At 67.5% G+C, this 50,234-nt stretch carries 50 protein-coding genes and 1 tRNA gene (1 of these 51 cut by a window edge); 21 read left to right on the forward strand and 30 right to left on the reverse strand.

The window, feature by feature from the left end:
• Positions 1–521: the 5' portion of a complex I NDUFA9 subunit family protein gene (locus tag KY389_RS00815; protein ID WP_219828806.1), read on the reverse strand. The gene continues 469 nt to the left of window position 1, outside the view; 521 of the gene's 990 nt are visible here — the first part of the coding sequence; the start codon lies at positions 519–521; the stop codon falls past the left edge of the window.
• Positions 522–725: 204 nt separating this feature from the next.
• Between KY389_RS00815 and KY389_RS00820 the strand changes: the two genes are divergently transcribed.
• A tRNA-Leu gene (locus tag KY389_RS00820) sits at positions 726–810 on the forward strand.
• 203 nt (positions 811–1,013) lie between these two features.
• On the opposite strand, the gene katG is transcribed toward KY389_RS00820, so the two are convergent.
• From katG to KY389_RS00835, 3 genes are all read right to left on the reverse strand, one after another.
• Positions 1,014–3,185, reverse strand: a complete 2,172-nt coding sequence (gene katG / locus KY389_RS00825; RefSeq protein WP_219828807.1) for a catalase/peroxidase HPI — start codon at positions 3,183–3,185, stop codon at positions 1,014–1,016.
• 132 nt (positions 3,186–3,317) lie between these two features.
• Positions 3,318–4,595 (reverse strand): DUF4202 family protein, encoded by a 1,278-nt coding sequence (locus KY389_RS15705; RefSeq protein WP_343222868.1) that lies wholly within the window; start codon positions 4,593–4,595, stop codon positions 3,318–3,320.
• Positions 4,596–4,652: 57 nt separating this feature from the next.
• Positions 4,653–5,693, reverse strand: a complete 1,041-nt coding sequence (locus KY389_RS00835) for an NAD(P)/FAD-dependent oxidoreductase (RefSeq protein WP_219828808.1) — start codon at positions 5,691–5,693, stop codon at positions 4,653–4,655.
• A 29-nt stretch (positions 5,694–5,722) separates the two neighbouring features.
• On the opposite strand from KY389_RS00835, the gene mnmC2 reads away from it, so the two are divergent.
• The 3 genes from mnmC2 to KY389_RS00850 all read left to right on the forward strand — a co-directional run bounded on the left by mnmC2 (position 5,723) and on the right by KY389_RS00850 (position 7,095).
• Positions 5,723–6,418 carry a tRNA (5-methylaminomethyl-2-thiouridine)(34)-methyltransferase MnmC2 gene (mnmC2, locus tag KY389_RS00840; protein WP_219828809.1) on the forward strand — a complete coding sequence of 232 codons (696 nt, stop codon included), beginning with the start codon at positions 5,723–5,725 and terminating at the stop codon, positions 6,416–6,418.
• A gap of 116 nt (positions 6,419–6,534) precedes the next feature.
• The gene (locus KY389_RS00845) at positions 6,535–6,831 is read left to right on the forward strand and encodes an HNH endonuclease (protein WP_219828810.1); all 297 of its coding nucleotides are present in this window, start codon (positions 6,535–6,537) and stop codon (positions 6,829–6,831) included.
• 72 nt (positions 6,832–6,903) lie between these two features.
• Positions 6,904–7,095, forward strand: a complete 192-nt coding sequence (locus KY389_RS00850; RefSeq protein ID WP_219828811.1) for a hypothetical protein — start codon at positions 6,904–6,906, stop codon at positions 7,093–7,095.
• Between the two features lie 12 nt (positions 7,096–7,107).
• On the opposite strand, the gene KY389_RS00855 is transcribed toward KY389_RS00850, so the two are convergent.
• Complete coding sequence (locus KY389_RS00855) at positions 7,108–7,566, reverse strand: Lrp/AsnC family transcriptional regulator (RefSeq protein ID WP_219828812.1); 459 nt, start codon at positions 7,564–7,566, stop codon at positions 7,108–7,110.
• Positions 7,563–8,018, reverse strand: a complete 456-nt coding sequence (locus tag KY389_RS00860) for an Lrp/AsnC family transcriptional regulator (RefSeq protein WP_219828813.1) — start codon at positions 8,016–8,018, stop codon at positions 7,563–7,565. Before KY389_RS00860 ends, KY389_RS00855 begins: the two co-directional genes overlap by 4 nt.
• A 127-nt stretch (positions 8,019–8,145) precedes the next feature.
• On the opposite strand from KY389_RS00860, the gene ilvC reads away from it, so the two are divergent.
• Positions 8,146–9,168, forward strand: coding sequence for a ketol-acid reductoisomerase (gene ilvC, locus KY389_RS00865; RefSeq protein ID WP_219828814.1), 1,023 nt, complete (start codon positions 8,146–8,148; stop codon positions 9,166–9,168).
• A 67-nt stretch (positions 9,169–9,235) separates the two neighbouring features.
• Here the strand turns inward: ilvC and KY389_RS00870 are convergent, their stop codons facing one another.
• The 3 genes from KY389_RS00870 to mutY form a co-directional block, all read right to left on the reverse strand.
• A complete protein-coding gene (locus KY389_RS00870) occupies positions 9,236–9,892 on the reverse strand; it encodes a Crp/Fnr family transcriptional regulator (RefSeq protein ID WP_219828815.1) in 657 nt (218 codons plus the stop codon).
• Positions 9,893–10,209: 317 nt separating this feature from the next.
• Positions 10,210–11,358, reverse strand: coding sequence for an alkane 1-monooxygenase (locus KY389_RS00875; protein WP_219828816.1), 1,149 nt, complete (start codon positions 11,356–11,358; stop codon positions 10,210–10,212).
• 35 nt (positions 11,359–11,393) lie between these two features.
• Positions 11,394–12,419 (reverse strand): A/G-specific adenine glycosylase, encoded by a 1,026-nt coding sequence (gene mutY, locus KY389_RS00880; RefSeq protein ID WP_219828817.1) that lies wholly within the window; start codon positions 12,417–12,419, stop codon positions 11,394–11,396.
• A gap of 85 nt (positions 12,420–12,504) precedes the next feature.
• On the opposite strand from mutY, the gene KY389_RS00885 reads away from it, so the two are divergent.
• The 4 genes from KY389_RS00885 (at position 12,505) to mscL (ending at position 15,324) form a co-directional block, all read left to right on the forward strand.
• Positions 12,505–13,047 carry a DUF721 domain-containing protein gene (locus tag KY389_RS00885; protein WP_219828818.1) on the forward strand — a complete coding sequence of 181 codons (543 nt, stop codon included), beginning with the start codon at positions 12,505–12,507 and terminating at the stop codon, positions 13,045–13,047.
• 3 nt (positions 13,048–13,050) lie between these two features.
• Entirely contained in the window at positions 13,051–13,689 is a 639-nt protein-coding gene (locus KY389_RS00890) for a DsbA family protein (RefSeq protein WP_219828819.1), read from the forward strand.
• A complete protein-coding gene (locus KY389_RS00895) occupies positions 13,686–14,813 on the forward strand; it encodes a CaiB/BaiF CoA transferase family protein (RefSeq protein ID WP_219828820.1) in 1,128 nt (375 codons plus the stop codon). Before KY389_RS00890 ends, KY389_RS00895 begins: the two co-directional genes overlap by 4 nt.
• 67 nt (positions 14,814–14,880) lie before the next feature.
• Entirely contained in the window at positions 14,881–15,324 is a 444-nt protein-coding gene (mscL, locus tag KY389_RS00900) for a large conductance mechanosensitive channel protein MscL (protein ID WP_219828821.1), read from the forward strand.
• Positions 15,325–15,380: 56 nt separating this feature from the next.
• Here mscL and ald read toward each other — a convergent pair whose 3' ends face one another.
• The gene (gene ald / locus KY389_RS00905; RefSeq protein WP_219828822.1) at positions 15,381–16,499 is read right to left on the reverse strand and encodes an alanine dehydrogenase; all 1,119 of its coding nucleotides are present in this window, start codon (positions 16,497–16,499) and stop codon (positions 15,381–15,383) included.
• 130 nt (positions 16,500–16,629) lie between these two features.
• Between ald and KY389_RS00910 the strand changes: the two genes are divergently transcribed.
• Positions 16,630–17,091 (forward strand): Lrp/AsnC family transcriptional regulator, encoded by a 462-nt coding sequence (locus KY389_RS00910; protein WP_219828823.1) that lies wholly within the window; start codon positions 16,630–16,632, stop codon positions 17,089–17,091.
• 84 nt (positions 17,092–17,175) lie between these two features.
• Here KY389_RS00910 and rpsU read toward each other — a convergent pair whose 3' ends face one another.
• On the reverse strand, positions 17,176–17,382 hold the full coding sequence (gene rpsU / locus KY389_RS00915) for a 30S ribosomal protein S21 (protein ID WP_081994671.1): 207 nt from the start codon (positions 17,380–17,382) through the stop codon (positions 17,176–17,178).
• A 96-nt stretch (positions 17,383–17,478) separates the two neighbouring features.
• Here rpsU and KY389_RS00920 point away from each other — a divergent pair, with 96 nt between their 5' ends.
• Both KY389_RS00920 and KY389_RS00925 read left to right on the forward strand, forming a co-directional pair.
• On the forward strand, positions 17,479–18,132 hold the full coding sequence (locus KY389_RS00920; protein ID WP_219828824.1) for a COQ9 family protein: 654 nt from the start codon (positions 17,479–17,481) through the stop codon (positions 18,130–18,132).
• Between the two features lie 9 nt (positions 18,133–18,141).
• Complete coding sequence (locus KY389_RS00925; protein ID WP_219828825.1) at positions 18,142–19,134, forward strand: NAD(P)H-quinone oxidoreductase; 993 nt, start codon at positions 18,142–18,144, stop codon at positions 19,132–19,134.
• 157 nt (positions 19,135–19,291) lie between these two features.
• Here KY389_RS00925 and KY389_RS00930 read toward each other — a convergent pair whose 3' ends face one another.
• Positions 19,292–19,456 carry a hypothetical protein gene (locus tag KY389_RS00930; protein WP_219828826.1) on the reverse strand — a complete coding sequence of 55 codons (165 nt, stop codon included), beginning with the start codon at positions 19,454–19,456 and terminating at the stop codon, positions 19,292–19,294.
• 139 nt (positions 19,457–19,595) lie between these two features.
• Here KY389_RS00930 and KY389_RS00935 point away from each other — a divergent pair, with 139 nt between their 5' ends.
• Positions 19,596–20,351, forward strand: coding sequence for a DUF1013 domain-containing protein (locus KY389_RS00935; RefSeq protein WP_219828827.1), 756 nt, complete (start codon positions 19,596–19,598; stop codon positions 20,349–20,351).
• A 92-nt stretch (positions 20,352–20,443) separates the two neighbouring features.
• Here KY389_RS00935 and KY389_RS00940 read toward each other — a convergent pair whose 3' ends face one another.
• From KY389_RS00940 to KY389_RS00950, 3 genes are all read right to left on the reverse strand, one after another.
• Positions 20,444–20,704: a GlsB/YeaQ/YmgE family stress response membrane protein gene (locus KY389_RS00940; RefSeq protein WP_219828828.1), complete on the reverse strand. Its 261-nt coding sequence runs from the start codon at positions 20,702–20,704 to the stop codon at positions 20,444–20,446.
• A gap of 116 nt (positions 20,705–20,820) precedes the next feature.
• The gene (locus tag KY389_RS00945; RefSeq protein ID WP_219828829.1) at positions 20,821–22,293 is read right to left on the reverse strand and encodes an NAD-dependent succinate-semialdehyde dehydrogenase; all 1,473 of its coding nucleotides are present in this window, start codon (positions 22,291–22,293) and stop codon (positions 20,821–20,823) included.
• A 266-nt stretch (positions 22,294–22,559) separates the two neighbouring features.
• Positions 22,560–24,206 carry a thiamine pyrophosphate-binding protein gene (locus tag KY389_RS00950; RefSeq protein WP_219828830.1) on the reverse strand — a complete coding sequence of 549 codons (1,647 nt, stop codon included), beginning with the start codon at positions 24,204–24,206 and terminating at the stop codon, positions 22,560–22,562.
• 102 nt (positions 24,207–24,308) lie between these two features.
• Here KY389_RS00950 and smpB point away from each other — a divergent pair, with 102 nt between their 5' ends.
• The 3 genes from smpB (at position 24,309) to KY389_RS00965 (ending at position 26,879) form a co-directional block, all read left to right on the forward strand.
• A complete protein-coding gene (gene smpB / locus KY389_RS00955) occupies positions 24,309–24,782 on the forward strand; it encodes an SsrA-binding protein SmpB (RefSeq protein WP_219828831.1) in 474 nt (157 codons plus the stop codon).
• Positions 24,783–24,843: 61 nt separating this feature from the next.
• On the forward strand, positions 24,844–25,698 hold the full coding sequence (gene sseA / locus KY389_RS00960) for a 3-mercaptopyruvate sulfurtransferase (RefSeq protein ID WP_219828832.1): 855 nt from the start codon (positions 24,844–24,846) through the stop codon (positions 25,696–25,698).
• On the forward strand, positions 25,698–26,879 hold the full coding sequence (locus KY389_RS00965) for an amino acid aminotransferase (RefSeq protein WP_219828833.1): 1,182 nt from the start codon (positions 25,698–25,700) through the stop codon (positions 26,877–26,879). The genes sseA and KY389_RS00965 overlap by 1 nt, the downstream gene beginning before the upstream one ends.
• Before the next feature lie 133 nt (positions 26,880–27,012).
• Here the strand turns inward: KY389_RS00965 and KY389_RS00970 are convergent, their stop codons facing one another.
• The 3 genes from KY389_RS00970 to ubiA all read right to left on the reverse strand — a co-directional run bounded on the left by KY389_RS00970 (position 27,013) and on the right by ubiA (position 30,481).
• Positions 27,013–27,342 carry a hypothetical protein gene (locus KY389_RS00970; protein WP_219828834.1) on the reverse strand — a complete coding sequence of 110 codons (330 nt, stop codon included), beginning with the start codon at positions 27,340–27,342 and terminating at the stop codon, positions 27,013–27,015.
• Positions 27,339–29,480, reverse strand: coding sequence for an OmpA family protein (locus KY389_RS00975; protein ID WP_219828835.1), 2,142 nt, complete (start codon positions 29,478–29,480; stop codon positions 27,339–27,341). The genes KY389_RS00970 and KY389_RS00975 overlap by 4 nt, the downstream gene beginning before the upstream one ends.
• Positions 29,481–29,542: 62 nt before the next feature.
• Positions 29,543–30,481 carry a 4-hydroxybenzoate octaprenyltransferase gene (gene ubiA, locus KY389_RS00980; RefSeq protein ID WP_219828836.1) on the reverse strand — a complete coding sequence of 313 codons (939 nt, stop codon included), beginning with the start codon at positions 30,479–30,481 and terminating at the stop codon, positions 29,543–29,545.
• Positions 30,482–30,495: 14 nt separating this feature from the next.
• Between ubiA and KY389_RS00985 the strand changes: the two genes are divergently transcribed.
• Positions 30,496–31,221, forward strand: a complete 726-nt coding sequence (locus KY389_RS00985; protein WP_219828837.1) for a 16S rRNA (uracil(1498)-N(3))-methyltransferase — start codon at positions 30,496–30,498, stop codon at positions 31,219–31,221.
• A 175-nt stretch (positions 31,222–31,396) separates the two neighbouring features.
• The gene (locus KY389_RS00990) at positions 31,397–31,591 is read left to right on the forward strand and encodes a DUF1127 domain-containing protein (RefSeq protein WP_219828838.1); all 195 of its coding nucleotides are present in this window, start codon (positions 31,397–31,399) and stop codon (positions 31,589–31,591) included.
• 84 nt (positions 31,592–31,675) lie between these two features.
• Here KY389_RS00990 and KY389_RS00995 read toward each other — a convergent pair whose 3' ends face one another.
• The 5 genes from KY389_RS00995 to fsa form a co-directional block, all read right to left on the reverse strand.
• Positions 31,676–32,545 carry a 50S ribosomal protein L11 methyltransferase gene (locus KY389_RS00995; protein WP_219828839.1) on the reverse strand — a complete coding sequence of 290 codons (870 nt, stop codon included), beginning with the start codon at positions 32,543–32,545 and terminating at the stop codon, positions 31,676–31,678.
• Positions 32,545–33,120: a peptide-methionine (S)-S-oxide reductase MsrA gene (gene msrA, locus KY389_RS01000; RefSeq protein WP_219828840.1), complete on the reverse strand. Its 576-nt coding sequence runs from the start codon at positions 33,118–33,120 to the stop codon at positions 32,545–32,547. Before msrA ends, KY389_RS00995 begins: the two co-directional genes overlap by 1 nt.
• 71 nt (positions 33,121–33,191) lie before the next feature.
• Positions 33,192–34,130 carry a tyrosine recombinase XerC gene (locus KY389_RS01005; protein ID WP_219828841.1) on the reverse strand — a complete coding sequence of 313 codons (939 nt, stop codon included), beginning with the start codon at positions 34,128–34,130 and terminating at the stop codon, positions 33,192–33,194.
• Positions 34,127–34,822, reverse strand: a complete 696-nt coding sequence (locus KY389_RS01010) for a DUF484 family protein (RefSeq protein WP_219828842.1) — start codon at positions 34,820–34,822, stop codon at positions 34,127–34,129. The genes KY389_RS01005 and KY389_RS01010 overlap by 4 nt, the downstream gene beginning before the upstream one ends.
• 17 nt (positions 34,823–34,839) lie before the next feature.
• Positions 34,840–35,493 (reverse strand): fructose-6-phosphate aldolase, encoded by a 654-nt coding sequence (fsa, locus tag KY389_RS01015; RefSeq protein ID WP_219828843.1) that lies wholly within the window; start codon positions 35,491–35,493, stop codon positions 34,840–34,842.
• A gap of 105 nt (positions 35,494–35,598) precedes the next feature.
• On the opposite strand from fsa, the gene KY389_RS01020 reads away from it, so the two are divergent.
• The gene (locus KY389_RS01020; RefSeq protein ID WP_219828872.1) at positions 35,599–37,800 is read left to right on the forward strand and encodes a primosomal protein N'; all 2,202 of its coding nucleotides are present in this window, start codon (positions 35,599–35,601) and stop codon (positions 37,798–37,800) included.
• A 6-nt stretch (positions 37,801–37,806) separates the two neighbouring features.
• Here KY389_RS01020 and KY389_RS01025 read toward each other — a convergent pair whose 3' ends face one another.
• The 4 genes from KY389_RS01025 to KY389_RS01040 form a co-directional block, all read right to left on the reverse strand.
• A complete protein-coding gene (locus KY389_RS01025) occupies positions 37,807–38,751 on the reverse strand; it encodes a lytic transglycosylase domain-containing protein (protein WP_343222869.1) in 945 nt (314 codons plus the stop codon).
• A 19-nt stretch (positions 38,752–38,770) separates the two neighbouring features.
• Entirely contained in the window at positions 38,771–39,637 is an 867-nt protein-coding gene (locus KY389_RS01030) for a hypothetical protein (protein ID WP_219828844.1), read from the reverse strand.
• A 151-nt stretch (positions 39,638–39,788) separates the two neighbouring features.
• Positions 39,789–40,733: a L,D-transpeptidase family protein gene (locus KY389_RS01035; RefSeq protein ID WP_219828845.1), complete on the reverse strand. Its 945-nt coding sequence runs from the start codon at positions 40,731–40,733 to the stop codon at positions 39,789–39,791.
• Between the two features lie 310 nt (positions 40,734–41,043).
• Positions 41,044–42,702 (reverse strand): NAD+ synthase, encoded by a 1,659-nt coding sequence (locus KY389_RS01040; protein ID WP_219828846.1) that lies wholly within the window; start codon positions 42,700–42,702, stop codon positions 41,044–41,046.
• 135 nt (positions 42,703–42,837) lie between these two features.
• Here KY389_RS01040 and KY389_RS01045 point away from each other — a divergent pair, with 135 nt between their 5' ends.
• A complete protein-coding gene (locus tag KY389_RS01045; protein ID WP_219828847.1) occupies positions 42,838–44,310 on the forward strand; it encodes an MORN repeat-containing protein in 1,473 nt (490 codons plus the stop codon).
• Positions 44,311–44,434: 124 nt separating this feature from the next.
• On the opposite strand, the gene KY389_RS01050 is transcribed toward KY389_RS01045, so the two are convergent.
• Positions 44,435–45,466 (reverse strand): YcjF family protein, encoded by a 1,032-nt coding sequence (locus tag KY389_RS01050; RefSeq protein ID WP_219828848.1) that lies wholly within the window; start codon positions 45,464–45,466, stop codon positions 44,435–44,437.
• Positions 45,463–46,830, reverse strand: a complete 1,368-nt coding sequence (locus tag KY389_RS01055) for a YcjX family GTP-binding protein (protein ID WP_219828849.1) — start codon at positions 46,828–46,830, stop codon at positions 45,463–45,465. Before KY389_RS01055 ends, KY389_RS01050 begins: the two co-directional genes overlap by 4 nt.
• A gap of 159 nt (positions 46,831–46,989) precedes the next feature.
• Here KY389_RS01055 and hrpB point away from each other — a divergent pair, with 159 nt between their 5' ends.
• Positions 46,990–49,476, forward strand: a complete 2,487-nt coding sequence (gene hrpB, locus KY389_RS01060) for an ATP-dependent helicase HrpB (protein ID WP_219828850.1) — start codon at positions 46,990–46,992, stop codon at positions 49,474–49,476.
• Between the two features lie 293 nt (positions 49,477–49,769).
• On the opposite strand, the gene KY389_RS01065 is transcribed toward hrpB, so the two are convergent.
• Positions 49,770–50,234: hypothetical protein (locus KY389_RS01065; RefSeq protein WP_219828851.1), on the reverse strand; the 465-nt coding region annotated here is incomplete at its 5' end.

The following is a 50,234-nucleotide window of genomic DNA, read 5'->3' on the forward strand; positions in this document are numbered from 1 at the left end:
AAGGGCCCGCGGCGCGTCATGGCGGCGATGCGGTTGTAGAACCTGTCGTCGGGTCCGAAGATCACCGAGGGGCGCAGAACGACCACGTCGGGACGCGCGGCCAGAACGGCGGCCTCGCCCCGCGATTTCGCGGCGACATAGCGGCTTTTCGATTCGGGGTCGATGCCGAGTCCCGACAGATGCACAAGCCGCGCCACGCCCATTTCGGCCGAGAGCCGTGCGACGATCTGGGCACCTGTCTCGAAAACGGTGGTAAAGTTGCTCTTGCCCTGTGGGTGCAGGATGTTGACGCAGTTCACTGCGGCATCGGCGCCGCTGAGCGCAGCGCGGACCGAGGCTTCGTCGCGGATGTTGCACAGGATCGGCACCACCTGACCCACCACGCCATAGGCACGGGTGAACAGCGCCTCGTCGGGGCGGCGGACCGCCACGCGCACGCGCCAGCCGTCACGGGCCATCTGCTGGGCGACCTGTCGGCCGACAAAGCCCGATCCGCCAAAGATCGTGACCAGTTTCGCCATGGAGCCTGCTCCTTCAATCATGCCGCTGTCCGGGCGAGCCATAACGAAACCGCGCTCTTGCGACAAGCCAGCCTGACGCCGCAGGCCGGTCTTTGCCGCCGTCCGGGCGGGCCGGAAGGGCCGGGGGAAAGAAGTTTCAAAAAACTTTCGCAACCCCCATTGACGCCCCCCCTGACTGTCTTTAATCAGCCGCTCAGACCACCGGCCCAGGTGGCGGAATTGGTAGACGCGCACGGTTCAGGTCCGTGTGCCGCAAGGCGTGGAGGTTCGAGTCCTCTCCTGGGCACCAAAAAAAGCCGCAGCGTCATTGCTGCGGCTTTTTTGCTTTTCCGCTTTCGGCTCATGGGGTTGCGCGCCGCGCCAAGCGGGGCAGGGGGGCTGTCTGTCCCCCGTTCGCGTGCCGCGACTCCCCCGAGGATATTGGTTCAAGGCAAGGCATGGATGGCAAAAGGGCCGCCCGGAGGCGGCCCCTGGATGTGCCGGGGTTGACGATCAGGCTGCCAGGTCGAAGCGATCGGCGTTCATCACCTTGGTCCAGACCGCTGCGAAGTCATGGACGAACTTCTCGCGGTTGTCGTCCTGGGCATAGTGTTCGGCATAGGCGCGAAGGATCGAGTTCGATCCGAAGACCAGATCGACGCGGGTGGCCGTCCACTTGACCTCGCCGGTCTTGCGGTCGCGCAGTTCGTAAAGCCCGTCTGCGCGCGGCACCCATTTCCAGGCCATGTCGGTCAGGTTGGTGAAGAAGTCGGTCGTCAATGCGCCTTCGCGGTCGGTGAAGACCCCGTGCTTGCTGCCACCGTGATTCGTGCCCATGACGCGCATCCCGCCGATCAGGCAGGTCATTTCCTGCGCGGTCAGGCCCAGAAGCTGCGCACGGTCAAGCAGCATCTCCTCGGGCGAGACGACATAATCCTGTTTCAGCCAGTTGCGGAAGCCGTCGGCCAGCGGCTCGAGCGGGGTGAAAGAGGCCGCATCGGTTTGCGCTTCGGTCGCGTCGCCGCGGCCCGGGGCAAAGGGCAGGTCCAAGGCGATGCCGGCAGCGCGAGCAGCCTGTTCGACGCCCAGATTGCCCGCAAGCACGATCACGTCGGCCAGCGAGGCGCCTGTCTCGGCCGCGATCGGCTCCAGCACCGAAAGCACCTTTTGCAGGCGGGCGGGTTCGTTGCCTTCCCAGTCCTTTTGCGGCGCCAGGCGGATGCGGGCGCCGTTCGCGCCGCCGCGCAGATCGGATTGGCGGAAGGTGCGGGCGCTGTCCCACGCGGTCGAGACCATCTCGGACAGCGAGAGGCCGCTGGCCGCGATGCGGGCCTTGACCGCTGCCACGTCGTAATCGGTGCGGCCGGCAGGGACCGGATCCTGCCAGATCAGATCCTCGGTCGGTGCGTCAGGGCCGATATAACGCACCTTCGGGCCCAGGTCGCGGTGGGTCAGCTTGAACCAGGCGCGGGCAAAGCAATCCGAGAAATAGGCGTGATCGTTGCGGAAGCGTTCGCAGATGGCCCGGTAGGTCGGGTCCATCTTCATGGCCATGTCGGCATCGGTCATGATCGGCATGGTGCGGATCGAGGGATCCTCGACATCGACGGGCATGTCCTCTTCGCGGATGTCAATGGGCATCCATTGCCAGGCGCCTGCGGGCGATTTCCGCAACTCCCATTCGTAACCGAAGAGCAGGTCGAAATAGCCGTTGTCCCACTTGGTCGGGTTGGTGGTCCAGGCACCCTCGATCCCCGAGGTCACGGTGTCGCGGCCCACACTGCGGGTGTGGTGGTTCATCCAGCCGAGGCCGGCTTCGTGCAGTTCAGCGCCTTCCGGGCTGGGGCCGAGGTTTTCGGCGCGGCCATTGCCATGGGCCTTGCCGACCGTGTGGCCACCTGCGGTCAGCGCGGCGGTTTCCTCGTCATTCATGGCCATACGGGCAAAGGTCTCGCGGACCTGCGCGGCGGTTTTCAGCGGATCGGGCTTGCCGTTCACGCCTTCGGGGTTCACGTAGATCAGCCCCATCTGCACGGCGGCCAGCGGATTTTCCATGGTCGAGGGGTCGTCCACGTCGGCATAGCGTTCGTCGGACGGGGCCAGCCATTCCTTTTCCGCGCCCCAATAGACATCCTTTTCGGGGTGCCAGATGTCTTCCCGACCGAAGGAGAAGCCGTAGGTCTTGAGCCCCATCGATTCATAGGCGATCGTCCCGGCCAGCAGGATCAGGTCGGCCCAGCTGAGGCGGTTGCCGTATTTCTTCTTGATCGGCCAGAGCAGACGGCGCGCCTTGTCGAGGTTGGCGTTGTCCGGCCACGAATTCAGAGGCGCAAAGCGGATATTGCCCGTCGCGCCGCCGCCCCGGCCATCGGCCAGACGGTAAGAGCCAGCCGAATGCCAGGCCAGACGGATCATCAGGCCGCCATAATGGCCCCAGTCGGCCGGCCACCAGTCCTGGCTGTCGGTCATCAGCGCGCGCACGTCCGCCTTGACGGCCTCGAAATCCAGCTTGCGGACTTCCTCGCGGTAGTTGAAATCCCTGAGCGGATTGGTCTTGGTGTCATGCTGGTGCAGGATGTCCAGGTTGAGGGCGTTGGGCCACCAGGAAGTGTTCGAGCTGCCGCTGGCAGTCAGCCCGCCATGCATCACGGGGCATTTGCCCGAGGGGATGTCGTTGCCGTCCATCATATCCTCCGAAGGTTGCTATAGGGTCGCGTCCGAGACGGCATTCACGCCGCACGAACGACTTGGACATGATCTAGCAGAGATGTCCGATAAGGCCAAATCCGATATTCTGAACGGATTTATCAGATACACTTATAAGTTGGTCTCGCGCGCCATCTCGGCCCGGATCGAATCGGCAATCATGCGAGGCGCCTCGGGGTCCAGGCCGATCGGCTCCAGACGAGGGCCGTCGAAGCCGGCCTTGTCCAGCGCCTCGGGCAGGTCTTTCAGCGCATGCCCGGCGCGAAGGGCAAAGAACGGCAGGCTGATCGCGCGGGTCAGGCCGCGCGCGGCATCCGCGATGAAAGGCGGCTGTTCGACGAAACCCGTTACCACCCGCGCGAAATGCGGCCCGATCCGTTCCGCCAGCGCGGTCGTGATCGTGTAGCTGGCCTGCGAGCGTTGCGAGCCATGCGCGGTCAACAGCAGCGTCGTGTCTTCGGGGCGCCAGCCCTGCTGGGCGGCGGCCTTGTGGGCGCGTGCGACGATCAGCGCGTCAAGGCGCGGATCGGCGCCGAAGGGGCGGGTGATATGGGCGCCCGGCGCGCCGGCCTCGGTCAGGCGGCGGGGCAGTTCGATCCCGGTGAACCAGCCCTCGGCCATGAACATCGGATAGATGATGCTGTTCGAGGTCGCGGCGGCGGCCAGCGCGCCCGGCATGGCCAAGGTGGCGCCGCGCACGGTGACGCCGGGCAGATGAGCTGCGACGCGGGCGGCCAGATCCTCGATCGCCTGCTGCTGGGGGCCGGGATCGCCGGGCTGGCCATGCGAGACGATCACCGCCGCGTCGATCCCTCCTTGCGCGCGCTCATCGGCGAAAAAGGGGGTGAAAGCCTCGGGGATGTCGAACTCGGACAGAGCGCGGGCGCGGGCCCAGGGCGACATCTTGCGCGCAGTCTTTTCGATGATGCGCGGCAGCTTGTGGTCGGGCTGGGTGCGGGCGAAATCGCCCAGATACCAGCGGATGAAGGTGAAGCAGATCACATCCTCGAGCGCCTGCACCTCGGGGTCGCGCTTGAGGCCCTGTTTCGTCAGCAGCTTGCGCGCCTGCGCGATGTCCTCATCGCCGTAGCCCGCGTCCCGCATGAGCCCGGCGACCCGCTCGGCATGGCGGCGGCCCTGTTCCTGGCGCCATTGCAGATAGCCGGGGCGGCCTTCGGGATAGGCGCTGCGGGGCAGGTTCCAGCGCTCGATGTGCTGGCCGCGACAGGCGATCCGCAGCACGTCCGAGGCATGGGGGAACAGGCGTTCCTGCTGGGCCGACATGCGCTGGCCGTAAAGCAGTTCGGACGGGGTGCCGTCGATCAGGTTAGGATCCCGAGCATTGGCCGCGTCGATGGCGGCAAGAACGGCTTCCAGCTTGGTCTTCATGCGGCTCTCCGGGCTTTGGGGCAGTCTGGCAAGGGCCGCGACCCGTGGCAAGTCGTGTCAGGGCAGCGCGAACAGCGGCGGCAGGTCGGTGTCACCCTCCAGCAAGGCGCGCGCGGCCAGGTCCGCGATCAGCGGCGCCATGCCGAAGCCGATCTTGAAGCCGCCATTGGCGATCAGATGGCCGGGGCGTCCCGGCCAGGGCGCCAAAATGGGCGCGCGGCTCTGGGCGCGCGGACGCAGGCCGGCCCATGTCTCGATCACGGGCGCGTCGCGCAGGGCGGGACAGATCGCGCGGGCGCGCTGGATCAGTGTCAGAACCTGATCGTCGGGGCGGTCGTGGTCATAGTTGTTCTCCGAGGTCGAGCCGATCGCGGTCGTGCCATCCGCATGGGGCACGATATGCAGACCGTCGGCAAAGACCTGCGGGCTGTCCGGCGCAGCAAAGGCCAGAAGCGCCGATTGCCCCTTGACCCCCTGTCCGACCTTGCGCCCCAGATCCTCATTCAGCCGCAAGAGGCCGGGCGTGCCGCAGGCCCAGAGCGCCGGACCCTCGATCAGGTCCGGGTCGGCGTGCTGGCCTTCGATGATCCGCGCCCCAAGCGCCCGCAGCGCCCCCGCCAGCGCCGCACAGGCGGCGCGGGGCGACAGCCGCGCCGTAAGCGCATCGTGCAGCCACAGGCCTGTGGGGCTGTCGGGGACCAGCGCGCTTTCGGGACGGTCGGTCAGCGACATGCCGCAATCCTCAGGCCAGCGCAGCCGGGCCTGGTCGATGCGATGCGCCAGCCGGTCGGCGGTGGCGGCATCGGGGACGGGCTGCAGCCGCCCCAGCCGGGCATAACCCGGATCGCGTCCCGAAATGGCAGCGACCTCTGCCCAGAAGTCCCGCGCCGCCAGCAGGCTGGCCAGTTGCAGCGCCTTCTTTTCGTTCCAGTTCTCGGGCACATGGGGGGCCAGCGCGCCGACATGCCCGCCCGAGGAACCCGCGCCGACGTGCCGCGCCTCGATCACGGTGACACGCGCGCCGCGCCGCGCCATCGCAAAGGCCGCGGCCAGCCCGAACACGCCCGCGCCGACGACGGTGATGGGGGGACTTGTCAAGCCGATGCTCCTTCGCCTAGCAGCCTCTCATGGAGCCGATACAGGATCAGCCGCAGCAAGACGAGCCGTTGCTGGAATGGCGCGAGGGCGGCGTGCCGGTTTCGACGCGCTTTGACGACCCCTATTTCAGTCTGGCGGGCGGTCTGGCCGAGACGCGGCACGTGTTTCTGGACGGCAATGACTTGCCCGCCCGGTTGCGCCCCGGCTTTCATGTTGCGGAACTGGGCTTCGGCACTGGGCTGAACTGTCTTGCGCTGGCGGCGATCAGCCCCGTCCCGATCCGCATGACCAGCTTCGAGGCCTACCCGATGAGCGGCGCGCAGATGGAACGCGCTCATGCCGCCTTTCCTGAACTGGCACCCCTGGCCCATGCGCTGCGGCAAGGCTGGGGTCAGGGGCGGATCGCGGTGGGGCGCGTCGATCTGACGCTGGTGATCGGTGACGTGGGCCAGACCTTGCCCGCGTGGCAGGGCCGCGCGGATGCGTGGTTTCTCGACGGTTTTTCGCCTGCCCGCAATCCGGCGATGTGGTCGGATGAGGTGATGGCCGAGGTCGGTCGTCACACCGCGCCGGGCGGCAGTTTCGCGACCTACACGGCCGCAGGCCATGTCCGCCGCGCGCTTGCAGCGGCGGGCTTCGAGGTTCAGCGTCGCCCCGGTTTCGGCCGCAAGCGTCACATGAGCACCGGCCGCCTGATGGAAACCGCCCAGGACAGGCGCGGCTGATCGGGGCGCAGCCCCGGCGGGCGGGGCGCCCCTCGATGGGGCGGCCCGCCCGCGCCACCGCCCCCGGCAAGGTCCAGCGGCTTGATCGGCGGCGCGCCCTCTGCTCTGATTGCGCCATGACCACGAACGACGATAGCAAGGGCGATCCGGTCTGCCCGCTTTGCCTGCGCCCGATCCCGCCGGATGTGCCGCAAAGCCGTCACCACCTGGTCCCCAGGCTGCGCGGCGGCAAGGGCGGGCCGACCGTGCTTTTGCACCACATCTGCCACAAGACCATTCACAAGACCCTGCGCGAGACCGAACTCGCCCGTCATTACAACAGCATCGAGGCGCTGCGAGCCCATCCCGAACTGGCGCGATTCTGGGCATGGGTGGCCAAACGCCCGCCCGGATTCGCCGGCCGGACGCGCTGAGGCATTCTGTCCGTTGGTCACGAAGCGATTCGACTTCATCCTGAAACCCCCGACCGAATTCAGGAGATGACCATGACCCGTCCGATCCTGACCGCTATCGCCCTTGCCGTTCTGTCCGCGCCTGCGGCACTGGCCCAAGGCACCGGCAGATCCGGCCCCGCCCCGGTGGTCATCCCGACGCCCCAGCCCGCCGAAGATGGAAAGCCCGCCGTGATCCCCGCCGGCAAGTCCGGTTGCGGCATGGGGCGGCGCGTGATGTCCTGACCTGTCGCCGTGTCAGCCCAAGGGGCCGGGGCGGCGTTCTTCGGACAGCATGACATTCGCCTCGACCTGGCCGATGCCGGGCAGGGTCATGATGCGCCGCCGCAGGATGCGTTCGAAATCGCTGATGTCGCGGGCGGTGATGCGCAGGCGATAGTCGAACTGCCCCAGCACATGCTGGACCAGCTGCACCTCGGGGATGGCGGTCACGGCGCGCTCGAAATCCTCAAGGCTGGTGCGGCCCTTCGCCGCCAGCTTGATGCCCAGAAACACCGTGACCCCGAAGCCAAGCGCCGCCGGGTCCAGAACCACGCGCCGCCCGGCGATCACGCCCTGATCGGTGAGCCGCCTGACGCGCCGCCAGGCCGCAGGTTGTCCGATGCCCACCGCGCGGCCAAGATCGGCGGCGCTACGGGTCGCATCTTCGGCCAGAAGGCGCAGCAGCGCCAGATCGGTGGCGTCAAGATCGGTCACAGGGACAGTTCCTCGCTATCCTTGATCGTGGCGACCAGCATCAGAGCGTCCAGTTCCGCAATATGCGGCAGGGTCAGGATGCGGTCGCGATAGACCTGCTGCCAATGCGCCATGTCCCGCGCAATGACCGAGGCGCGCCAGTCCACGCTGCCCAGGAAAGACTGGATCTCGATGACCTCGGGCACCTCGCGCAGGGCGGTCAGGAATTCGTCGAAGGCGCGGGGATTGGTCTTGTCCAGCGTGAAGCGCAAGCTGACCTCGACCGCCCAGCCCATCGCGCGCCAGTCGATGCGCGCTTGCACAGCCTTCAGCACCCCCGCCTCGCGCATCCGTTCCAGCCGCCGCCACAGGCTGGCCGTCGTCACCCCGGCGCGTTCGGCAAGGGTCGCGTTCGCCGCGGTCGGGTCGGCCAGAAGCTGGCGCAGGATGCGGCGATCAGTGGCATCTGGCATGAATTTCATCCGTAAGCGCGTAACACGGCATGATCATTTCGCCAAGCCGATCAACGGCGCGCAGATTGCATCATTGCTGTCGTCGTATCGCGTTAGAAATGTGGCAGCAGACAGAAAGGATACCACCATGCGCGTTTACTACGACCGCGATTGCGACGTGAACCTGATCAAGGACAAGAAGGTCGCGATTCTGGGCTATGGCAGCCAGGGTCATGCCCATGCCCTGAACCTGCGCGATTCGGGTGCCAAGAACGTCGTCGTCGCCCTGCGCGAGGGCAGCCCCTCGGCCAAAAAGGCCGAGGCCGAGGGCCTCAAGGTCATGGGCATCGCCGAGGCCGCCGCCTGGTGCGACGTGATCATGTTCACCATGCCCGACGAGCTGCAGGCCGAAACCTACAAGAAATACGTCCACGACAACCTGCGCGAAGGCGCGGCCATCGCTTTCGCCCACGGCCTGAACGTGCATTTCGGCCTGATCGAGCCGAAGCCCGGCGTCGATGTCATCATGATGGCGCCGAAGGGCCCCGGCCATACGGTGCGCGGCGAATATGTCAAGGGCGGCGGCGTGCCCTGCCTGGTCGCGGTGCATCAGGACGCCTCGGGCAAGGCGATGGATATTGCCTTGTCCTATTGCTCGGCTATCGGCGGTGGCCGCTCGGGCATTATCGAAACCAACTTCCGCGAGGAATGCGAGACCGACCTGTTCGGCGAGCAGGCCGTGCTGTGCGGCGGTCTGGTCGAGCTGATCCGCTGCGGCTTCGAGACACTGGTCGAGGCGGGCTATGCCCCCGAAATGGCCTATTTCGAGTGCCTGCACGAGGTGAAGCTGATCGTGGACCTGATCTATGAGGGCGGCATCGCCAACATGGATTACTCGATTTCCAACACGGCGGAATACGGCCAGTATGTCACCGGCCCGCGCATCCTGCCCTATGAAGAGACCAAGGCCCGCATGAAGGCGGTGCTGACCGACATCCAGCAGGGCAAGTTCGTCCGCGACTTCATGCTGGAAAACGCCGTGGGCCAGCCCACGCTGAAAGCCTCGCGCCGCGCCAATGACGAGCACCAGATCGAGCAGGTCGGCGCCAAGCTGCGCGAAATGATGCCCTGGATCAGCAAGGGCAAGATGGTGGACAAGGCCCGCAACTGAGCCCTTGCCGGCCGACACGGATGCCGGGGTCAACGCCCCGGCATTCTGCGTTCCCGTAACGGCCCGTTCAAGGCCCGTCGGTCGGGGCGCGTAAGCGTTGCAGGCGCTTTCGGTCCAGCACCGTGATGCTGCCGCGCGTCAGTCGCAGAATACCCTCGTCTCGCAATTGCGCCAGGGTGCGGTTCACCGTCTGGCGCGAGCAACCGGTGAAGGCGGCCAGGTCGGTCTGGCTGATGTCGGTGCGCGGCGCGTCGGGCGTGGTGAGAAGCAGGATATGTCTGCGGATGCGATCTTCGGACGAGCAGAACAGCGCCGTCAGATGCAGCATGTTGTCACGGCTGAGTCGCGCGTGCAGCAAGCCCGAAAGGTTCTCCAACAGCCGTTCTGCCGGGACATGCGCGCGCAGCAGGGCCTTGTCGAAGCGCGCCAGGGTGGAGCCTGCCCGCACCGTCGCGCTGGCCACGCAGGGACGGCGGCTGAGCAGCTCGACCTCGCCCACGACCTCGCCGGCCTGGGACAGATGGGCCAGAAGGCAGTTCCCGCTTTCGTCCATCACCGTAATCTCGACCGCGCCGCCGATGACCAGATAGGCGTGATCCAGCCCGTCGCCCTGGGTGATGATCTTCTGCGGCCGTGTGTGGCGCGTGATCCTGCAGCGCGACAAGAAGCTGTGCATCGTCGGAACGTCGATCCCCGCCAGCAGGGCGGCGGGATGATGGCTCATGATTCGCACCAGGCTGGCCGCAAGATGCGTCCCTGGCCCCGTCGCGCCCACCGACATCGTCGAGTCAGAGCCGTTCCGTTCTGCTGTGGTCGTGCGCACAAGGCTCTCCGCACCAGATACCCGCAAGCTGCCTTGTGCGTCAGTAGAGAGCCAGCATGATGTTCGATGCAAGGGTGAAGTGCGTAAGATCGGCGCAATCAAGGCGCAAAAAAGAAACTCTTCAAAACCAAAGCAGCGCCATTGATTGCAACCCGTACATAGCAGGTTTTGCAGGTCGGAATGTCGTCTTGACGACATTGATGGTCGATTTCCTGTCGTCACAAAGCATTGCGCGGCATGGGAAGCGCGCCGCTGTCATAGGGCGCCCAATCCTCGATCTCGGGATAGAAGCGCCTGCGCCATGCCCGCACGCGGGGGTTCATCCGGCGCCGCCAGAGCGGCGGGACCATCGCAAGAAAATTCATCGCAGGATAGCCCATCGGCAGTTGCGGGGCTTCGTCCTGGGAATAGGTCTGGAGCAGCGGAAAACGGCGGTCGGGCTTGTAGTGGTGATCCGAGTGACGTTGCAGGTTGATCAGCAGCCAGTTTGTCGCGGTATGGCTGGCATTCCAGCTGTGGCGGGGGCGCACGGGCTCGTAGCGACCCTCGCCCAGATACTTGCGGGTCAGGCCGTAATGCTCGACGTAGTTGGTCAGTTCAAGCTGCCAGACCGCGATGAAGGCCTGAAAGGCGAACAATCCCAGCCCCGCCCAGCCCCCAAGCGCCAGCGCAAGCGCCAGCATCGCCGCCTGCAACGCCGCGTAGCGCCAGAACGGGTTGCGCCGGTCCCACCGGCTGCGCCCCGAGCGCGCCAGCAAACGCGTCTCGGCCGCCCATGCGCTGCGCGGCCCCTGCGTCAATACCCGCCAGAAAAAGCCGTAGAACCCTTCGTTGTAGCGTGCCGAGACCGCGTCACGGGGGGTCGAGACCCAGGAATGATGGACCAGCAGATGTTCCGTGCGGAAATGCGAATACAGGACTGTGGCCAGCAGCAGGTCGCCCAGCCAGCGTTCCAGCGGCGTTTTCTGGTGCAGCAGTTCATGCGCATAGACGATGCCGATGCTGCCCGACAGAACGCCGATTCCGAAGAACAGGCCCAGCTTTTCGCCTGCTGACAGGTGGCCGGTCGTCTGGACATACCAGATCGAACCGAAGATCGCGGCGAATTGCAGCGGGAACCAGATGATGGTGATGGCACGGTGCCAGAAAAGGCGGTCGGTCGTGGTCTCGGGGTCGGGGTTTACCTCGTTCAGGCCCAGAATGCCGTCCAGCGCGGTCGTCACATACCAGGCATAACCCGGCAGCAGCAGCCACCACAGCCCGCCCTGCGTCGCGGCGACGACGACAAGCGGGATCATCACGATCGACAGCCAGAAGGGCGCGGCGGCGGGCAGGCGGCCCGGGCGGGGGGACGGGCTTGCGGTCATCGGATCACCCGTGATGGGTTTCGGCCGTTCCGATTCTAACCTTGGATCGCGTCAAGCGCCATATCCCAGACCTTTCGCATCAGGCCGGGCAGCGCCGCGCGGTCGATCTGTCGCAGAGGCACCAGTTCTCCGCGCGTGGGGCTGCCGGTCAACTCGCCCAGATGGACGGTCAGATCCAGCGCGAAATGGGTAAAGACATGCCGCACCCTGCCCAGATCGCGCCATTGCGCCGGGCCGGGCGGCGGCAGGTCGCGCCCGTCCCACCCGGCCGAGGGGAAGGCCAGAGTCCCGCCCAGAAGTCCTTTGGCGGGGCGACGCTCCAGCACCACCGAATCGCCCTGCCGCGCGACCCAGACCAGGCCTGTCCGCTCGGGCTTGGGCGCCTTGGCGGCCTTGCGTGGCAATTCGGCCGCGATCCCCTGCGCGCGGGCGTCGCAGACGGCCAGCAGGGGGCAGATCCCGCAGGCCGGGCTGCGCGGCGTGCAGATCGTCGCGCCCAGATCCATCATCGCCTGCGCGTAATCGCCGGGGCGTTCCTGCGGGGTCAGGGTCGCGGCCAAGGCGGTCAGGTGCGCCTTCGCCTCGGGCAGGGGCTGCTGGACGGCGAAAAGCCGGGCCACCACGCGTTCGACGTTGCCGTCCACGACCGTCTCGGGGTGCTGATAGGCGATGGCGGCGATCGCGGCCGAGGTATAGGCGCCGATGCCGGGCAGGGCCTGCAGCCCTTCGCGGGTGGTCGGAAAGCCGCCCGCTGCCGCCACCTGCCGCGCGCAGGCCAGCAGGTTGCGTGCCCTTGCGTAATAGCCAAGCCCCGCCCATTCGGCCATGACCGCCGCATCATCCGCCGCCGCCAGGGCCTGCACATCCGGCCAGAGCGCGATGAAGCGACGGAAATAGTCGCGCACCGCCGCCACCGTCGTCTGTTGCAGCATCACCTCGGACAGCCAGACGGGATAGGGGTCGGTCGGGCCGCCTCCGGGTGGCTGGCGCCAGGGCAGGACGCGGGCATGGCGGTCATACCAGGCCAGCAGGTCCGGGGCGATCACCTTGCTGTCACGCAATTATGTGGCCTTGGGGCATAGGGCGCGCTTTCATCCGAGCGACGGGCTGGCTAAGTTCGGCCTTGTGATAGCAGCCAAGGCAACGATGTCCCAGACCCCGCCTGATCCGACCCGACCGACAGGGCGTCGCGGCAAGGGCTTTCGCCCTGCGGCCAGCCTGCTGGCCGCGCGGGTGCAGAAGGCGGCCGAAAAGCGCGGTTTCGCCGTGTCGCGCTTGTTGACTCATTGGCCCGAAATCGTGGGTGCCGATCTGGCCGCCGTGACGCGACCCGTCCGTATCAGCCATGGGCGCGGGGCCTTCGGCGCGACGCTGACGCTGCTGACCACGGGCCCCATGGCGCCCATGGTCGAGATGCGCCTGCCCGAGCTGCGCGACAAGGTGAATGCCTGTTATGGCTATAATGCGGTCCAGCGCGTGACGCTGACCCAGACCGCCGCGCAGGGCTTTGCCGAGGGTCAGGCCAGCTTTGCCCACCGCCCCAGGCCCGCGCCTCCGCCCGATCCTGCAATGCGGGAAAAGGCTGCCGAAATCGCCGCCCAATTCACCGATCCGACCCTTGCCGAGGCGATGGCGCGGCTGGCGCTGAATGTCTCGATCCGCAACCAGACCAAGACCCTGAAAGGATAATCCATGTTCCTTCGTCATCTTGTGGCCCCTGCGGCCACCGCTATTACACTGGCCCTTGCCGCCCCCGCCCTGGCCCAGGATGCCCAGCCCGAGACCCTGCCCGACATCGTGCTTGGCGCCGAGGACGCGCCGTTGACCGTGATCGAATATGCCAGCTTCACCTGCGGGCATTGCGCGAATTTCCACAACAATGTCTTTCCCGAACTGAAGGCCGAGTTCATCGACACCGGCCAGGTCCGCTTCGTGCAGCGCGATGTCTATTTCGACCAGGTCGGCCTCTGGGCGGGCATTCTGGCGCGCTGCGGCGGCGATGACCGCTATTACGCGATTTCGCACTTGCTGTTTCAGGATCAGGCGTCGTGGGCGCAGGGCGGCTCGGGCGACGAGATCGCGGCCGGCCTGCGCCGCATCGGCCTCAAGGCCGGTCTAAGCGACGAACAGATGACCGCCTGCTGGGAGGATACTGCCAAGGTCGAGCAGCTTGTCGCGACCTTCCAGGCCAATGCCACAGCAGACGGGATCGAGGCGACGCCGACCTTCATCATCGGCGGCGAGAAGGTGCCGAACCAGTCCTGGGACAGTATGCGATCGCTGATCCTGGCCAAGCTGGACGAGGCAGCCAAAGAAGCGTCCGCCGAATGACGCCCCTGGCCGGTATCCGCGTCGTCGAACTGGCGCGGATCCTCGCCGGGCCTTGGGCCGGTCAGATTCTGGCCGATCTGGGGGCCGAGGTGATCAAGGTGGAAGCCCCCGAAGGCGACGATACGCGCCGTTGGGGGCCGCCTTTCATCGACCACAAGGGGCAGCGCAGCGCGGCCTATTTCCATGCCGCGAACCGGGGCAAGGCCTCGGTCGTCGCCGATTTCCGCAGGCCAGAGGGGCAGGCCCGCGTCCGCGAACTGGTGCGCGATGCCGATGTGGTGATCGAGAATTTCAAGGTCGGGGGGCTGTCGAAATACGGGCTTGATTACGCCGCCTTGTCGGCGCTGAACCCCCGCCTAATCTATTGCAGCGTAACCGGCTTCGGCCAGACAGGCCCCTATGCGCACCGGCCGGGCTACGACTACATCATCCAGGGCATGTCCGGCCTGATGAGTGTAACGGGCGATCCTTCGAGCCCGCCGCAAAAGGTCGGCGTGGCCGTCACCGACCTGTTCACGGGCGTCTATGCGGCGACGGGCATCCTGGCGGCGCTGCACCAGCGGGGGCGGACCGGGCGCGGGCAGCATATCGACATGGCGCTGATGGATGTGGCGGTCTCGGTCATGGCCAATCAGGCGATGAACTATCTGGCCAGCGGCAAGCCTCCGACCCGGATGGGCAACGCGCATCCCAACCTTGTGCCCTATGCGGTCTTTGACTGCGCGGATGGCTGGATCATCATTACGACCGGCAATGATGCGCAGTTCCGCAGGCTCTGCGCCGTTCTGAACCTGCCTGCACTGGCCGAGGCGCCCGATTACGCGACCAATGCGCAACGCATCACCCACCGCCAGACGCTGACAGCCAGCCTGAACGCCGTCACACGGGGCTGGCGGCGCGACGATCTGCTGGCCGCGCTGGAGGCCCAGGGCATTCCCGCCGGGCCGATCAACGACATGGCCGATGTCTTCGCCGATCCGCAGGTGATCGCGCGCGGCCTCAGGATCGACCCCGAAGGCGTGCCGGGCGTCCGCCTGCCGATCACCTTTTCCGACGCGGTGCTGAGTCTGGACCGCGCATCTCCCGCCCTGGGTCAGGACGACCCGGACAGTGCGAGCGATTGATTTCGCCCGATTTCCGGTCCACCCTGCGCCTGCGGCGGGATGCCGCGGGTAAATGGGGCAGACCATCATGTTCACGGAATTCCGCACCTTCATCGCGCGCGGCAACGTCGTCGATCTGGCCGTCGGCATCATCATCGGGGCGGCCTTTACCGCCATCGTCAATTCACTCGTGGGCGACCTGATCAACCCGGTTCTGGGGCTGCTGACAGGCGGAATCGACTTCAGCAATCAGTATGTCGTCCTGTCGGGCAACGTCCCCGATGGCGCCAGCCTGGAAGCTGCGCGCAATTCCGGCGCGGCGGTCCTTGCCTATGGCGCCTTCCTGATGGCGGTGCTGAATTTCCTGATCATTGCCTGGGCTGTGTTCCTGCTGGTCAAGGTGGTGAATCGCGTCCAGTCAGCTGCCATCAGGAAAAAGGAAGCATCCGCGCCCGCCCCCGCCGGTCCCAGCCAGGAGGAACTGCTTGCCCAGATTCGCGACCTGCTGGCTGATCGCGCCACCCGCATCTGACCGCGCGACCGCGCCGGGGCCGGCCGGCGTGCCGGCCCCGGCGCCTGCGCCCGGCGCTACAGTCCCAGCAGCGCCTCGGGCGTGACGGCCTCGATGCCAAGCGCCTCGCCCACCGGGATCGAGGTCAGCTGACCTTCATGGGTTGACAGGCCCGCGCGCAGATACGGGTCGTCCGTCACCGCCTGCCGCCAGCCCTTGTCGGCCAAGGCCAGCAGATGCGGCATCGTGACATTGCCAAGCGCCTGAGTCGAGGTGCGGGCCACCGCGCCCGGCATGTTCGCCACGCAGTAATGGATGATGCCGTCCACGTCGTAGATCGGATCCTGATGCGTGGTCGCGCGCGAGGTCTCGAAACATCCGCCCTGGTCGATGGCCACATCCACCAGAACCGCGCCCTGCGGCATGGTGGATAGCTGTTCTCGGCTGATCAGCTTCGGTGCGGCGGCACCGGGAATCAGCACCGCGCCGATGACCAGGTCGGCGGTGCGGATCGCCTCGGCCGTGGCGGCGGCGCTGGCGAATTGTGTCGTCAGCCGGCCCATGAACACATCGTCCAGATAGGACAGGCGCGGCACGGACCGGTCCATGACCGTCACATTCGCCCCCATCCCGACCGCGACCCGCGCCGCTGCCGCGCCCACGACGCCACCGCCGATGATAACCACATTGGCCGGCCGCACGCCCGGCACCCCGCCCAGAAGAAAGCCGCGCCCGCCATTGGCCTTTTGCAGCGCCCATGACCCGACCTGAGGCGCCAGACGGCCCGCCACCTCGGACATCGGCGCCAGCAGGGGCAGCCCCCCACGTGCATCGGTCACGGTCTCATAGGCGATCGCGGTGACGCCGCTTTTCAGCAGGTCGCGGGTCTGCGGCTCGTCAGGGGCCAGATGCAGATAGGTGAACAGGATCTGACCCTTCCGCAGCATCGCCCGCTCGACCGCCTGCGGTTCCTTGACCTTGATGACCAGATCCGCCTCGGCAAAGACGGTCGCCGCATCGGGCGCGATCTGCGCGCCTGCCCTGGTGTAATCCTCATCCTCGAAGCCCGCGCCCAGCCCCGCGCCGGTCTCGACCAGCACCTGATGGCCACGCGCCACGGCCTCGGCGGCGGCGGCGGGGGTCAGGCCCACACGGAATTCCTGCGGCTTGATTTCCTTTGGACAGCCGATCTTCATGATGTTTTCTCCCCGTTTTCGTCATGGTGCCAGCATGGACGCGCAATGTGCTGCGAAGATGCGCCGCGTCGCGCCAAGGCCGTGCAAGATCCTTCTGGCAAAGCGCCGGTTGATTGAAGATAATGCGCCCATGGCTGAACTGGACGCAATAGACCGCCGAATCCTGTCGCTGCTTCAGAAAGAGGGGCGAATCAGCAATGCCGAATTGGCGCTGCGGGTGCATCTGTCGCCCTCGGCTTGCCACCGCCGGGTGCAGCGGCTGGAGGAATCGGGCGTGATCTCGGCCTATGTGGCGCTGCTGGATGCCCGCGCCCTGCGCCGACAGACGACCGTTTTCGTGGAAATCACCCTGTCGGGCCAGGCCGACGAGGTGCTGGAGGCGTTCGAGCGCGGCGTTGCCCAGATCCCCGATGTGCTGGAATGTCACCTGATGGCGGGAACGGCGGATTATCTGCTCAAGATCGTGGTCGAGGATACCGATGACTTCGCGCGCATCCATCGCCAGCACTTGGCCCGCCTGCCGGGCGTGGCGCAGATGCATTCCAGCTTTGCGCTGCGGACGGTTTTTCGCACGACCGCGATTCCCGTCTGAGGTCGTCCGACCGCTTGCAGACAAGAGAAAACCCCCGCGACACGGCGTCGCGGAGGTTTTCGGATGACACGGGATCGCGCCGTCTTACAGTGCGCCTTCGCGCTGTGCCTTTTTACGGGCCAGCTTGCGGGCGCGGCGAACGGCCTCGGCCTTTTCACGGGCTTTCTTGACCGACGGCTTCTCGAAATGCTGCTTGAGCTTCATTTCGCGGAAGACACCTTCGCGCTGAAGTTTCTTCTTCAGGGCGCGAAGCGCCTGTTCGACGTTGTTGTCGCGAACATTGACCTGCATGTGGTTGTCACCACCTTCCTAGGTTAGAGTTGATCGAATTGCAGGAAGCGCCCCGTTATCACCGGCGGGGCCAATTGTCCAGAGACGAGGCAGGCCATGACACAGACCGACCGGGATGCGCTGATCGACGCGGCGCTGATCCATGTGCCCTTCGAGGGGATGAACCGCGAGGCCATAGCGGCAGGGGCGCGCGACATCGGCATGGATCCGGCGCTGATCGCGGTGCATCTGCCGCGCGGCGGCGCCGATCTGGCGGCGGCCTATCACCGGCGCGGCGACGATGCCCTTCGCCGCATCCTGTCGCAGACCCCGCCCGAAGGCCGGTTCCGCGACCGTGTGGCCCAGGCCGTGTGGCGGCGGCTGGAACTCTCGGACCCGGAACTGGTGCGCGCGGGCGCTTCGGTCCTGGCGCTGCCGCAGAACAGCGCGCTGGCCGCGCGTCTGGTCTGGGAAAGCGCCGACGTGATCTGGACCGGGCTGGGCGATCCTTCGGACGATCTGAACTGGTATTCCAAACGGGCGATCCTGTCGGGTGTGATTTCGGCCAGCGTGCTCTACTGGCTGGGCGACGAATCCGAAGGCCATGCCGAAACCCGCGCCTTTATCGACCGCCGGATCGACGACGTGATGCGCCTCGAATCGGTCAAGGCGCAGATCCGCAAGCTGCCCGGCGCCGAGCGGCTGGCCAGGGCGGCCTTCGGCTGGGTGCGCGCGCCCCGGCCGCGCGCTTTGCCCGGCCATGGCCGCTGAGGGCCCGCGATGATCCCCGACACGATGAAGGCGGTCGAGATCGCCGCCCCTGGCGCCGCCGACCAGCTGCGCCCGACCATACGCCCCGTTCCCGTGCCCTGCCACGATCAGATCCTGATCCGGCTGGCCTATGCGGGGGTGAACCGCCCCGACGTGCTGCAACGCGCGGGCGCCTATGACCCGCCGCCGGGCGCCTCGGACCTGCCCGGCCTCGAATGCGCCGGAGAGATCGTCGGCATGGGCGCCGGCGTCACGCGCTGGCGCAAGGGCGAACAGGTCTGCGCCCTGCTGCCGGGCGGCGGCTATGCCGAATACGCGGTCTGCCACGCCGACCACGCGCTGCGCATCCCTCACGGCATGACCACACGAGAGGCCGCCTGCCTGCCCGAAACGGCCTTTACTGTCTGGTCCAACGTGGTCCAGCGCGGCCGCTTGACCGGGGGTGAACGCTTCCTCGTCCATGGCGGGTCGTCCGGCATCGGCATGATGGCCATTCAGGTGGCCCGGGCACTGGGCGCGCGCGTCTTCGCCACCGCTGGCAGCGAGGCGAAATGCGATGCCATCCGCGGCCTCGGCGCCACCGCCATCAACTACCGCAGCGAGGATTTCACCCGCATCCTGCGCGATGCGGGCGGGGCGAACCTGATCCTCGACATGGTGGGCGGCAGCTACATCCCGCGCAACATCAAGGCCTTGGCTCAGGACGGGCGGCTGGTCATGATCGCCTTCCTCGAAGGCCCCAAGGTCGAACTGAACTTTGCCCAGATCATGGTGAACCGCCTGACCGTGACGGGTTCGACCCTGCGCCCGCAATCCGACGTGGCCAAGGCCGAACTGGCCGACGCCCTGCGCAAGCAGCTCTGGCCGATGATCGGGCAGGGCGCGGTCCGCGTCACGATCGACAGCGAATTCACGCTGGATCAGGCCGCCGAGGCGCATCGCCGGATGGAAAGCAGCGAGCATATCGGCAAGATCGTCCTCAGGATCGCCGACGACACCTGATTGCGCCACGCGCCAGTTGCCTTGGTGCAAATATCCTGGGGGCGGGGGGCGAAGCCTCCCCGGCGGTCGCGGGACGCAAGGAACGTTGACCGCAGGCGCGGCCTCAGCGCATCGCCGGTGCTGCTGCACCAGGCGGGTTGCCAAGACAGTGCCAGGATCAGGACAGTGCCAGGATATCGTAATCAAAGCGCCCTGCCATGTCGCGGGATTGCGCCACAACAGCCAGCGAAAGGGTGGCGAATGCCGCCAGGGCAAAGGTCAGGACATGGCGCATCGCCCGAACCGATCGCCGCAAAAGCGGCTGGCAAGCGGCTTTGCGCATGAATCCTCTTTTCCCCGCAGCGTGAAAACGCTATATCCCCCGGCAATTCCCCCGACACCCGAGGAATGGCGCCCGCCGAAAGCCGATTTCCCGGCCCAAGCCCTCCATGGTCAGGGACCACGATGCGAAGGAGACTGACATGAGCAAGCCGCTGATGGCCAAGGCCACTGCCGTCTGGCTGGTGGACAACACCACGCTCAGCTTCAAGCAGATCGGCGATTTCTGCGGTCTGCACGAGCTTGAGGTCCAGGGCATCGCCGATGGCGATGTGGCGATGGGCGTGAAGGGCTATGACCCCATCGCCTCGAACCAGCTTGACCCTGAGGAGATCAAGCGCGGCGAGGCAGATCCCGCCTACAAGCTGCGGCTGAAGCACAACCCCGCCGCCGAAGGCGAGGAAAAGCGCCGCGGCCCGCGTTACACGCCGCTGTCCAAGCGTCAGGACCGACCGAACGCGATCCTCTGGCTGGTCAAGTTTCATCCGGAACTGGCCGATGCGCAGATCGCCAAGCTGGTGGGCACGACGAAGCCGACCATCACCTCGATCCGCGAGCGCACGCATTGGAACATCCAGAACATGCAGCCGATCGACCCAGTTGCGCTTGGGCTGTGCCGCCAGACGGAACTGGATGCGGCCGTCCAGAAGGCCGCGAAGAAGAAGGCCGCCGAAGGTGGCGTGATGACCGATGACGAGCGCCGCAAGCTGGTCAGCACCGAGACCTCGCTGTCCATGTCCGACGAGCCGCGCCTGCCCAGCTCGATCGCCGGTCTGGAGAATTTCAGCCTGACCCGCGACGAGAAGAAGCCTGAACCCGAACTGGACGCCGACAGCTTCTTCAATCTGCCCGACAATGACGATGACGAAGATGACGAGGATGATCGCGGCCACCGCTGAGCCGCATCGTATCGAAAAGGGTATCGAAAAGGCCGGGCGATCGCCCGGCCTTTTGCGTTCAGGTGCTTGCGTTCAGGTGCTGATGTTCTTGGTCAGACCCGGCTGCGACCGCTGATGGCGCGGACCAGCCAGATCAGGATGACCGCGCCGATGACCGCGACGATCAGTTGGCCCACGATCCCGCCAAGCGTGGCGTCGAACAGCAGGCGGAACAGCCAGTTGCCCAGCAGCGCGCCGACGATGCCCACAACGATGTTCAGCAGCAGCGTATGGTTACTCTTCATGATGCGTTCGGCGATCCAGCCCGCCAGCGCACCAAGAATGATCGTCATGATCCAGCCGAAACCTTCCATGTCTTTGCCCCTTCGTCAGGTTATGGGGCGCGTCCCTGCGACGGCCCGTCGCACGGATAATGCCGCAACCGGCCAATGCGTTCCCGCGAAAGGTAAGGTCAATTTCGGGCGGGCGGTCAGACCGACAGGCAGACATATTTCATTTCAAGGAAATCCTCGGCCCCGTGGCGGCTTCCTTCGCGGCCAAGACCGGATTGCTTGACACCGCCGAAAGGCGCGACCTCGGTCGAGATGATTCCCGTGTTCACGCCGACGATGCCGTATTCCAGCGCCTCCTGCACACGGGTGATGCGGCCGATGTCGCGGGCGTAGAAATAAGAGGCCAGGCCAAAGATCGTGTCATTGGCCCTGGCGATCACTTCGTCTTCGGTCTCGAATTTGAACAGGGGCGCGAGGGGGCCGAAGGTTTCCTCGGTCGAGACCTTCATGTCGTCCTTCACGCCCGTCATCACGGTCGGCTCGAAGAACAGGCCCTTGATCCGCTTGCCGCCGGTGACGACCGCGCCGCCGCCATCCAGCACGTCGCGGATATGGTCCTCGACCTTCTCGACGGCGTCCTCGTTGATCAGCGGGCCGGTGGTCACGCCCTCTTCAAGCCCGTCGCCGACGCGCAGTTTGTTGACCGCCGCCGCCAGCTTTTGGGCGAATGCGTCATAGACGCCCGACTGGACATAGATGCGGTTCGCGCAAACGCATGTCTGACCGTTGTTGCGGAACTTGGACGCCATCGCGCCCTCGACCGCCGCATCCAGATCGGCGTCGTCAAAGACAATGAAGGGCGCGTTGCCGCCCAGCTCCATGCTGCATTTCATCACCTGATCGGCGGCCTGGCGCAAGAGGATGCGCCCCACCTCGGTCGAGCCGGTGAAGGTCAGCTTGCGCACGGTCGGGTTCTCGCAGAATTCCTTGCCGATATCGCTGGCCCGCGACGAGGTGACGACCGACAGGATGCCCTTGGGCAGGCCCGCGCGTTCGCCCAGAACGGCCATGGCCAGCGCCGAGAGAGGCGTTTCCGCCGCCGGGCGCGCGACGAATCCGCAGCCCACCGCCAAAGCGGGCGCGGCCTTGCGCGCGATCATGGCGTTGGGAAAGTTCCAGGGCGTGATCGAGCCCACCACGCCAATGGGCTGGCGGATCACGGTGATGCGCTTGTCGCGCATATGGCCGGGGATCGTCTCGCCATAGATGCGCTTGGCCTCTTCGCCGAACCACTCGATGAAGCTCGCGCCATAGGCGATCTCGCCCTTGGCCTCGGCCAGGGGCTTGCCCATCTCGGCGGTCAGGATCGTGCCCAGATCGTCCTGATTGGCCATCATCAGGTCGAACCACTTTCGCATGACCTGTGCGCGTTCCTTGGCGGGGCGGGCGGCCCAGTCCTTCATCGCGGCCTCGGCGGCGGCGATGGCGCGTGCGGTCTCGGCCCGGCCCAGATCGGCGACGCGGGCGATCACGTCTCCGCGTGCGGGGTTCGTCACCGCGAAGGTCGCGCCGTCATCGGCATCGACCCATTCGCCGGCCACGAAGGCGCGCGTTTCCAGCAGCGAGGGATCGTTCAGCAAAGCCTTCAGGTTGGTGTCTTGCGCGGTCATGGCTGCCTCATCGGGGTTCTTGCAGGGGCATGATGACCATGCGCTCGCCGTGTTGTCAAAGCGGGTTGAACCAAAACGGCCCGGCCTGCGTTTCAGTGCCAATCGCCAGGCTGTCCCTCTTGGCGATCTCTCTGGAGGGCGGCGCGTTTCCCCGCGCCGCCCGCTCCGTATCAGGCCGTCCCCTGGCAGGGCAGCCGCCAGCAGGGTTGCAGATCACCAGGCGCGTGACCCCGGCATATTCGCGGCCGAGCTGTTGGAGCCAAGCCTCATTCCGATGCCTTGGCGCGGATTTCGGACAGGGTGGCGAAGCTGGTCAGCGCCTCTGGGTCCAGCGCCAGCTCGATCACCGCGAAGCGCCCCGAATCGCGCGCCCGTCCGAAGGCTTCGGCAAAATCCTCGTTCCGGGTGACGCGCGCGCCATGTCCGCCATAGGCGCGGGCCAGCGCGGCAAAGTCGGGATTGGCCAGGTCCGTCCCCGAGACGCGGCCTGGATAGGTCTTTTCCTGATGCATCCGGATCGTGCCATAGCGGCCGTTATTCGCCACGATCACGATGGGCGTCGCGCCGTGCTGGGCGGCGGTCGAAAGCTCGTTCAGGGTCATCTGGAAGCAGCCGTCGCCCGCCATCGTCACCACGACGCGGCCCGGATGGGCCAGCGAGGCCGCGATCCCGGCGGGCAGGCCATAGCCCATCGACCCCGAGGTTGGCGCGATCTGCGTCCGCGCCCGCTTGAAGCGGAAATAGCGGTGGACAAAGGCTGCATAATTGCCCGCGCCATTGGTGATGATCGCATCCTCGGGCAGGTTCGCCGAGAGCCAGCAGACCACATGCTCCATCGTGACATCGCCCGGCGTGGGGCGGGGGGTCTGCCAGTCTTCGTAATGGGCGCGCAGGCTGGCGGTCCAGTCGTCCCACCGGCGCGGGGCGGGGCTGTCCGCCAGCGCCTGAAGCGCCGCACGCGGGCAGGTCGGGATGCCCGGATCGGCGCGCCACAGGCGCCCGATCTCGTCAGGCGCGGCGCTGACATGGATGATGCGCCGCCCCTGTGCCGAGGGGTGCATCAGCGTATAACCCCCCGTCAGCGTGTCCCCCATCCGCGAGCCAAGGGACAGGATGCAATCGGCCTGCCGCAGCGCCTCGCCCATGCGGGTGTTCATGCCGACGCCCAGATCGCCCGCGTAATTGGGGTGGCGGTTGTCCATGTAATCCTGCCGCCGGAAGGGCACCGCGACAGGCAGGCCCCAGCCTTCGGCAAAGGCGGCCAGTCGGTCGGCATCGTCCTGCGACCACAGCGCGCCGCCCGGAATGACCAGGGGGCGCTCTGCGCCTGCCAGCGCGTCGCGGATCGCGTCAAGCTGGGCGGGCGCGATGCCCGCCACGGGCCGGGGCGCGGGGGGCAGGTCGGGGATGTCGGCGCGGGCCGCCAGCATGTCCTCGGGCAGGGCCAGGACGACGGGTCCGGGGCGGCCCGATTGCGCCAGATCGAAGGCGCGGGCGACGTATTCGGGGATACGGTCGGTCTGGTCGATCTGGGCGACCCATTTCGCCAACCCGCCGAACATCTGGCGGTAATCCACTTCCTGAAAGGCGTCGCGGTCGCGGTCCTCGCGCGCGATCTGGCCGATGAACAGGATCATCGGCGTCGAATCCTGCTGGGCGACATGGACGCCCGCGCTGGCATTGGTGGCGCCGGGGCCGCGTGTGACGAAGCAGATGCCAGGGCGCCCGGTCAGCTTGCTCGTGGCCTCGGCCATCATCGCCGCGCCGCCTTCGTGACGGCAGACGACATTCTGGATGCCCGTATCGTGCAGCGCGTCCAGAACCGCCAGAAAGCTTTCCCCCGGCACCGAAAAGACCCGCCCCACGCCATGCGCGCGCAGCGCATCGACCAGGATCTGTCCGCCATGTCGCATCATCCACCCCCTTGCTTGCCGGGCGCAGGCTGGCCCATCGCGGCGCCGGGCGCAACCGGCCGCCCTTTACAGCCGCCCCGCCCGCGCCTATCTGCAAGGCCCATGGCCAAGACCGATGACAGCAAGAACTACAAGGTGATCGCCGAGAACCGGCGCGCGCGCTTCGACTATTTCATCGAGAGCGATCTCGAGGTCGGCATCGTGCTGACCGGGTCCGAGGTGAAATCGCTGCGCACCGGCCAGTCGAACATCGCCGAAAGCTACGCCTCGGTCGAGGGGGGCGAATTGTGGCTGATCAACGGCTACATCGCCGCCTTGCCCCATGCCGGCGTCTTCGGGCACGAGGAACGCCGCCGCCGCAAGCTGCTGGTCTCGCGCAAGGAACTGGCGCGGCTGTGGCAGGCGATCGGGCGCGAGGGCATGACCCTTGTGCCGCTGGTCATGTATTTCAACCACAAGGGCCGGGTGAAGCTGAAGATCGGCATCGCCAAGGGCAAGAAGGTCGCGGACAAGCGCGAAACCAGCGCGAAACGCGACTGGAACCGGCAGAAACAGCGGCTGCTGAAACAGGGCTGACCATTGCGGCCCGGCCCGCCACCCTGTAGATCGGGGCGGCACGGCGCAAAGGGGGGCTGCGATGCAGGACGATCCACGGGTGCTGGTCTCGACCGACTGGCTGGCGGCTCGGCTGGACGATCCGCAGCTGCGCGTTCTCGATGCCAGCTGGCATATGCCCGCCTCGGGGCGCGATGCCCGCGCCGAATTCGAGGCCGCCCATATCCCCGGCGCGCGCTTCTTCGACATCGACGCCATCAGCGACACCCGCTCGGCCTTGCCCCACATGGCCCCGCCCCCCGAGACATTCGCCAGCCGCGTCCGCGCGCTTGGCGTGGGCGACGGCCAGCAGGTCGTGATCTATGACGACAGCGCCGTCCGCAGCGCGGCGCGGGCCTGGTGGACCTTTCGTCTGATGGGCTACCGCGATGTCGCCGTGCTGGATGGCGGGCTTGGCAAATGGCGGGCCGAGGGGCGGGCGCTGGACAGTCAGCCCGCCATGATCCGCGACCGCCACCTGACGCCCCGCCGCCAGCCCGACCTGGTCTGCGACGTGACGCAGGTCGCCCGCGCGGCCAAGCTGGGCAATCCGCAGATCGTCGATGCCCGCGCCCCCGAACGCTTTCGCGGCGAGGCGCCCGAACCCCGGCCGGGCCTGCGCGCGGGCCACATTCCCGGATCGCTGAACCTGCCCTTCGGCCGGCTTCTGAACCAGGACGGCACGTTGAAGGCGCCGGGCGACCTGCGCAAGGCCTTCACCGATGCCGGAGTCGATCTGGCGCGGCCCGTCATCACGACCTGCGGCAGCGGCGTGACCGCCGCGATCCTGTTTCTGGCGCTGGAACGGATCGGCCACCAGAACCACGCGCTTTACGACGGAAGCTGGACCGAATGGGGCAGCTTTCCCGACCTGACCATCGCAACCGGAGACGCCTGATGCTGTCCAACCTCAAACCGCAAGCCCCCGACAAGATCCTGATGCTGATCGAGGAATTCAAGGCCGATACCCGTCAGGGCAAGATCGACCTGGGCGTGGGCGTTTACAAGGATCCGCAGGGCGTCACTCCGGTCATGCGCGCGGTGAAGGCGGCCGAAAAGCGCATCTGGGAAACGCAGACCACCAAGGCCTATACCGCGCTGGCCGGAGAGGCCGATTACCGCAACGCGCTGGCGGGCATGATCCTGGGCGCGGTGCCGGCGGAGCGACTGGCTTCGGTCGCCTCGGTCGGTGGCACAGGCGCGATCCGTCAGGCGCTGGAACTGGCGCGGATGGCCAACCCGGACGTGCATGTCCATGTCTCGGACCCGACCTGGCCGAACCACCTGTCGATCATGAAGTTCATGGGCGTCCCCTTCAGCGAATATCGCTATTTCGACGCGGCCTCCCGCGGCGTCGATTTCGATGGGATGAAGGCCGATCTCGCCCGCGCCGCCAGGGGTGACATCGTGCTGCTGCATGGCTGCTGCCATAACCCGACCGGCGCGAACCTGACGCTGGATCAATGGTCCGAGGTGATCGCGATCCTCGACCGGACCGGCGCGATCCCGCTGATCGACCTGGCCTATCAGGGCTTCGGTGACGGGCTGGATGCCGATGCCGAACCCACACGTCTGGTCGCGCGCAGCCTGCCCGAGGTGCTGATCGCGGCCTCCTGCTCGAAGAATTTCGGCATCTACCGCGAACGGACCGGCATCCTGATGGCGCTGGCGCAGAACGCCGAGGCCCGGGATCTGTCGCAGGGCGCGATGGCCTTCCTGAACCGCCAGAGCTTCTCGTTCCCTCCCGATCACGGCGCGCGTATCGTCAGCACCATCCTGACGGACGACAGCCTGCGCGCGGACTGGGCTGCCGAACTCGAAGATGTGCGCAACTCGATGCTGGGCTTGCGCGAACAGCTTGCCGCAGAGCTGCGCGAACTCAGCGGCACCGATCGCTTCGACTTCATCGCCCGTCACCGCGGAATGTTCTCGCGTCTCGGCGCGACCCCCGAACAGGTGGCCAGGCTCAAGACCGACGCGGCGATCTACATGGTCGGCGATTCGCGCCTGAATATCGCAGGCCTGAACCGCGACACCGTCCCGGTCCTCGCCCGCGCGATCATCGACGCCGGCATCTGATCGACCCTTGGCGCGCCCTGACGGCGCGCCCCCTCACCCTTTGCCTTGGTCCAAATATCCTCGGGGGTGAATTGGCCGTAGGCCAAAAGGGGGCAGAAAGCCCCCTTTCTTGGCCCGCCGCAAGTGGGTCATCCTAGCGTCGCGCCAGCGCCCGTTCGATATAATCCCGCAACTCCTCGATTTCGCTCCGCGCATCGCGCAGCGCCTCCATCGTCGCGCGCAATTCCGCCTCGCTTCCCGCCAGCCGGCCCGCCGCTTCAGCCTCGCGCTCGGCCAACAAGGCCTCGGCCGCATCGCGCCGGCTCTCGGCTTCCTGCAAGGCAGCAGCCAGCTTGTGCAATTCCCCGATTTCGGCCTGGCTTGGGCGCGTCAGCCGTCCGACAAGCCAGCAGGCGAACCATCCCAGAAGAAAGGCCGCAAACAGGATGATCGCGGTGGCGGCTACGAATTCCGAACGGTTCATGCGTCGCTGTCTTCCTCGGCTGGCGCGCCCGACGCGGCCGCGGGACGGGGCGAGGGGCGGGGTGTGTCTGCTTCCGGCGTCAGGACCGGCACCCTGATGTTTTCTTCGCGCTCTTTCAGAGTCTGAAACTCTTCGCTGGCGCCAAGCGTGCTGACCGACAGGCCCGATCGCTCGGCGGGGGGCATGGGCGGCCCCATCACGGGTGGCAGCGGTTCGGCATCGACCGAGCGCTCGGGGCCCTTTCGTTCGGTTTCGGGCGGAATTTCGGTCACGTCGCGCGTCACGCCCGAGACGGTGACAGGTGCGGGCAAGGGCGCGTTCTGAACCGGCCGGGCCGACAGCAGGCGGAACTCGATCCGGCGATTGGCCTCGCGGCCTTCTTCGGTCTCGTTCGAGGCGATGGGCTGGCTTTCGCCATAGCCACGCGCGGTCATGTGCGTCACGTCGATGCCTGCTTCGGCCATCGCAGTCAGGATCGCCTGTGCGCGGGCGCGCGACAGATCGGCGTTGAACGCCTCCGAGCCCTGCGAATCGGTATGGCCGCCTGCCTCGATCTGAAAATCGGCGCAATCGGCCATGATCGCCGCCAGCTGCGCCAACGTCGGCTCGGGATCGCCCGCGATCGAGGCGCGGGCGGGCTCGAAGCCGATTTCGGATTCCTGCATCACGCGGTTCAGCCGTGCCACACATTCGTCCCCATCGGGCAGTCCGAGCGACTCGTCCAGCCGCCGGTCGTAGCGGATCGAAAGCTCATAGCGCGCTCCTGCGCCCAAACGCTGCGACAGGATCCCCGAGGCGCGCCGCGTTGCCTCGGCATCCCCCGAAATCCCCGTCAAGGTCACAAGGTCCGGGGTCACGCGGACCTGTCCCGAATGCAGCACGTCCATGGCCTCGATCGCGGCGATCACACGGACAGTCCAGCCACCCGGCACGGCCTCGTCATTGCGCAGCGCAGTTTGCGTCACCGCAAAGCGCGAACGGGCAAAGCTGTCCACGGCCTCGCGCATACGGGTATCGGCGATGACGCCCCGGATCGAGACGCTGCCGCCTTCGGTCAGGGTCGCCTGGAACTCGATCCGCGCGGCTTCGTCATCCTGATCGCGGTGGGCGATCAGGGCGAATGTCGGGGGCAGTTCGGCCTGCAACGCGGCCACGGCCCGATCAAGCGCCTGACGATCAACGCTGGCGGGCACGTGCAGGGCGATGTCGCCATCGCTCAGCGTGACGCTGCCCGCGCCCAGGTCGGCCAGCGCCGCTATGGACAGAGCCGCAGCCTGGCCCCATTCAGCCGAAGGCGCGCCCAGCCCAAGAGTGCAAGAGGTGTTGCCGGTCATCCCCGCCTGCCGGGCTGCGTCCAGGATAAGCTGGCGCGCTGCCTCGTCATCGGCGGCGCAATTGTCGAAACGCGGCCCGTTTTCGTCGATGACGAAGCGCAGAAGAAAGGGCGCGATCACCGGGCGGGGGGCGGAAATCTCGGCCGTCAAGGTGACGCCGTCGGGGGTTGCGCGCCGCAGCAGCGTCTCAAGCCGGCTTCGCTCGGCCTCGCTGTCGGCCAGGGCGGTGACATGGACCGCCCCCGGCGTGACCGAGATCTTGGCATTGGCAAGCGCCTGCGCGGCCCTCAGGCCCAATCGCAGCGCCTCGTTCCAACCGGGCGGCACCGGATAGTCGGCGCTTTCCATCAGGTCGGTGATCTGAGGCGCAGCCGTTTCCAGCCGCAGGCTGCGGGTCAGCGCGGTCCGATCCGTCGCGACCGGCACCAGCCCGATCAGCGAGATGCCCTGATCGCCGCGCAAAAGCTCCAGCTTGAACTCGGGCGGGGTCATCGCCTCAAGGGCGGCCACGCTCATGGCGTCGCGGATGCGCGAGGGGTCCACGACGCTGGCGGCCTCGGTCGTGGCGCGAAAGCGGTCCAGTTCTGACGGCGCGGTGCCCGACAGCTCGACCAGCAGCCCGTCGGTCGCCACCTCGACCCAGTCAAGGCCCGCCCGGGACAGCGTTTCATCCACCTCGGCGGCCGAGCGAGTCTCGATGAAGGTTGCGGCGGCCTGCGCGCCCCACCAGCACAGCCCGCCCGACCCGGCCAGAACGGCAAGGGTGGCAAGCGAGGTGGTCAGGCGGCGGCGCAGGCTGGGCATGAGGATATCCTGATCGCTGTTGCAAACGCGCAACGTCTAGTCGCCGGTCGGCCCTGGCGCAATCAGACCAGCCCTGCCACGGCAAGAAACAGCGCAAGGATCAGCCCCGCATCGCGGTTCGACCGGAACAGGTGCAGGCAGATATCCCCCCGTTCAGGCTGGAATTTTTGCAGTTGCCAGGCCAGGTGCAACCCGAAGCCCGCCAGTCCGGTCAGGGCGATCAACTGATTGCGACCCTCCCACAGGATCGCCACGGCCATCACCGCGACCGAGGCCAGAGCGAATCCCGCAAGGATGCGCGGGCTGTTCTCGGCGAACAGGCGCGCGGTGGATTTCACGCCGATCAGCGCGTCGTCCTCGGCATCCTGGTGGGCGTAGATCGTGTCGTAGAACACCGTCCAGGCGATGGCCGCGACCCAGGCAATGACAGGGGCCGGGTCCAGCCGCCCCATATGCGCGGCATAGGCCAGCATCACGCCCCAATTGAAGGCCAGCCCCAGAAAGATCTGCGGCCACCAGGTAAAGCGCTTGGCGAAGGGATAGATCGCCACCAAGGCCAGCGAGGCGACCCCCATCCAGATCGCCGCCGGACCCAGCGTCAGCAGGATCGCCAGCCCCAGAAGGCATTGTGCGACCAGCCAGATCAGCGCCCCGCGCAGGCTGATCTGCCCCGAGGGCAGGGGCCGGGACCGTGTGCGCGCCACCTGGGCGTCGATATGGCGGTCGGTGATGTCGTTCCAGGTGCAACCCGCCCCGCGCATCACAAGGGCGCCGATCGCACAAGCGACCGCGATCCACAGGTCGAACCAGCGCGGCGCATCGGCCATCATGGCCAGCCCGATCCCCCACCAGCAGGGGATCAGCAGCAGCCATGTCCCGATGGGCCGGTCCGCGCGGCTCAGCCGCAGCCAGGGCCGTATCGCGGGTGGCGCGTGGCGGTCCACCCAGTTGCCCGGCGGAGCATCCGCCACGACATCTGGTCTTTCGCCCCGGTTTTGCATAGCGTCGCCCCATCATGGCAAGGATCAGGCTGTTCATAGATCACCCCCTGTCCAAGGGACAAGCCGTGCCGCTGGATGCGGCGCAGGCGCATTACCTGTCGGGCGTCATGCGGCTGCGCGCGGGGCAAGACATCACCGTGTTCAACGGCCGTGACGGCGCCTGGTCGGCGCGGTTGGACGAGGCCGGCAAGCGCGGCGGCATCCTCACCGCGCTGGAACAGACCGGCCCGCAGCGCGATCCGCCCGACCTGTGGCTGCTTTTTGCGCCGATCAAGAAGGCGCGCACCGATTTCATCGTCGAGAAGGCGACCGAGCTGGGCGCCGCGCGCATCCTGCCCGTGCAGACCGACCACACCAATTCCGAGCGCATCCGGCAGGACCGTCTGCAGGCCCATGCCATCGAGGCGGCCGAGCAATGCGGCGGCACCTTCGTTCCGGAAGTGACCGAATTGGCGCCCCTGTCGCGGCTGCTGGAGGGGTGGGATCCGGCGCGCCGCATCCTTTGGGCCGACGAGGCGCGGGTGGGCGCCGCCCAAGCCTTGGCCGGGTTGCCGCGCGGTCCCTGGGCCATCCTGGTCGGGCCCGAAGGCGGCTTTTCCGCCGCCGAGCGCAAGCGCCTGTCCTCGCTGCCTTTCGTGACGCCCGTCAGCCTGGGCCCGCGAATCCTGCGCGCCGATACGGCCGCTGTGGCGGCGCTGGCGCTGTGGCAGGCGGCCCTGGGCGACTGGATGGACGCCTGAAACGGCGGATTGTCGTGTATTCTGGCGGAATGACGAGGCTATGCTGCGTTTGCACATGCAGAAAGTGCATGGCGGGAATGACTCTTTCGCGCCTAGTCTTTGCGCTCTGCCCGAATTATCTGCGCCTTGTCCGAAAACTGCCCGTTGACGGGGCAATCTGCTAACAGGTGACATGATGTCGATGATCGAAGCGAACCGCACCGGCACGTCTGCCGGAGGCGTGGGGATTGTCGCGCGCATCATTGCGCTGGTGGCTCGCTGGCGCGAAGCCCGCGTGACCCGCCGCGAACTGAACCGCCTGTCGGATCGCGAGCTGGACGATATCGGTCTGTGCCGCGCTGACATCGAGCGGATCGCGCGCGGTTTCTGAACCCCACGCGCCTGAGGCCCACTCGCCTGACGAACGAACCCCCGAAGCCATGGCAGCGGGGGTTTTTTCATGCCCGCGGGCGGCTCAGCCGCGCGTCATCACCAGCGTGGTCCAGTCGCCCAGATCGCGGCGGTCCGGTCGGACAAAGCCCGCCTTTGCGTAAGCGGCGGCGACCTCGTCGGCCTGCGTCGTCAGGATGCCCGACATGACGACACGCCCGCCCGCCGCGACATGGCGGGCCATGTCGGGGGCCAGATCAATCAGTGGCTGCTTGAGGATATTGGCCAGAACCAGGTCATAGGGCGCGGCCTGGTACAGGATCGGGTGGTCGAAACCCGCAGCCTCCAGACATTCGACACGGCCCAGCAGGCCGTTTGCGATGACATTCGCCGCCGCCACATCCACCGCCACCGGGTCGATGTCGCTGGCCAGCACCGTTACCGGCCACAAACGCGCGGCCGCCATCGCCAGGACCGCCGTGCCGCAGCCGATATCGGCGATGCGTCTGGCCTGAAATCCCTCGCGCTCCAGCCGGTCCAGTGCCTCAAGACAGCCCTTGGTAGTGTCGTGATGTCCGGTGCCGAAGGCCATTGCGGCCTCGATGCACAGGGCCTCGACGCCTTCGGGGACGCTGTCGGCATCATGGCTGCCATGGACATGGAAGCGCCCCGCGCGCACCGGGGTCAGTTCGCGCCTGACATGGGCGACCCAGTCAACTTCGGGCAGTTCCGAGATGGTGAAGGGCTGCGCCCCATGCGCCGCAGCCAGCAGCGCCAGCGCAATCTCGTCGGGGGCTTCGGTGAAATAGGCGCCGACCTCCCAGAGCTGGCTGCCATCCTCGATCTCGAAGACGCCTGTGCCGACGGGTTCGGGGGTCAGATCCTCGCAGGCCTCGGCCAGGGCTTCGGCGGCCTCGCGGCCGGGCAGATGGGTCAGCGCGGTATAGGTGGGCATCAGGTCGGGTCCGGGTTGGGGATGCTGGCCTCTACCCCGGTGCCTTTCAGCCCGCAATAACCATCGGGGTTCTTGTGCAGATATTGCTGATGCGCCTCATGCGCGGGCCAGAAGGGGGCGGCCTCGATAATCTCGGTCGTGATGGCACCATGACCGTTCACGGCGAGGCGGTTGCCGTAATCCGTGCGCGAGGCCTCGGCGGCGGCGCGCTGGCTGTCGTTGAACACCATGATCAGGCTACGATACTGGCTGCCGATATCGTTGCCCTGCCGGTTGCCCTGCGTCGGGTCGTGATTTTCCCAGAACAGTTGCAGCAGGTGATCATAGCTGATCAGCGAACTGTCATAGATGATCCGCACCACCTCGGCATGGCCGGTATCGCCGCGCTTGACCTGATCATAGGTCGGGTTCTGAACCGTGCCGCCGGCAAAGCCCACCTCGGTCAGCCAGACGCCGTTCTGTTGCCAGAACAGGCGCTCGACACCCCAATAGCAGCCCATGCCGAAGATTGCCTGATCGTGTCCCGGCGGCACGGCGGCGCCCAGGGGGCGGTGAAAGATCGCGTGGTCGGTCATGCTGGTCCCTTTCATCTGGGCTTTCGGGTCGGGAAACGCCCATGGCGGGCATCGGGTTCAGACAGGCGGGCTTAGTTGCGGGGGTGGGCGGCACGGAAGGCGGCCATCAGGCGGGTATCGTCCACCCCGGTATAGACCTGAGTGGTGGACAGGCTGGCATGGCCCAGCAATTCCTGAATCGTGCGCAGATCGCCCCCCGCGTTCAGAAGATGCGTGGCAAAGGAATGACGCAGCGCATGGGGCGTTGCGGTCGAGGGCAGGCCAAGCGCCGCGCGGGCGCGGCGCATCCGCTCGGCCACCTGCCCGCCATCCAGCCGCCCCCCGCGCGCGCCCCGGAACAATGCCTGATCGGGGGCCAGGGTCCACGGGCATTGCCGCAGGTAATCGGCCACCGCCTCGCGTGCCACGGGCAGGACCGGCACCTGCCGTTCACGCTTGCCCTTGCCTCGGATCAGCAGCGCCTCGCCAAAGGGCCAGTCGCGGCCATCCAGCGCCATCGCCTCGCTGATGCGCAGCCCGCACCCCCAGAGCAGCGTCAGCACCGCCACATCGCGCGCCGCGATCCAGGGGGTGGGCTGGTCGGCCGAGACCTGCGCCAGCGTCTCGCGCGCCTGTTCGGGTGTCAGCGGACGCGGCAGCGAGCGGCGGAATTTCGGGCTGCGCGCGGACAGGGCCGCCGACAGGTCATATCCCTCGCGGTCCGACATCCACCGCAGAAAACCGCGCACTGCCGATTGTCGCCGCGCCAGAGACCGCGCGCCAAAGCCCCGTGCGCGTTCAGAGGCCGCAAAGGCGCGCATGTCCGATTGCGTCAGCGCGGCCAGATGGGTCGGCGTGACGGCTTCGCCCCAATGGCGGCCAAGAAAGTGCAGAAAGGCAATCACATCGCCCTGATATGCGGTGATCGTGTGAGGCGAGCGGTCGCGGGTCGCGGCCTCGGTGGCAAGCCATCGGGACAGCGCATCCGCCGTGGCAGGCGCCAGTGCCAGAAGGGGCGCGCCCTTGGTCATCCTCTCAGGCGCGCCAGCAGGACCAGCCGCAGCACCTGCCCGAAGAACCGCAAGAGGTCGGTGCCATGCGCCGGAGAGAAACGCCCCGTATCCGCGCTGCCCATCAGCAGCAGTGCACGCGGACGGCGCGCGCCCAGATCCAGCGGCAGAAGCGCCTCGGAGGCGACGGCGCGGCCGTGGATGGGCTGGGTGATGGGCGAGGCCCTGCGCAGCACGATGTCGTCGCCACGCGGGGCGCGCCGGCCCGCCGCGACGATCCTGTCCACCGCACCCGGAGGCGCGATATGGACATCTTCGGGCAGACGGGCCATTGGCGGCTCGGCCTCGACCAGAAGGCGCAAGGTCTCGATCCGCAGGATGGGGGCGATGTCGGATTGCAGGCAGCCGACCAGATCGTCCAGATCGGCGGTCTCCAGCAGGCCGATCACCGCGCGGTGGATGATCGCGACGCCGTTCTGATTCTCGAACGCGGCGGCGATCACCCCGTCATGGGTGATTTCCAGACGGTTCAGCCGATCCTCCAGCGCCTGCATGGCGCGGGCGCGGATGTCGATGACATTCTCGCCCATCTGCGCGCGCTCGGCGCCCAGAAGGGCACGCATCACTTCGCGGTCGTCGAGGATCGCCCCCGGATCGGCCAGAAGCCGGTCGCGGAGTTCGGACGAAAGCCCCGCCGATGGTTCGGTGCTCATGCGCGCCCCTTTGCGGTTCAGAGGATCTTCTGGCCGGTCTTGGCCCAATCGGCATTGAACTGCTCAAGCCCCTTGTCGGTCAAGACGTGGTTGGCCATCGCCTTGATGACCGAGGGCGGCGCGGTGATCACGTCGGCGCCAATCCTGGCGGCCTCGACGACGTGGTTCACGCTGCGGATCGACGCGGCCAGGATCTGGGTCTCGAAGCCGTAATTGTCGTAGATCTCGCGAATGTCCGCGATCAGGTCCAGGCCGTCCAGGTGGATGTCGTCCAGGCGCCCGATGAAGGGGCTGATGAAGGTCGCACCGGCCTTGGCGGCCAGGATCGCCTGCGCCGGGCTGAAGCACAGCGTGACATTGACCATGTGCCCGTCATCGGACAGGGCGCGGCAGGCTTTCAGCCCGTCCCAGGTCAGTGGCACCTTGACGGTGATGTTGCTGGCGATCTGCGCCAGATGCTTGCCCTCGCGGATCATGCCCTCGGCATCCGGGGCGACGACCTCGGCCGAAACCGGGCCGGGGACCAGTTCGCAGATCTCGCGGGTGACTTCCGCGATGTCGCGGCCCGCCTTGAGGATCAGCGAGGGGTTGGTGGTCACGCCATCCACCATGCCCAGTTCGTGCAATTCGCGGATGGCGGCGATATCGGCAGTATCGACGAAGAATTTCATGCCCGTCTCCTCTGGTGCGGTTCGACAGGGTGATAGCGCAGAAACCGGCCCGCCGGAAGGGGCGCCCCCTTGCAAGCCGTGCGATGCGTCGTCTTTATCGCGGCGATGGATCAGGTGTTCCCGTTCTTTCCGCCCCGCGCCCGCATCGCCGTCCTCACGGTCGAGCCGGTGGGCGTGCTGGACTACCTTGCCCCCGAGGGCGGCGTGCGGCTGGGTCAGCTTGTGCTGGTGCCTCTGGGGCCGCGCCGCGTGCTGGGTCTGGTCTGGGGCGAGGGCATGGGCGATTTCGACCTGGCCAAGCTGCGCCCGGTGGCGCGGGTGTTGGATGCGGCGCCCTTCGACGCGCGGTTCCGCGAATTCCTGACACGGGCGGCGGATTACACGCTGACCCCGCCGCCGCTGATGCTGCGCATGGCGACCCGCGCGCCCGATCTGGACCAGCCGCCCGCCGCGCGGCGCGTGATCGTTCCGGGCGGTCGGCCGGTCGCCCGCCAGACCCCGGCGCGGGCGCGCGTGATGCAGGTCATGGCCGATCACGGCGGCGCCAGCTTCGCGGCATCCGAACTGGCGGGCCTGGCGGGGGTGGGCGTCTCGGTCGTCAAGGGGCTGGTCGCCCAAGGCGCGCTGGCCGAGATCGAGGCCCCGCGCGACGCGCCCTATCCCCGCCTTGACCCCACGCTGCCCGGCAAACCCCTGGACGCCGACCAGCAGGCCGCCGCCAATGCCTTGCGCGCCGCGATCCGCGCAGGGGGCTACGGCACGACGCTTCTGCGCGGCGTCACCGGATCGGGCAAGACCGAGGTCTATCTAGAAGCCGTCGCCGAAACCCTGCGCGCGGGCCGGCAGGCGCTGGTCCTGCTGCCCGAGATCGCGCTGTCGGCCGAGTTCCTCGACCGGGTCGAGGCGCGGTTCGGCGCGCGTCCCGGCGAATGGCACAGCGGCATCACCCGGACCGAGCGGCGACGGCTGTGGCACATGGCCGGGCGCGGCGAGGTGCAGCTTGTCGTCGGCGCGCGTTCGGCGCTGTTCCTGCCCTTTGCCGATCTGGGGCTGATTGTCGTCGATGAGGAACATGACAGCAGCTACAAACAGGAAGATATCGTCTTTTACAGCGCCCGCGACATGGCGGTGCTGCGCGCCTCGATCACCGGCGCGCAGGTGGTCCTGGCCTCGGCCACGCCCTCGCTGGAAAGCTGGGTCAACGCGGCCTCGGGCAAATATCGCAGGCTGGATCTGCGCTCGCGCCATGGCACGGCCGAGTTGCCCGAGATGCGCGCCATCGACCTGCGCGCCGAGGCGATGGAGACCGGACGCTGGATCTCGCCCACGCTGGTCCGCGCGGTCGAGGCGCGGCTGGCATGTGGCGAACAATCGCTGTTGTTCCTGAACCGGCGGGGCTTTGCGCCCGTCACCGTCTGCCGCGCTTGCGGCGAGCAGATCGGCTGCCACCAATGCGACGCGCGCATGGTCGAACATCGCTTCCAGAACCGCATGGTCTGCCATCAATGCGGCGAGACGCGGCCCATCCCGACCGCCTGCCCCTCATGCGGCGTCGAGGGCAAGCTGGCCCCCATCGGACCCGGCGTCGAGCGCATTGCCGAAGAAGTCGCCGCCCGTTTCCCGGATGCCCGCGCCCAGATCCTGTCCTCGGACCTGTTCCATTCGGCCCGCGCGCTGAAGGAAACCATCGCCCGGATCGCGGCAGGCGAGGCGGATATCATCATCGGCACGCAGATCGTCGCCAAGGGGCACAACTTTCCGCGCCTGACGCTGGTGGGGGTGATCGACGCGGATCTGGGCCTTCAGGGCGCGGACCTGCGCGCGGCGGAACGCAGCTTTCAACTGATGCGGCAGGTCGCGGGCCGGGCAGGCAGGCAGGCAGGTGCAGCGCCGGGGCTGGCGCTGCTGCAAACCCATCAGCCCGACCACCCGGTGATCCGCGCGATCCTGTCGGGCGAGGACGAGCGCTTCTGGAACGCCGAGGCCGAGGCGCGTCAGGCCGCAGCCATGCCGCCTTTCGGTCGGCTGGCCGGGGTGATCCTGTCCCATCCCGACCCGGCCATCGTCGCCAATTTCGCGCGCGCGCTGGCGGGGCGGGCCGCGCCGCTGGCCGGGATCGGGGCGGATCTCTGGGGGCCGGCCCCTGCGCCGATTGCGCGGGTCAGAGGCCGTCACCGGGTTCGGATGCTGATCCGCGCGCCGCGCCAGGCGCCCTTGCAGGCCGCCATTGCGGATTGGCTTGAGGGCGTGAAACTGCCGCCGAACCTGCGACTGTCGGTCGATATCGACCCGCAGAGCTTTCTCTAGCCGCTCTCAGTTCCGAAGCACGATGCAGCGTCCGCCAAGCCGCTGGAGGCGGGTGCAGAAGCGGACAGCCTCGGCCCGGTCCTCGAAGCCGACCTGGGCGGTATAGACCGGCTGCGGCATCCCCGGCATACGCTTCCTGACATAGCCTACGCGCTTGCCGCCATCGAGGATCGGCCCAAGCGTCCGGTTCAGCCGCGCGACCTGCTGGGCGGCGCCCGACCGATGCGGGTGGCTGGCCAGGATCACACCCCAGGGATGGGTGCGCGGCTGGGTGTCGAATTCGCGCAGCTTGCGCGTCTCGGCCATGCGCTGGCAGGCGGCGTGAAAGGGCAGGCGATCATCCAGCGCCAGCCGCAATTCCGAGGCCGCAGGAGCGTTGTCGCGCCAGCGATGGGCGGAATGACCGGTGATCGCTTCGACGTAGTCCAGCGTCTCGAAGGGCAGGCCGGACTGGCGCGCGACAAAGCGCGCCGCCCGCGCCTCGCCGCCGTTATAGGCGACCGCGGCAAGTCCCTTGTTGCCGAATTGCTCGATCAGGCGCGCCAGATACCAGGCCGATTTGCGGATGGATTCGGCAGGATTGAACGGATCGTCCAGCCGGTAAAGACGCGCAGTCTCGGGCATGAATTGCGCAATGCCCAGCGCGCCCGCCGGGCTGATCGCCCCGGGATCAAAGCGGCTTTCCTTCCACAGAAGCCGCGCAAGATAGTTCGGGTCCAGCCCCTGTTCCGCGGCGTTGCGCTCGATCAGGGTGCAGACATCGGCGGCGTAATGCGTGATGCGGATGCAGTCGCGCCCGTCATCGGTGCAGCGCCGGTCGCCAGAGGGCCGCACGGGGCCAAGTCCTAGGCGCGCGTCCACCGCCGGAGCCGCAGCCAGCGGCGCCGCGAGGATCGGACCCAGCAGCAAGGCCGCGAGGACCGGCAACAAGAGCCTCAGGACGCGGATCACGACCGGCGCCCGTGCCTTGCTAGGCCTTGGCCTTCTTGCCTTTGGCCGATTTTGCACCCGATTTGGCGGCGGGCTTGTCGGCTGATCCGGCACCAGCCTTGCCAGCAGCTTTCGCGGCGGCTTTGCCTTCGGACCTGGCGGCCGATTTTGCCTTTTTCGCAGAAGGACTTGTCTTGTCCGCGCCTTTGGCCTTGCGTTCGGCCTTGCGTTCGGCCTTGCGGGCCTCTTTCTCGGCTTCTTTCCGGGCTGCTTTCTCGGCCTTGCGCGCCGCGCGGCGGGCCTCTTTCTCGGCCTCTCTGGCGGCCTTGCGTTCCGCCTTGGCGGCCTCTTTCTCGGCCTGTTTGGCCGCCAGCTTTTCAGCCTTGCGTTCAGCCTGTTTCGCGGCCTTTTCGCTGTCCTTGGTGGGCATCGTCCTGTCCCTCGTTACATGCAGATCATCTTTATCGGTGTTCAAAGGCAGCAAGGCCCGCGGCGCAGGCGTCTTGCCGCGCGGCAGAGGGTGGGGTTCGGTCCGCAGGTCGGCCTTGCGCGTCTCGGCCGATTTGCGGCCGGCAGGCTTTCGCGGAGGCGTGGCGGGCTTGCGCGGTTTGACCGCATCAGGGGGCGCGACAGCCGTCGAGCCCGGCGCGGCAGGTCGAGCCCGGAGGCCGCGCTTGCGCCGTTCGGCCTCGGTCCGGCGGATCGCGGCGCGCAGCAGCGTGACCGAGGCGCTCTGCAACCCGTCATCGGGCTTGCCAAAGGACTTCACCGCCTCGCGCAGCGCGTCCAGCAGGTCGTGAATCCCGTCATCTGGCAGCGCCTGGATCGCGGGCGCGCGGCTTTGCCGCGCCAGGGCCAGATGCTCGGGGGCAAGCGTTTCCTCTTCAAGGCGGCTGTGGTTAGGCATGGCGCACTCGTTCAGGGCAACGATTCCTGCGGCGGGTCAAGCCCGATGCCGCAGTGCCGAGATTGCGCAGAGAATTCGGGATTTGCAAATGGAAAGGCCCCGCCCGAAGGCGGGGTCGGTGAATGTTGCGCCCCCGCACGCGGCAGATGCCTTACGGGACGGCGCTTTCCACCGGCGACACGAAGCTTGCGTCAGCGGTCGCGAAGGGATCAGAGACCAGCAGCGGCGAGGGCTGTGCGTAGGGGTCGGACAGCATCTGGCCATAGGGGTCCATCTGCGGGACGCTCTGCGGAGCTGCGGCCAGCGGCGCGGCAGGCACCGCCGGGATGGCCGGAGCCGTGGCACCCATCGGGGTGGCAAGCGCGGTCTGAAGTTCGTTTGCGGGGACGACATAGCCTTCGGGGGTCTCGACCATCGGACCCTCGTAGCGCAGACTGTCGGCCTGCGACCGGACGATGACGCGGGTGCCGTTCGGAACCTGCTCGAACAGGTCGATGATGTCCTGGTTGAACAGGCGGATGCAGCCGGCCGAGGTGGCCTTGCCGATGGATGACGGGTCCATCGTGCCGTGGATGCGGTAATAGGTATCACGGCTGCCCTGATAGAGATACAGCGCCCGCGACCCCAGCGGGTTGTGCATCCCGCCGCTCAGACCGCCCGCGAACTGGCTGTAGAGTTCGGGTTCGGTGCGAATCATGTTGTCTGTCGGACGCCATGCGGGCCAGGCCGCCTTGCGCGCGATGGTCGCGCTGCCTTCGAAGCCCTTGCCCGCGCGGCCCACGGCCACGCCGTAGCGCATCGCCTGACCGCCCGGCTGAACGTGGTAGAGAACCCTGGCATAGGGATCCACGACGATGGTGCCCGGCGCCTCGGGGCCGTTATAGGGCACCAGCTGGCGGCGGTTGCGATCCGTCAGATAGGCGGCGCGCACGGCGGGGATTTCGATGATCTCGCCATTGGGGCCCCGATCCTGACGCGCCTGATAGATGGCAGGCACCTCGGCCGAGCGGGTCGGTGCGGGGGCAGGGGTTTGGGGTTGCGTGGCACAGGCGGCCAGCCCGAAGGCGAGGGCGGTGAAAAGAGAAGCGAGGCGCATCGTCGCGTATCCTTGTCCTTCGCAGGCGCTGTCGCGGCAGGGGCGCGCGGCCTGGGGCAGTGTCTTGTGACGGATCGCGCCACGAAGGGACGCGATTCGATTCATGTTGCTTGTGCCTGTTCGCCTTGCCGGGTCAAGACATGAGCGGCTTTTGGCCACCGTAGCGGCGCAGTAAGTTCAGATGCATGTTGCCGTGGCGCGTCAGCAAATCAAATTTCGACCTTGTGGAACAACTTGACGTGTGCGCGCACCATCGGGTGCCGCGGAATGCAACGCGGTCCGGGCCGCCTCTGTTCCGTCCGGTCGCGCCTCAGGGACGGTCGCGCCAGCGGTTCACCAGCGGGTAGCGGCGGTCCAGCCAGAAGGCGCGGGTCGAGATGCGCGGCCCCGGCGCGGCCTGATAGCGTTTCCATTCGCTGTGATAGAGCAGCGCCTCGACCTTGCGGACGGTGTCGGGGTCGAAGCCTTGCGCGATCAGCTCGGCCAGGGACAGGTCGCCTTCGACCAGCCCGTCAAGGATCGCGTCAAGCACCTCGTAGGGGGGCAGCGAATCCTCGTCCCTCTGGTCGGGGCGCAGCTCGGCCGAGGGCGGTTTCGAGATGATGCGGGGCGGGATCACCTCTCCCTTCGGGCCCAGCATCCAGGGGCGGTGGTTCGTATTACGCCAGCGGCAGGTCTGAAACACCCGCGTCTTGTAGAGATCCTTGATCGGGTTGTAGCCGCCCGCCATGTCGCCATAGATCGTGGCATAACCCACCGCGATCTCGGACTTGTTGCCGGTGGTCAAGAGCATTTCGTTGAACTTGTTGGACAGCGCCATCAGCATCACGCCACGCAGGCGGGACTGGATGTTTTCCTCGGTGATGTCGGGGCTGGTCCCCTCCATCAGATGCGCCAGCGCGCCGCCCACCGCGTCGCGTGCCCCGTCGATGCGGACCGTGTCCAGCCGCGCGCCAAGCCGCTTCGCGCAATCGGCCGCGTCCTCGAGGCTGGTCTGCGAAGTGTATTCCGAGGGCAGCATCACGCAGCGCACATTCTCGGGCCCGATCGCGTCGCAGGCGATCGTGGCGACCAAGGCGCTGTCGATGCCCCCCGACATGCCCAGAAGCACGCGGCGAAAGCCCGACTTGCGAAGGTAATCCCGCAGGCCCAGCATCATCGCGTGGTAATCCTGTTCCCAGGCATCGGGCTGGGGCGCCATCGGGCCTGGTCCGGCCCGCCAGCCCTCGGCCTGCCGGGTAAAGTCCACATGCACCACGGCCTCCTCGAAGGCGGGAAGCTGCACGACCTTGTGACCGCCGGGGTTCAGCACGAAGCTCGCGCCGTCATAGATCTGGTCGTCCTGGCCGCCGACCATGTTCACATAGACCAGGGGCAGGCCCGTCTCGACCACGCGGCCGACCATGTGGCCCATGCGCAGGTCCAGCTTGTCGCGGTGATAGGGGCTGCCGTTCGGCACGACCAGGATCTCGGCCCCGGTCTCGGCCAGGGTCTCGGCCACGTCGGGATACCAGCTATCCTCGCAGATGGGGCTGCCGATGCGGGCCGCGCCGACCGCATAGGGGCCGCTGATCGGGCCGCTGTCGAACAGCCGCAATTCGTCGAAGAGCTGCTTGTAGGGCAGGTGGTGCTTGAGCACGCGCGCCACCAGCGCGCCGCCCCTGAACACCCACCATGCGTTGTAGAGCCGTCCCTTTTCCGCCCAGGGCCCGCCGATTCCGATAGCCGGGCCGTCGCTCAGGGACTGGCCCAGTTCGGTGATCGCGCGGATGGCCTGCGCGGTGAAGGCGGGCTTCAGCACCAGATCCTGCGTCTGGTAGCCGGTGATGAACATTTCGGGCAGGGCCAGCATGTCGGACCCCGCCTGCCGCGCCTGTTCCCAGGCCTCGCGGGCGCGGGCGGCATTGCCGGGCAGATCGCCCACGGTCGGGTTCAACTGGCCGATGGTCAGGCGGAAGCGGTCGCTCATGCTGTGGTCCCCTGTCGCGTCGTCCTTGGGATAGAGGATCGGGGGGGCAAGGAAAAGACGGCCTTTGCCTCTGCCTGCCCGCTGCGGTAAAGCTGTGGCAAAAGGCGACAGGGGCGAAAAGCCGGGGGCAAGGGCATGAAGGCGGCAGTTCGGGCGATGATGGCGGCGCTGGCTCTGACGGCGATGGGCGCGGGCGCCTCGGCGCAGGTCATCACGCGACAATACGACGATGGCGGCGTGTATGAGGGCACCTTTCGCAACGGGCTGCAGCATGGGCACGGCGTCTATACCCTGCCGAACGGCTACCGCTACGAGGGCGACTGGGTAGAGGGCCAGATCATGGGGCAGGGCCGGGCCGAGTTTCCCAACGGCTCGGTCTATGAAGGCCAGTTCGTGCGCGGCAAGCCCGAGGGGCGCGGTATCATCACCTATGCGGATGGCAGCACCTACGAGGGCGACTGGAAGGCCGGCGAGATGACGGGCCAGGGCATCGCCCGCTATGCCAATGGCTCGGTCTATGAGGGCGCCTTTGTCGGCGGCCTGCACGAGGGGCGCGGCGTGCTGACCCAGCCGAACGGCTATCGCTACGAGGGCGACTGGAAGGCCGGGGTCAAGGAGGGTCAGGGCCGTATCACCTATCCCGACGGCGCCACCTACGAGGGCGGGATGCTGGCCGGGCAGCGTGCGGGGCGCGGCACCCTGGTCATGGCCGACGGGCTGACCTATGAGGGGATCTGGTCGGCGGGGCAGATGTCGGGCAGCGGCGTTCTGGTCCAGGCCAATGGCGACCGCTACGAAGGGCAGCTTCAGGCCGGGCGTCGTCACGGGCCGGGTGTGGCCACCTATGCCAATGGCGATGTCTATGACGGCGAATTCGTGAACGACCGCCGCCACGGGCATGGCACGTTCACCGGCGCGGACGGCTTCGTCTATGTGGGCAGCTGGTCCGAGGGCCGGATGGAAGGGCGCGGCCAGATCACCTATCCCGACGGCTCGGTCTATGTCGGCCAGATGCGCGCCGACCGCCCCCATGGCACGGGCAAGATCACCTATCCCGATGGCTCGACCTACGAAGGCGGCTGGTCCGAGGGCGTGATCCAGGGCGAGGGCCGCGCCGTCTATGCCGATGGGATGGTCTATGAGGGCAGCTTCCGCAATGCGCGCAATCATGGGCAGGGGCGGATGTCCTATCCTGACGGATATGTCTATTCCGGTGCCTGGGTCGATGGTCAGCGTCATGGCGAGGGGCAGGCCACCTATCCCGACGGCACCGTCTATACCGGCGGCTTCATCAACGGCCTGCGCGAAGGGCATGGCCGGCTGACCACGCCCGACGGCTTCACCTACGAAGGCGGCTGGCGCGCTGGCGAGATTCACGGCGAGGGCGTCGCGACCTATCCCAATGGCGACCGCTACGAGGGCAATTTCGAATCCGGCAAGCGCCAGGGTCAGGGTGTGATGCGCTATGCGACAGGGCAGGTCGCCTCGGGCCGTTGGCAAGACAACCGTCTGATCGAGGCCGAGACCGAAGCTGCTGCGGCCGAGGATGGCGCGGAACCCGGCTCCGAGGCGCCCGACATGCCCGCCGAGGGCGGCGCGCGGCCCTGATCGCGGTCTTTTCGGAGCCGGGGAATAACGGCTTGGTGATCTGAATAGCGGTGATTCCGTGGCGCGCGGGTCGCGCCGCGGTGATCGCGCAACCTTCCGGAAAGGCGGCGTCGCCCGGGCCGGGTCAAGCCCCGCGCGCGTTATTCTCGTCGTTGCCGAACAGACCGCGCAGGCCCCGGCTGAGCAGGTTGCCAACCTTGGGGCGCGGCTGTGTCAGGAAGGGCAAGGGGCGGCAGACCTCCATTGCCGCTATGCCCACGCGGGCGGTCAGGGCGCCGTTCACCAGCCCTTCGCCAAAGCGGCGCGACATTTTGGCCAGCACGCCGCCCCCCGCGACAGTCTGGATCAGGTCGTCGCCTGCGGCCACCGCACCGGTGGCGATCAGATGCGTGACCACGGTGCGTGCCAGCCGCCAGCCGCCCACCGTCCCCGCGCGCCCGCCATAGATCTGCGCCATGCGCCGGATCATCCGCATGTTCGCGGCCAAGGCCGCCGCGACATCGGCCAGGGCCAGCGGAACCAACGCGGTCGTGGCCGCGACGGTGCGGGCGGCGGCCTCGATCTCGCGCCGGGCCTGCTGGTCAAGGGGGGCCAGCAGTTCGGCCTCGGCCAGACCCAGCAGGGCCGAGGCGTCGAACGTGTCGCCGCGCCGCTCGGCCAGACGCTGGCGATGCCATTCCATCTCGGGGCGCGATGTGTAAAGCGCGACCAGGGCGTCGGTCGTGCGGCGGGCGGCGGCAAGGTCGGCCTCGGACAGGGCAGCGGCGGCCTGACGCTGGATGGTGTCGATCCTGCGGAACCGGCGCCAGCCCCACCATTCGCGCAGCGCCATGCCGATCGCTGCCAGCGTGAATCCCGCGAAAAGCGCAGCCGCGACCCAGCCCAGCAGGGGATAGACACCGAGCATCCGGGTGATGAAATCCAGCGCCGCAACCGATAACAGGAACACCAGCAGGGACAGGCCCAGTCCCAGAAAGATCCGCGTCAGTCGCGAAGGCCGCGCGGCCGTGATCCGCACCGCCATCTGCATGGCGCGCGGGTTAGGCAGGGCGTCGGGCTGATCAACGGGCGGTGCCTCGGCCGGGCCGGGGCGGGGGGTCTCGTCCCTCAGGGTGATGGTGACCGGAGCGCGGCGGCGGGGATTGTCCTTGGTCACAGGCGGTCTCCGATCAGGAATTCGGCAGCGCGGTCCAGACGGATATGGGGCGGCCCGTCTCCGGGGCGCAGCGTCAGAGGCGCGGGGGCGAAATCCATGATGGCATAATCGCCATCAAGCCAGGCATCCGCGCCTTGCCGCGCGGGATGCAGCAACTGGCCGGGATCCGTGGGCAATTCACCCGGATAAAGTGCTGCCTGCCGCCCATCGGGCAGCCAACCGCGCACGGCGGGCAAATCTTCGCCATTCTGGTGGATCACGTCTTCTGTCGTGGCGCGCAGGGCGGCAAGAGACATGGCCTCGGTCCGGGCACCCTGAAAATCGGCGCGGTCACGCGCCTCGCGCAGCATGGCCGTCAGGATCGCCGTCAGCGCGGGGTGTTGCATGTGGTGCAGGTGGTCGGCCTTGGTCGCGGCAAAAAGGATCCGCTCGACCCGCCGCGTGCCCAGAAGCTGCGCCAGCCAGCCCGCCCGCCCCGGCCGGAAGGCGGTCAGCACATCGGCCATGGCGCGGCGCATGTCCTCGACCGCCGCCGGGCCGCGATGGATCGCGCCCAGCACATCGACCAGGACGATCTGCCGGTCGATCCGGGCGAAATGCTCGCGGAAGAAAGGCCTGACGACGCGAGACTTGTAGGCGTCGAAGCGGCGGCGGAACTCGCGCCCCAGGGGGCCCTCGCGCATCGGCGCGGGCAGTGGCGCAAAGGTCAGGGCGGGCGATCCGGCCAGTTCGCCCGGGATCAGGAAGCGGCCGGGCGTGCAATCGGTCCAGCCCGCCGCCCGCGCACGGGCGAGATGATCGGAATAGGTCTCGGCCAAGGACAGGGCGACCGGTTCGGTCATCCTGGCGGCGGGGTCCAGCGCGGCCAGCGCGGCGGCAAAGTCGTCGGCGCCGGGACGCCCCGACATCCGCTCGAGAACCTCGTCGGACCATTGTGCGAAGTCGCTCTCCATCAGGCGCAGGTCCAGGAGCCACTCGCCGGGGTAATCCACGATGTCCAGATGCAGGTTGCGCGCCCCGCGCAGGCTGAAAAGGCCGCCCCGTTCAAGCCGCATGGACAGGCGCAACTGGCTGACATGGCGCGTCCCGTCGGGCCAGTGCGGCCGAGGACCGGTCAGCGCCGCCAGATGGCGTTCGTAATCGAAGCGCGGGATCGTATCATCGGGCTGGGGTTGCAGCCAGACCGCGCGCAGGCGTCCATCTGCCGCGGCGCGCAGTCCGTGCATCCGCCCCCGTTCCAGAAGGTTCGCCACCAGCGAGGTGATAAAGACCGTCTTGCCCGCCCGCGACAGGCCGGTAACACCGAGGCGCAGAACCGGATCGGACAGACCCAGCCCCTCGATCACGTCGCTGCCGATGCCCATGCCTGCCCTTTTTGGTTCGGTTCTTGATCCCGCTGAACGCGCGAGGGAGAAGATAGGTTCTGGGATCGCGATTGTGTAGCGCGGATGCGCCGGTCCGGCGTGCCTTGACCAGTCGCGCCGCGATTGTGTCTCGGGCGCCGTTGCGGCTATCACGCAGGCATGAACGACGCCCTGCCCATCGACGACGCCCTTCCCGCGCTGCTGGATGCGCTGGCCCGCCAACGCCGCGCCGTGCTGGTCGCCCCGCCGGGCGCGGGCAAGACGACGCGGGTGCCTCTGGCGCTGATGGGGCAGGTTCAGGGCCGTATCCTGATGCTTGAGCCGCGCCGCTTGGCCGCCCGCGCCGCCGCCGAACGGATGGCCCAGACCCTGGGCGAGGCTCTGGGCCGACAGATTGGCTATCGCATCCGGGGCGAGGCCGTGCCCGGCAGCCGCATCGAGGTCGTGACCGAAGGCATCCTGACGCGAATGATCCAGTCCGACCCCTCGCTGGAGGGGATCGGCTGCGTCATCTTCGACGAATTCCACGAACGCAGCCTGCACGCCGATCTGGGCCTTGCGCTGGTCTGGGAGGCACGAGCAGCCTTGCGCGACGATCTTGCCGTGCTGGTCATGTCGGCCACGCTGGATGCCGGGCCGGTCGCCGCGCTGCTGGACGATGCGCCGGTCGTGATCTCGGAGGGCCGCGCCTTTCCGGTCGAGACGCGCTGGCTTGACCGCCCCCTGCCCGCAGGGGCGCGGCTGGTGGACGAGGCCGCGCGCCTGATCCTGCGCGCCGAGGCCGAGACGCGCGCAACCGGCGGCACGATCCTGGCTTTCCTGCCCGGCGCGGGCGAGATCCGCCGGGTTCAGGGGATGCTGGGCGCCTCGGGCTGCGAGGTGCTGGCGCTGTTCGGCGCGATGGAGGCCAAGGCGCAGCGGGCGGCGTTGGCGCCTCCGGGTGCGGCGCGGCGGATCGTGCTGGCCACGTCGATTGCCGAGACTTCGCTGACAATCCCGCAGGTGCGGGTCGTAGTCGATGCCGGTCGCGCCCGCAGGGCCCGGTTCGATCCGGCCAGCGGCATGTCGCGGCTGGTGACCGAGCGCGTCAGCCGCGCCGAGGCCGAACAGCGCCGGGGACGGGCAGGCCGGATCGCACCGGGGATCTGCTACAGGCTTTGGGCGCGGGCCGAGGAGGGGGGCTTTCCCGCCTTTGCTCCGCCCGAGATCCAGGTGGCCGATCTGGCCTCACTGGCGTTGGAACTGGCTGCCTGGGGCGCCGAGCCGGCGGATCTGGCCTTTCTGACGAAGCCGCCCGAAGGCGCGCTGGCCGAGGCGCGCGCGCTGCTGTCAAGCCTGGGTGCGCTGGACGGGGCCGGGCGGATCACAGCGCATGGGCAGGCCCTGCTGCGGCTGCCGCTGCATCCGCGGCTGGCGCATATGTTGGTCGTCGCGGGCGAGCAGGCCGCGCCCATCGCGGCGCTCCTGTCCGATCGCGACCCGCTGCGCGGCGCCCCGGCGGATCTGGCGTTGCGGCTGGAGGCGATGCGCGATCCCGACCGCTTTGCCGCGCGCCATCCCCATGAAGTCGATCGCAGCGCCATCGCCCGGCTGCGGCAGGAGGCCACGCGGCTGCGGCGGATGCTTGCGTCCCGCGACGGCCGGGGGGCCAGCCCCCCGGCCCCCCCGGGATATTCCGGTCAAGGCAAAGGCAGGCTGGGGGCGGGCGAGATGGTATCCCTGGCCTATCCCGACCGGATCGGCCAGAGGCGCTCGGGCGAAGAGCCGCGTTACGTGCTGTCCGGAGGCAAGGGGGCGGTCTTGCCCCCGGGCGACCAGATGGGCCTGGCGCGGTTCATCGTTGCGCTGGACCTGGACGGGGATCAGCGCGAGGCGCGGGTCCGACTGGCCGCGCGGCTTGATGAGGAAGCGCTGCGGCGTCTGCATGGAAAGCGGATCGCGGTGGTCGAGTTCTGCCGCTGGTCGCGCCGAGAGGGGCGGGTGGAGGCCAGGCGGCAGGAGCGGATCGGCGCGCTTGTCCTGTCGGACAGGCCCTGGCCCGAGGCCGGCGAGGCTGCCATCGCCGAGGCTGCGCTGGAGGGGCTGCGGCTGGACGGACTGCGCTGGTCGCCGGCTGCCGCGCAACTGCGGGCGCGGATGGCGCTGTTGCCGGATCTTGGGCCGGTGGACGATAGCACGCTGCTGAAGGATGGCGCCTGGTTGCTGCCTTGGCTGGGACGCGTCCGGACCCTGGCCGATCTGCGGGGGCTTGATCTGGTCGAGCCGCTGAAGGCGCGGCTGGGCTGGGACGGGCAGGCGCGGCTGGACCGCGAGGTGCCGGCGCATTTCGTCACCCCTCTGGGGCGGCGGGTGCCCATAGATTACGATGGCGACGAGCCGGGCATCGCGCTGCGCCTGCAGGAGCTGTTCGGCGTGACGCGGCATCCGGTCGTGGGCGGGCGACCCTTGCGGATCACGCTGCTGTCGCCCGGCGGCAAGCCTGTTCAGGTCACGATGGATCTGCCCGGTTTCTGGGCCAGTTCCTATGCCGATGTCAGGAAGGACATGCGCGGGCGCTATCCGCGCCATCCCTGGCCCGAAGATCCGTCAGTGGCGGACCCGACCTTGCGGGCCAAGCCGCGCGGACCCCAGGACGCGGTCTCATGATACCTGGCCCATAGCCGGACGCAGGCGATGAGGACGGCGGCCAGGTCGTTGCGGGTGGATGTCTCGCAGCGTGTGGCGATCTTTCGGAAGTGCCTGAGCTTGTTGAGGAAGGGCTCGATCCGGTTGCGCTTGCGGGGGAGGTCGGGATCGACCGGGCGCTGCACCTTTCTGTCGCGCTGCGTGGGATGTGTCCGCGCCCGCCTCGTGTGGCAATCAGATATACGTAACCGTCCGGTCTGACCGCTCTACCTTGCGGTCGGGGACAAGGACTTCCCGCCCATCACCTTCGAGCGTTACTCCGAAAAGACGGGGAAGCGTCTCAAGGACGGCGTGGAGATTTTCAACCCTGGGTCCCGCCAGCAGATCGCCCAACGGCTGATCGACAAGTACGGATGACCCGTGACCTCGGGGCCGTAGATGACTTCGAGACCACTGTTGTTGTTCGCGGAGCCAATGGGGGAGGCATCGACGCGGACAGCGGTATTGACCCCGTTCGAGAAGGTCTTGAGACCCCCGGCCGATTGGTTGCCGGTGGTACGCAGAACGGTGCCATCGACGGCGAAGGTGCGGCTGGCTGTGACCTGCCCCTGTTTTAGGGCCACCCGTAAGTCGAGTTTGTTCTCTTTTTGTGTGCCATTATTCGGCGGCGTGAGCAATGGGCGCAGGCGCGGGCCATCAATCAGCTCAAGCGGCTGCGCCCATTGCGTTTTATCGAAGGGCCTCGCTGCTGCGAATTCCTCCGGGGTCTGATACTTCAG

The organism is Paracoccus bogoriensis, from assembly GCF_019431455.1.
GTDB lineage: Bacteria > Pseudomonadota > Alphaproteobacteria > Rhodobacterales > Rhodobacteraceae > Paracoccus > Paracoccus bogoriensis.

Excerpts from the sequence above, each read along its gene's own strand:
- katG (WP_219828807.1), bottom strand. The coding sequence starts at position 3,185 with ATGGACGGCAACGACATCCCCTCGGGCAAATGCCCCGTGATGCATGGC.
- KY389_RS15705 (WP_343222868.1), bottom strand. The coding sequence starts at position 4,595 with ATGAAGACCAAGCTGGAAGCCGTTCTTGCCGCCATCGACGCGGCCAAT.
- mnmC2 (WP_219828809.1), top strand. The coding sequence starts at position 5,723 with ATGGAGCCGATACAGGATCAGCCGCAGCAAGACGAGCCGTTGCTGGAA.
- KY389_RS00845 (WP_219828810.1), top strand. The coding sequence starts at position 6,535 with ATGACCACGAACGACGATAGCAAGGGCGATCCGGTCTGCCCGCTTTGC.
- KY389_RS00850 (WP_219828811.1), top strand. The coding sequence starts at position 6,904 with ATGACCCGTCCGATCCTGACCGCTATCGCCCTTGCCGTTCTGTCCGCG.
- KY389_RS00860 (WP_219828813.1), bottom strand. The coding sequence starts at position 8,018 with ATGCCAGATGCCACTGATCGCCGCATCCTGCGCCAGCTTCTGGCCGAC.
- ilvC (WP_219828814.1), top strand. The coding sequence starts at position 8,146 with ATGCGCGTTTACTACGACCGCGATTGCGACGTGAACCTGATCAAGGAC.
- KY389_RS00870 (WP_219828815.1), bottom strand. The coding sequence starts at position 9,892 with ATGAGCCATCATCCCGCCGCCCTGCTGGCGGGGATCGACGTTCCGACG.
- KY389_RS00875 (WP_219828816.1), bottom strand. The coding sequence starts at position 11,358 with ATGACCGCAAGCCCGTCCCCCCGCCCGGGCCGCCTGCCCGCCGCCGCG.
- KY389_RS00885 (WP_219828818.1), top strand. The coding sequence starts at position 12,505 with ATGTCCCAGACCCCGCCTGATCCGACCCGACCGACAGGGCGTCGCGGC.
- KY389_RS00890 (WP_219828819.1), top strand. The coding sequence starts at position 13,051 with ATGTTCCTTCGTCATCTTGTGGCCCCTGCGGCCACCGCTATTACACTG.
- KY389_RS00895 (WP_219828820.1), top strand. The coding sequence starts at position 13,686 with ATGACGCCCCTGGCCGGTATCCGCGTCGTCGAACTGGCGCGGATCCTC.
- mscL (WP_219828821.1), top strand. The coding sequence starts at position 14,881 with ATGTTCACGGAATTCCGCACCTTCATCGCGCGCGGCAACGTCGTCGAT.
- ald (WP_219828822.1), bottom strand. The coding sequence starts at position 16,499 with ATGAAGATCGGCTGTCCAAAGGAAATCAAGCCGCAGGAATTCCGTGTG.
- KY389_RS00910 (WP_219828823.1), top strand. The coding sequence starts at position 16,630 with ATGGCTGAACTGGACGCAATAGACCGCCGAATCCTGTCGCTGCTTCAG.
- rpsU (WP_081994671.1), bottom strand. The coding sequence starts at position 17,382 with ATGCAGGTCAATGTTCGCGACAACAACGTCGAACAGGCGCTTCGCGCC.
- KY389_RS00920 (WP_219828824.1), top strand. The coding sequence starts at position 17,479 with ATGACACAGACCGACCGGGATGCGCTGATCGACGCGGCGCTGATCCAT.
- KY389_RS00925 (WP_219828825.1), top strand. The coding sequence starts at position 18,142 with ATGATCCCCGACACGATGAAGGCGGTCGAGATCGCCGCCCCTGGCGCC.
- KY389_RS00930 (WP_219828826.1), bottom strand. The coding sequence starts at position 19,456 with ATGCGCAAAGCCGCTTGCCAGCCGCTTTTGCGGCGATCGGTTCGGGCG.
- KY389_RS00935 (WP_219828827.1), top strand. The coding sequence starts at position 19,596 with ATGAGCAAGCCGCTGATGGCCAAGGCCACTGCCGTCTGGCTGGTGGAC.
- KY389_RS00940 (WP_219828828.1), bottom strand. The coding sequence starts at position 20,704 with ATGGAAGGTTTCGGCTGGATCATGACGATCATTCTTGGTGCGCTGGCG.
- KY389_RS00945 (WP_219828829.1), bottom strand. The coding sequence starts at position 22,293 with ATGACCGCGCAAGACACCAACCTGAAGGCTTTGCTGAACGATCCCTCG.
- KY389_RS00950 (WP_219828830.1), bottom strand. The coding sequence starts at position 24,206 with ATGCGACATGGCGGACAGATCCTGGTCGATGCGCTGCGCGCGCATGGC.
- smpB (WP_219828831.1), top strand. The coding sequence starts at position 24,309 with ATGGCCAAGACCGATGACAGCAAGAACTACAAGGTGATCGCCGAGAAC.
- sseA (WP_219828832.1), top strand. The coding sequence starts at position 24,844 with ATGCAGGACGATCCACGGGTGCTGGTCTCGACCGACTGGCTGGCGGCT.
- KY389_RS00965 (WP_219828833.1), top strand. The coding sequence starts at position 25,698 with ATGCTGTCCAACCTCAAACCGCAAGCCCCCGACAAGATCCTGATGCTG.
- KY389_RS00970 (WP_219828834.1), bottom strand. The coding sequence starts at position 27,342 with ATGAACCGTTCGGAATTCGTAGCCGCCACCGCGATCATCCTGTTTGCG.
- KY389_RS00975 (WP_219828835.1), bottom strand. The coding sequence starts at position 29,480 with ATGCCCAGCCTGCGCCGCCGCCTGACCACCTCGCTTGCCACCCTTGCC.
- ubiA (WP_219828836.1), bottom strand. The coding sequence starts at position 30,481 with ATGCAAAACCGGGGCGAAAGACCAGATGTCGTGGCGGATGCTCCGCCG.
- KY389_RS00985 (WP_219828837.1), top strand. The coding sequence starts at position 30,496 with ATGGCAAGGATCAGGCTGTTCATAGATCACCCCCTGTCCAAGGGACAA.
- KY389_RS00990 (WP_219828838.1), top strand. The coding sequence starts at position 31,397 with ATGTCGATGATCGAAGCGAACCGCACCGGCACGTCTGCCGGAGGCGTG.
- KY389_RS00995 (WP_219828839.1), bottom strand. The coding sequence starts at position 32,545 with ATGCCCACCTATACCGCGCTGACCCATCTGCCCGGCCGCGAGGCCGCC.
- msrA (WP_219828840.1), bottom strand. The coding sequence starts at position 33,120 with ATGACCGACCACGCGATCTTTCACCGCCCCCTGGGCGCCGCCGTGCCG.
- KY389_RS01005 (WP_219828841.1), bottom strand. The coding sequence starts at position 34,130 with ATGACCAAGGGCGCGCCCCTTCTGGCACTGGCGCCTGCCACGGCGGAT.
- KY389_RS01010 (WP_219828842.1), bottom strand. The coding sequence starts at position 34,822 with ATGAGCACCGAACCATCGGCGGGGCTTTCGTCCGAACTCCGCGACCGG.
- fsa (WP_219828843.1), bottom strand. The coding sequence starts at position 35,493 with ATGAAATTCTTCGTCGATACTGCCGATATCGCCGCCATCCGCGAATTG.
- KY389_RS01020 (WP_219828872.1), top strand. The coding sequence starts at position 35,599 with ATGGATCAGGTGTTCCCGTTCTTTCCGCCCCGCGCCCGCATCGCCGTC.
- KY389_RS01030 (WP_219828844.1), bottom strand. The coding sequence starts at position 39,637 with ATGCCTAACCACAGCCGCCTTGAAGAGGAAACGCTTGCCCCCGAGCAT.
- KY389_RS01035 (WP_219828845.1), bottom strand. The coding sequence starts at position 40,733 with ATGCGCCTCGCTTCTCTTTTCACCGCCCTCGCCTTCGGGCTGGCCGCC.
- KY389_RS01040 (WP_219828846.1), bottom strand. The coding sequence starts at position 42,702 with ATGAGCGACCGCTTCCGCCTGACCATCGGCCAGTTGAACCCGACCGTG.
- KY389_RS01045 (WP_219828847.1), top strand. The coding sequence starts at position 42,838 with ATGAAGGCGGCAGTTCGGGCGATGATGGCGGCGCTGGCTCTGACGGCG.
- KY389_RS01055 (WP_219828849.1), bottom strand. The coding sequence starts at position 46,830 with ATGGGCATCGGCAGCGACGTGATCGAGGGGCTGGGTCTGTCCGATCCG.
- hrpB (WP_219828850.1), top strand. The coding sequence starts at position 46,990 with ATGAACGACGCCCTGCCCATCGACGACGCCCTTCCCGCGCTGCTGGAT.